Origin of the sequence: Pantoea sp. VS1 (genome assembly GCF_002207995.1) — a bacterium.
In the GTDB taxonomy this organism is placed as follows: domain Bacteria; phylum Pseudomonadota; class Gammaproteobacteria; order Enterobacterales; family Enterobacteriaceae; genus Pantoea; species Pantoea dispersa.
The window spans coordinates 57,672-113,012 of the sequence record NZ_NHZE01000008.1 but is presented as its reverse complement, the minus strand read 5'-3'; the positions used below and the strand labels follow the sequence as shown (position 1 = coordinate 113,012).

Here is a 55,341-nt window from a genome sequence, read left to right as displayed (position 1 = left end):
ATCCCGCCGCCTCTACCAGCAACTCGCCAGCGAACTCAAGCAGCGCATCGAAGCGGGCAGTTATGCCGTGGGAGCAAAGTTACCGGCAGAGCGGATGATTGCGGAGGCGCACCAGGTGAGCCGCACCGTGGTGCGGGAAGCGATCATCATGCTGGAGGTGGAAGGCTACGTCGAGGTGCGCAAAGGGTCCGGCATTCATGTGATCAGCGACCAGCCACAACCGCGCGACAGCGCCACCGATCAGCTGGAGTTTGCCAGCTATGGCCCCTTTGAACTGCTGCAGGCGCGCCAGCTGATTGAGAGCAATGTCGCCGAATTTGCCGCCACGCAGATCCGTCCACAGGACATCGTGGCGCTGCTGGCAATTCAGGAAAAAGCCCGGCAGGAAGATCACGCGCGCGATTCGACATGGGATATGGAGTTTCACGTGCGCATTGCCCAGGCCACCCAAAACAGCGCGCTGGCCGCCATCGTAGAGAAAATGTGGCGGCACCGGCTGCATAATCCTTACTGGCTCAAACTGCACGAGCATATTGACGCACGCCATATCACCAGCTGGTGCGACGATCACGACCAGATTTTAAAAGCGCTGATGCGCAAAGATCCCGCCGCCAGCAAACTGGCGATGTGGCAGCATCTGGAAAATACTAAACAGATGCTGTTCGACGCCACCGCCGATGATTTCGAGTTCAACGTTGACCGCTACATGTTCGCAGAAAATCCGGTGATCCTGCCCTGAAGCCGCAATGGCAGAAACGCTGCATTTTCAGGCTAAAAAGTCAGTTAATCTGCAATAGTGTCAGCTCGTGTAAAGCTCCTTTTGACCATCTGCGTCAAAAGGTAAAACTCCTGTGCGACCGCGACTTTACACTGTCTGAATCCCGCGATTTTTGTTACAGTTATCGCCCTTTTCTTACCCTTTGCGACAGGGCTATAAAAAGTCGCTGATTTAACAATCAATTCTGGATGGATCCGGAAATCCTGCTCAGGTGGCATACCTAAAATGTATAACTTGACCCGCCTGCGCCTAAGCCCCTCACGGGCACGTTTAACAATGATGTTCAGGAATGATTGATGGATATTTTGCAAGCATTGCTGCATGCCCTGTGGCAGCAGGATTACGAAATGCTCTCCGACCCCACGCTGGTGTGGGCGATTTATGGCGTGTTGTTCATGATTCTGTTTCTCGAAAATGGCCTGCTGCCCGCCGCGTTTCTGCCCGGTGATAGTCTGCTGATTCTGGTCGGCGTGCTGATCGCGAAAGGCACCATGAGCTTCCCGCTGACCCTGCTGGTGCTGACCACCGGTGCCAGCCTCGGCTGCTGGGTCAGTTACATTCAGGGCCGCTGGCTTGGCAATACGCCGACGGTGCAGAAATGGCTCTCCCATCTGCCCGCGCAGTATCATCAGCGCGCCCACAGTCTGTTCCACCGCCACGGCTTGTCTGCGCTGCTGATTGGCCGCTTTATCGCGTTTGTCCGTACCCTGCTGCCGACCATTGCCGGCCTCTCTGGCCTGAGCAATGCCCGCTTCCAGTTCTTTAACTGGATGAGCGGCTTCCTGTGGGTGCTGATTCTTACCGTGCTCGGCTTTGCGCTGGGGAAAACCCCCATTTTCCGCCGCTATGAAGATGAGCTGATGTTCTGCCTGATGCTGCTGCCGCTGGTGCTGCTGGTCATCGGTCTGGTGGGTTCACTGGTAGTGCTGTGGCGTAAACGTCAGGCGGGTCAGAACGGGAAGTCACAGTAATGACAGGGTTGCGTAATTTCCCCAGGCGTTTACTCCCCTGGCTGTGCGCTGGCGTGCTGGCGCTGCTGGCTATCGGCATTGTGCCCAAACTGATGCAGCATGAAACGGTGGTGAAGATCCGCGTGGCACACAGTGGCACCAATCTGCCGGACGGCTTTTATCTCTACCAGCAGCTTTCGGCGCAGGGCGTGCGGATTAAAAGTATTACCTCAGCAGGCGATGCGCTGGTCATTCATTTTGAGAATGAAGAGCAGAGCCTGGCCGCGCAGAAAGTACTGCGCCGCCTGCTGCCACAGGGCTTTGTCGTGGCAGCGGGTCCGCAGGCGTCACAGCAGGTGGTGGACGCTAATCGCCCCACCTATAGCTGATCCCCGCCGTCGGGTTCACCGCCCGGCGGCACCTCAATCCTCGCTATCCCCGCGTGTTTTTTGAATTTTTTCGTCTGCTGTCTATTCTTAAGTAAGCGCGAGCAGACGACAAGCTGGGATGCCCCTCCTGTCCGGTTTGCGACAGGTCGTCAACAATGGAAGGTAAAAACCTGATGAAACAACAACTACTGCTGGGTGCGATTCTTTTCTCTCTCTCGGGTTCACTGCTGGCAGCGGAATCGCTGTGTCAGCAAAAACAGCAGGATATTCAGCGCGAAATTGAGATGGCGAAACAGCACGACAACCAGCGCCGGGTCACCGGACTGGAACGCGCGCTGACCGAAGTCCGCGCTAACTGCACTGACGAGAAACTGAAATCCGCCCACGCTGAACGCATTGAAGCCCAGCAGCATAAAGTGGCTGAGCGCGAGCGCGAACTGCAGCAGGAGCGCCAGGAAGGCAAAGACCAGGAGAAGATCGGTAAGCGCGAACGGAAGCTGGAAGAGGCACGCCAGGAGCTGAAAAAGCTGCAGGCCGAGCCTTATTAATCGGACTTAAATAAATGATGTAATGGAGAACACCATGGCTAAAGACACCACATCTGAACATCTGCGTGCGGAACTGAAAAACCTTGCCGACACCCTGGAAGAAGTGCTGAGCAGCTCGGCTGATAAGTCGAAAAGCGAGCTGGATAAACTGCGTCACAAAGCACGCGGTGCCATTGAGAGTTCACGCGAGCGGCTGGGCGAATCCGGCGAACGCATCGCGCAGACCACGCGTGAAGCGGCGGAAAAAGCGGATGTCTACGTGCGTGAAAATCCGTGGCACGGCGTGGGTATCGGCGCAGCAGTTGGCGTGCTGATCGGCATCCTGATTTCACGTCGTTGATATGAGCGAGAATCAGAGCCACGGCCCAGGCAAAGGGGTCTTCAATGTAGGTCAGCGCGTGGTGACAACGCTGGTTGGCATGGTCGAGACACGCGTGCGGCTGGCCGTTGCCGAGCTGGAAGAGGAAAAGGCCAATCTGATCCAGATGCTGATCATGATAGGTCTGACCATGCTGTTTACCGCCTTCGGATTAATGAGCCTGATGGTGCTGATTATCTGGGCGGTGGATGCGCAGTACCGGCTGATGGCGATTGCCATCACCACCGGCGTGCTATTCGCGCTGGCGCTGATTTTTGGTTTATGGACGTTGCGTAAATCCCGGCAGTCCACGCTGTTGCGCCATACGCGCAAAGAGCTGGACACCGATCGCACCTTACTCGAGGAGCATCGCTCATGAGTCAGCGTGAACGTGAAGCACGCATTCATGAATTGCTTAATCAGGTACAGCAGCAGCGGCTGGATCTCAGCGCTGCCCGCCGCGACTGGCTGGAAAGCACCGCGCAGTACGATCGCGGCTGGCTGACGTTTCTCAGCCTGCGCCGCTATCTGGCGATTGGCAGCAGCGCGCTGGCCATCTGGTCGATCCGCAGCCCCAACCGCATCATGCGCTGGGCCAAACGCGGACTCGGTCTGTGGAGCACCTGGCGCATGATCAAATCGGCGTTGCCGCCACGCTAACTTCCCCACCTTAAACCGGATCGAAAAGGTTCGGTTTTCCTCCTTCAGAATTCCTGAATAACATCGACAGTTTATCTCGCTTACAACTATTGCTGCGCGCGACTATCATCTCCCTCCATCAGCCCGACGAACTGTTTAACGCGGTTTAGCGGGAAAATAACCCGGCAGGCCAACAACCTGCGCCAAAAACCTTGTTGGAGTAAATGATGAAAAAATTCGAAGACTCAGGCCTGCTGCTGGCACGCGTATTAATGACCATCCTGTTTATTACTGCCGGCTGGGGCAAAATCACCGCCTATGCAGGTACCGCACAGTACATGCAGGCGATGGGCGTGCCCGGCTTCCTGCTGCCGCTGGTGATTCTGCTGGAACTGGGCGGCGGCCTGGCGATTCTGTTCGGCTTCCTGACGCGCTTCACCGCGCTGTTCACCGCCGGCTTCACGCTGCTGACCGCGTTCCTGTTCCACAGCAACTTTGCGGAAGGCGTTAACCAGCTGATGTTCATGAAAAACCTGTCCATCGCCGGTGGTTTCCTGGTGCTGGGTCTGGTAGGTCCGGGCGCCTACAGCATTGACCGCCTGATTCGTCAGCGCTTTATGCCAGCAACCGCACGCTAAGCACACAAGCCGTGCAACAGCACATATACTGAATAGCAGGGGCGGGGATTTTCCTCGCCCGTTTTTTTTATGGAGGGCTTATGGGACAACTGATTGACGGTGTCTGGCATGACACCTGGTACGATACGAAGTCAACCGGTGGCCGCTTCAAACGCACAGAAGCAGTCTGGCGTAACTGGATCACGGCAGACGGCAGCGCCGGGCCAACCGGGAAAGCCGGCTTTATCGCCGAGCGCGATCGTTACCATTTATACGTTTCACTGGCCTGCCCGTGGGCGCATCGCACCCTGCTGATGCGTCAGCTGAAGGGGTTAGAAGAGATGATTTCGGTATCAGTGGTGCACCCGCTGATGCTGGAGAATGGCTGGACCTTCGACGATGATTTCCCCGCCGCGACCGGCGATTCGCTGTATCAGAACGAATTCCTCTATCAGCTCTATCTGCATGCCGATCCGCAGTACAGCGGGCGCGTGACCGTGCCGGTGCTGTGGGATAAAAAGCAGCACACTATCGTCAGTAATGAATCCGCCGATATCATCCGTATGTTCAATAGCGCCTTCGACGCGCAGGGCGCGCGCGCCGGCGATTACTACCCGCCCGAGCTGCGTGACAAGATCGACGAACTCAACGGCTGGATTTATGACACCGTCAATAACGGCGTCTACAAAAGCGGATTTGCCACGTCACAGTCGGCCTATGATGAAGCCGTAACCGCGCTGTTCCATTCGCTGGCACGGCTGGAGCAGATTCTGGGTCAGCATCGCTATCTGACCGGCGATCGCCTCACCGAAGCCGATCTGCGCCTGTGGACCACGCTGGTGCGCTTTGACCCGGTCTACGTGACCCACTTTAAGTGCGATCGTCATCGCATCAGCGATTACCGTAACCTGAACGGCTTCCTGCGCGATATTTATCAGATGCCGGGCATTGCCGATACGGTAAACCTGCCGCACATCCGCCATCACTACTACTGCAGCCACAAGACCATCAATCCGAACGGCGTTATTTCGCTGGGACCGGCTTTTGACTGGGATGAGCCGCACGGCCGCGGTTAACGGTTGGCTTACGCATGCCTGCCCTTCTCTCCCGCCATTGGGAAAGGAAGGCAGGCAGTATCGCGCTGCCTCAGGCAAATTTGATCAACACCATCCCGGCCAGCAGCAGTGCCACGCCCAGCCAGCCGCGGGTGTTCAGGCGTTGTCCGAACAGGATCCAGCCTGCCGCTACGGTAGCCACCAGACCGAAACCGCCCCACAAGGCGTAGGCCACCGAGAGATCGATCCCCTTCACTGCCTGCGACAGGGCACTGAATGCCGCCAGGACAGCCACCAGCGATACCACGCCATACAGCGGACGACGGAAGCCGTTGGCGTATTTCAGCGCGATGTTCGCCACAATTTCCAGCACGATGGCCAGCGCCAGCCAGGCCAGATGCACGACGTTAAGCGTGGTCATGATGCAGCTCCTTACGGCTGAATGTCCCTGCTTTGATCAGCGCGATACCCGCGATCAGCGTGATCAAACCCGCCGCCTTCATCACTGACAGCGCCTCGTCAAACAGCATCACGCTGAACAGGGTGATAAACAGAATACCGACGCCTTCCCACATGGCATAAGCCACGCCAAGGGCAATACGTTTAACGGCAAAGGTGAGGAAGATGTATGACAGGGCGATCATCAACAGCATAAAAATATAGCCGGCGCTACCGCCATTGACGCTGGCCCATTTCATTGACACGGTGCCCGTAATTTCGGCAGCAATCGCTAACGCTAATAAAATCCAGTACAGCATGATTTCTCTCCTGTGAGAAATAAACGCCATCCACGCGCAAACCGCAGCGTGATAGCTGAAAAAGATAAAAAGCTAAGAAGGAGAGAAAAAACTACAGCGCGAAGCGCCAGTGCCGATCGCTCAGTGAGCAGGAGAAAACGCAGGTGGGTGAAGAGGTTAATACGTAAAGTGTAACGAAATGGTTATCCATAATTTTACAACTTATCCACGTTGTTGCTTTTCCCGGTGTGGATGAAAAATTGTCCTCAGTAGTTGAACACCCGCCTATTCTGGCACAGGAAAAAGAACATTTTTGCGGATTTTCGTTTCTTTACGCAGGGAAATGGGGGTTTTGTGCGGTTTTATCTGGCTTTGTGCGCTTTTCTGCCCTCACCCTAACCCTCTCCCACGGGGAGAGGGAATAGTTAAGCGTGGTGTTGGAGGCCGAATACTCAACTCATCCCACGCACAATCGGTCCCTTCTCCCGCTTGCGGGAGAAGGTTAGGATGAGGGACAGCACGCACCTTACCCCAAAAACAAAACGCCCGCAGATTTTCACCTGCGGGCGTCTTTATAAAAAAGTCGAAACTGACCGATAAGCCGGGTTCTGTCGTGGACAGTCATTCATCTAGGCCAGTAATCGCTCACTGGCTCAAGCAGCCTACCCGGGTTCAGTACGGGCCGTACCATGTGAACCCCTATTTGGCCTTGCTCCGGGTGGAGTTTACCGTGCCACGGACTGTTGCCAGCCGCGCGGTGCGCTCTTACCGCACCCTTTCACCCTTACCTGATCCCATTACTGGGCCATCGGCGGTTTGCTCTCTGTTGCACTGGTCGTAGGCTTGCGCCCCCCAGGCGTTACCTGGCACCCTGCCCTATGGAGCCCGGACTTTCCTCCCCTCTGCCCGTCTCCCCCGAAAGGGACGACGACAAAGCGGCGACTGTCTGGTCAGCTTCGGCGCGGGATAATAGGCGATCCGCCCGCGTTTGTCACGCCTCTTGCTGCTCCAGCGCATACTTGTACAGGGCGTTTTTCTTAACTCCATGAATTTCCGCCGTCAGCGCCGCCGCCTTTTTCAGCGGCAGCTCAGCCTGCAGCAGCGCCAGCGTGCGCAGCGCCTCTGCCGGCAGCGTCTCTTCATCCGCTTTATGGCCTTCGACAATCAGTACCATCTCGCCCTTGCGGCGATTCTCGTCCGCCTGCACCCACGCCAGCAATTCACCCACCGGCGCACCGTACAATGACTCCCAGGTTTTGGTCAGCTCTCGTGCCAGCACCACGTAGCGTGCCGCGCCCCATACGCTGACCATATCCTGTAGCGTATCCAGCACGCGATGGGTCGATTCGTAGAAAATCAGCGTGCGCGGCTCGTCACTCAGTGCAAGCAGCGCATCGCAACGCCCTTTACTTTTGGCCGGCAGAAACCCTTCGTAACAGAAACGATCGGACGGTAATCCCGCCGCGCTCAATGCTGTGATCGCCGCGCAGGCACCGGGCAACGGCACCACACGCACCCCGGCCTCGCGGCAACGACGCACCAGATGGTAGCCCGGATCGTTGATTAACGGCGTGCCCGCATCGGAAACCAGCGCAATGCTCTGGCCCTCCTGCAGCTTCGCTAACAGCACGTCGGCCTTCTGCTGTTCGTTATGGTCGTGAAGTGCGAACAGTCGCGCATTGATGGCGAAATGTTGTAGCAACAGCCCGGTATGACGTGTATCTTCCGCAGCGACCAGATCGACGCTCGCAAGCACCGTCAGCGCACGCTGCGTGATATCACCCAGGTTACCGATCGGGGTAGGAACGATATAGAGCGTGCTGGCAGAAATCTCTGCCCGATCGAGTTGTTTCATTGTTTCATCCGAATTGCCGATTTAATATTGAGCATCTTGAAAAAAACATCACTGGATACAGTATGCTTCCTTCGAAAGTCGTACGTCATAAAGCAGGACGCCTGGTCCCTGTTTTGCTCGCGGGCCTGATTCTGGCCGCCTGTAGCGGCCAGGGACCGCAGCAAACCTCAAGCGTAAACGTGCAGGGTCCTGCCACGGGCCGCTCTGACTATTATCTGCAGCAGGTGCAGCAAAGCAGCGATGATAGCAAGACCGACTGGCAATTACTTGCCATCCGTGCCCTGCTGAAGGAAGGAAAGTATCCGCAGGCGCAAAATCAGCTCGGCCAGCTGCCACAGCAGCTCTCTGACGTACAACAGCAGGAACTGCTGCTGCTGCGCGCCCAGCTGCAAATTGCCCAGCAGGATTTCAACGGTGCTCAGCAGCTGCTGGGACAGATAAAAGCCGCTGACCTGTCGCAGGATCAGCAGGTGCGCTACTACGCGCTGCAGATTGCCGCTGCGCAAAATCGTCCGTCGCTCGCGCTGCTGCGCGCCTATATTGCTCAGGAACCGCTGCTGAAAGGCGCCGATCACCAGAGCAATATTGACGCCACCTGGCAGGCGCTGACCCAGCTAACCCAGGATCAGCTCAACAGCGTGGTGATCAACGCCGACGAAAATACGCTGCAGGGCTGGCTCGACCTGCTGAATACCTGGCACGCCAACAGCCAGGATGCCCAGATGCTGAAAGCCGCCATTAGCGACTGGCAGACGCGCTATCCGCAAAACCCCGGCGCGAAAACCCTGCCGACCCAGCTCAGCCAGGTGCAGAACTTCACTAAAGCCTCGACCAGCACAATCGCGCTGCTGCTGCCGCTTAATGGTCAGGCGCAGGTGTTCGCCAGTGCCATCCAGAAAGGCTTCAACGATGCGAAAAACGGTGTGCTGACTGCGCCGGCAGCCCCTGCCGCACCGGCCAGCAGCGATGCCAGCGCCTCCACGCAACAGCCCGCCAGCACGGCAACGCCAGCTAATGGCGATGCCAACGCGGTAGTCAGTCCGTCGGCCGCGGCCATCACGCCGTCAGACAGCGCACAGCCGCAGCAGCCCGCCGCACAGCCAGCCGTCGCGCAGCCTGCCAGCAGCGCCCAGGTGAAAGTGTATGACACCAGCAGCCAGCCGATTGCTCAGGTGATGCAGCAGGCGCAGCAGGATGGTGCCACCCTGGTGGTCGGTCCGCTGCTGAAAAATAACGTGGAACAGGTCGCCAACAGCCAGACACCGCTGAACGTGCTGGCGCTCAACGAGCCAGAGCAGATCCAGAACCATCCGAATATTTGCTATTTTGCGCTTTCTCCTGAAGACGAAGCGCGCGATGCCGCGCACCATATCTGGGATCAGGGCAAACGCCAGCCGTTGCTGCTGATGCCGCGCAGCAGTTATGGCGACCGCGTGGGCAAAGCGTTTGCGCAGGAGTGGCAGAAGCTGGGCGGCGCAACCGTGCTGCAGCAGCGTTTTGGCGGCGTGGGCGAGCTGAAACAGGGCATCAACAGCGGCGCCGGTATTGCACTGAGCGGCACGCCGCTGACGGTACAGCCGGACCAGCCGCAGGGCGTGGCGGTTGCCGGTCTGACGATTCCGGCACCGCAGACCAGCGCTCCGGCGCCTGAGAGCGCCAGCAGCAGCGGCAGCGTTGATGCGGTTTACATTATTGCCACTCAGGACGAACTGCAGCTGATCAAGCCGATGATTGCCATGCGCACCAGCAGCCGCAATAACATCGCTCTGTATGCCAGCTCGCGCAGTGCGCAGGCCGGTGCCGGTCCGGACTTCCGGCTGGAGATGGATGGCCTGCAGTTCAGCGATATTCCGCTGCTATCCGGTGCCAATCCAGGCCTGATGCAGCAGGCGGCGCGCAGTTTTAACAACGACTATTCGCTGGTACGCCTCTACGCGATGGGCATTGATGCCTGGACGCTGGCGAACCAGTTTAACCAGATGCGTCAGGTACCGGGCTTCGCCATTGATGGCAACACCGGCAAGCTGAGCGCCGACACGGATTGCGTAATCAACAGGAAGTTGGCATGGAACCAGTATCGTCAGGGACAAATCGTTCCGGTGCAGTAAACCGCCAGCGCCTCGGCGCTGAGCAGGAGCAGCAGGCGCGTCGCTACCTTGAGCGCGCCGGACTGCAGTGGGAGGCCAGCAATGTGCGCTGTCGCAGCGGGGAAATCGACCTGATTATGCGCGACGCAGATTGCTGGGTGTTTGTTGAAGTGCGCTATCGGCGCGATGCACGTTTTGGCGGCGCGGCTGCCAGCGTGACGCGCCAGAAACAACAAAAGCTGCTGCGTACCGCTGCGCTGTGGTTGCTGGCACGCGGCGGCAGTTTTGATACGGTGAATTGCCGTTTTGACATCATCGCCATCACCGGGCGCGAACTGGTGTGGCTGGCCGATGCCTTTCGTGCGGACGGATAGAACCAGGTGGTCTTGTGCAGGACAGAATTAAAGCGTGTTTTACCGAAAGTATTCAGACGCAAATCGCCGCAGCCGAAGCGCTGCCAGATGCGATTTCCCGCGCCGCGATGACGCTGGTGCAGTCATTGCTGAACGGCAACAAAATCCTCAGCTGCGGTAACGGCGCTTCGGCGGCTAACGCCCAGCATTTTGCCGCCAGCATGATTAACCGTTTTGAGACCGAGCGTCCCAGCCTGCCGGCGCTGGCGCTGAGTGCGGACAATGTGATGCTGACGGCAATCGGTAACGACCGTCTGCACGACGAAATTTATGCCAAGCAGGTTCGTGCGCTTGGACAGGCCGGCGACGTTCTGCTGGCCATCTCCACCCGTGGCAACACCCGCGATATTGTTAAAGCGGTGGAAGCTGCGGTTACCCGCGATATGACTATCGTCGCGCTGACCGGCCATGACGGCGGTGAGCTGGCGGGCCTGCTCGGTCCGCACGATGTGGAAATTCGCATTCCGTCACATCGCAGCGCACGCATTCAGGAGATGCATATGCTGACGCTGAACTGCCTGTGCGATTTGATTGATAACACCTTGTTCCCACACCAGGAATGACTGAAGGAGCTCAAATGAAAGCATTGAACGCTATCGCCATTCTGTTAACCGCCATGCTGCTGCAGGGCTGCGTGGCGGTTGTCGCCGGCGGCGCTGCGGTCGCCACCAAAACCGCCACCGACCCGCGTACCGTGGGCACGCAGGTTGATGACGGCACGCTGGAGCTGCGCGTCACTAACGCGCTGGCAAAAGATGAGCAGATCAAAAATCAGGCGCGCGTGGTCGTGACCGCGTATCAGGGCAAAGTACTGCTGACCGGTCAGGCACCGTCAGCCGATCTCGCCAGCCGGGCAAAACAGATCGCCATGGGCGTTGATGGCGCGACAGAGGTGTATAACGAGATTCGCACCGGGCAGAAAGTGAGCCTCGGCACGTCTTCATCGGATACGTGGATCACCACCAAAATCCGCTCGCAGCTGCTGGGCAGCGATCAGGTGAAATCGTCCAACGTGAAAGTCACCACTGAGAACGGGGAAGTGTTCCTGCTGGGTCTGGTAACGCAGGAAGAAGCCAAGGCAGCAGCGGATATCGCCAGCCGTGTCAGCGGCGTGAAGCACGTCACCACCGCCTTTACCATTCTGAAATAATGCCACAGGCGGCCAGCAGGGCCGCCTTTTTTACACCGGAATATCAATCACCAGCGCACGCAGCGGCGTTTCCGCCTGCAGCGTAATCTGCGCCTCTTCACTGACAAACGCCCCATCGCCACAGCGCAGCTGCTCCTGATGCGCACTGCTGGCCCGTACCCCAAGCGCACCGTGAATCGACTGCAAATAGGCGCGCGGTCCGTGCAGCGCCAGACTGTACTGCTCGCCCGGTGCCAGCGTGACCTGATGTACCCACACCTGCTGGCGCAGCTGCAAGCTGCCGTCCGCGCTATCCGGTGACGCAATCAGCACATGGGTTTGCTGCGGCAGCGCGCGTTTTTGCAGCAGCGGATTTTCCCGTTCCGGACAGGCGGCCAGCCACAGCTGCATGCGCGTCAGTGGGCGATCCTTGCTGATATTGTGTTCGCTGTAATTGACGCCCTGGCGGGCCGACAGCAGCATCGCTTCGCCCTCGCGCGCCACCAGGTGATTGCCTTCGCTGTCGCGGTATTCGGCTTCACCCTGCAGCACCAGGTTGAGCACATCCACCTGCGGATAGGTGCGCGGCTGAAATGCCGCACCGGGTGCCAGCACTTCCTGATTCAGCACGCGCAGCGAGGCGTAGCCCATCAGCTGGGGATCAAAATAGTGGCCAAATGAGAAGCTATAGCGCGCCTGCAACCAACCGAAATCGGCCTGGCCACATGCGGACGCGCAGCGGGTTGTCATCATGCTTTACCTCCGACGCACTGCGGTGAGAATCCACCACAGGCTTTATACGTCAATGGTAAAAGGCTGGACGCCGGATTGTTAGCCAGTTAATCTGCCTGGCATATTCAAATTTACTGACAGAGAGTCGGCATGGCTAAAGAGCGCGCGTTAACCCTGGAAGCTTTACGTGTGATGGATGCTATTGACCGTCGCGGCAGCTTCGCCGCGGCGGCCGACGAGCTGGGACGCGTGCCATCGGCGCTGAGCTACACCATGCAGAAGCTGGAAGAGGAGCTGGATGTGGTGCTGTTTGACCGCTCCGGCCATCGCACCAAATTCACCAACGTCGGGCGAATGCTGCTGGAACGCGGCCGCGTGCTGCTGGAAGCCGCCGATAAACTCACCACCGATGCCGAAGCGCTGGCGCGCGGCTGGGAAACCCATCTGACCATCGTGGCCGAAGCGCTAATCCCGACCGAGCTGCTGTTCCCGCTGGTAGAGAAGCTGGCCGAGAAAGCCAATACGCAGATTTCGCTGGTCACCGAAGTGCTGGCGGGCGCGTGGGAACGACTGGAACAGGGGCGCGCCGACATCGTGATCGCGCCGGATTTGCATTTTCGCGCCTCCACCGAAATCAACACGCGCAAGCTGTACAGCATTATGAGCGTGTATGTTGCCAGTCCGGATCACCCGATTCATCAGGAAGCCGAGCCGCTGTCCGAGGTCACGCGCGTTAAGTATCGCGGCATCGCCGTGGCGGACACCGCGCGCGAACGTCCGGTATTGACGGTGCAGCTGCTGGCAAACAGCAGCGCCTGACGGTAAGCAGCATGGATGATAAACGCCGCGCGCTGCTGGCGGGTCTCGGCGTAGCGACCATGCCCTATCCGATGGTAGAGAAAGATATCGCCGAAGGCCGCCTGCGCGTCGTCAGCGCCGAGTATACCCGTGAGGTGGATATTATTATGGCGTGGCGCCGCGATAGCATGGGTGAAGCCAAAGCCTGGTGCCTGCGTGAGATTCCGAAACTGCTGGCGAAACGCGGCTGATTTTGTGGGCTGGCGGCCTTTCGCCCTCACCCCAGCCCTCTCCCGCACGCGGGAGAGGGAGCCGCCCGAACGTGGTTTTAAGAGGGAATCTAAGAAGGAGTCGTCCGGGCGTGGTTTGAGGGCCAGAATTCAGTCAATTCACCGGGCGCTGAGGCTCAGCGCCTGAACTCACTCACCGCTGGATCGGTCCCCTCGCCCGCTTGCGGGAGAGGGTTAGGGTGAGGGGAAAACCGCACCCATCCCCCTCACAACCGGCTCAGACAATCCATCGCCACTGCTTTAAAGCTGACGAAATCAGCGCAGTCGCGCAGTCTTGTCACCGCCCTTTCGCGCAGGAAGGTGACAAACAGATCGTAAATCGCCATCGCCTCCTCATATTCACTCTTACTGATCGCCAGCAGAAAAATTACCGAAGCCGTCTCATCGCCCCAGCTTACGCCGTGCGGTGCCAGCACGGTGTAAACCACGGTTTTTTTAGCCAGTAATCCCAGCGAGTGTGGCAGCGCGATCCCTTCACCCAGCATGGTACTGACAATCGCTTCACGCTCTTCGACCGACGGATAAAAATCAGCATCGACATAGCCCTCCGCCTCGAGCCGATCGCACAGCAGGCGGAACAGCGCCGACTGGCTCATCGGCCTGTCGAGCACCATGAAATGCTGCGCGTCGAAGTACTTCTCCAGCATGTAAGGCCGGGTGCGGTCCACCAGCACCAGCTTGCCGAGCTGTTCCAGCTGAAACTCCGTAGGGAACGGCGACATCATCACTACCGGCTTGTTCTTCTCGCTGAGTCGCGCGGTTGAAATAACAAAATCTTCATCAATGTGCGCACGCACTTCGTAGTCACGCTGCGACAGCCGCGCCGTCACCACCAGCTGCGGGTATTTGCGCAGCAGCAGCGCCTCGATCATGCGCAGCGTGGAGTTGCCGCTGTCGCAGACCAGCAACACCTGCGGGTGTCGCTGATAGCCGACATCGTAATGTCGCTCCAGCCCGACGCCGATGTGCAGCACCAGAAAGCCAATCTCGTTTTCGCTGATGGTATACGGCGTGTATTTGCCCCAGCTGGTGACGGCCGCCAGCGTTACATCGTAGGCCATCGGATAGTGCTGCTTGATGTTACTCAACAGCGGATTGGGGATGTGGATCTGATAGCGCACGCGGGTGATCATGGTTTTGATGTGCGTGAGCAGATCGGCGCGCAGCTGCTCATCCTGCTGCAGCCGGTAGTTGTAATGGGTGTTGATGTAGTTAAGCAGGTAATCCACCAGCGCATCCGCGTCATCGGCGTTGATGGTGCTGGGGGCCAGCGCCTGAATCTGCCGCGCCGCAATATTAACGCGCAGCCAGTTCTCTTCCGCCTGCGAGATGCCTTTACCCACCAGCGGGCGCATCAGATTAACCAGATCGTGCGCCGCCTCGCGTATCTCCTCGCCGACATCCTCCGCGCCGGGATCGCTGAGCGGGAAGCCTTCGCTGATGCGGCGCACCGCCACCGCGCAGTAAATCAGCAGATAGCGCTCGCCTTCATCGCTCAGCCGGATGGCGTGCTGCGTAAAGCACTGCGCCAGCAGCGGCTGCAGCTGCGCCAGCATGCCGCTGTGCAGCGCCTCGACCGTCAGCAGCGGGCTGTCCGGCGTCTGCTGGTCGATTTGCCACAGCAGATCGGTCAGGCAGGTGCGAATCGCCGCCTCGCTGCCAAACAGTTTCATACCGTAGCGCGGCTTGGTTTCGATGTTGAGATGATAGCGGCCCAGCCACTCGCGCACTTCCGCCATATCGCTCTGCAACGTGGCGCGGCTGACGAACCACTCTTCCGACAGATCTTCCAGCTTGAGCGAATACGCAGCGGTGAGAAAGCGGCTCAGCAAATAGCGCACCCGATCCTGCGAGGTGCGCGGCACCCGCAGCGGTGCCGCACTCTCCTGCTGCAGGCGGCCGAAGCGTACCGCGTCGTCGATTTTTAGCTGATAGCCCGCGCCGCGCGCCAGCACGAACTGAGCGCCGTGCTGTTCCAGCAGCGCATTGAGCGCGGTGATGTCGGTGCGCACCGTGCGCGTTGAAACGGAAAAACGCCGCGCCAGCTCATCCTGTGGCAGCGTTTCGCTTTGCAGCGCCGCGAAGAGTTGAGCTAAACGCTGATTGGGAAATCTCACGGAGCCTCACCTGTTACTCATTTGTTACAGCAGTTTCTTGCACGTTGCCAGAAGCTGACGCACATCGTCAATGCGCGTGTCGCCGCTGGCGCTATCAATAATTGAGCTGTAAACGTGCGGGATGACTTTACTGACCCCGGCCTCCAGAGCAATCCGCACGATCTCTTCGAAATTACTGAGATCGATACCGCCGGTCGGCTCCAGCCAGAAATCATGGCGCGCACAAGCGTCCGCCACCGCGCGATACTCCTCCACCGCTTTCAGGCCGCCCATCGGGAAATACTTCACCGAACTGCCGCCCATATCCTGCAGCATGGCGATCGCCGTGGCGATCGGCACAATGCCGTCCGCCGCCTGCGAACTGCGCGGACCGGTGGAGATTTTCACCTTGCCCGGCGTGCCGGTTGGTGAAACCAGACCGTTCACGATGGTGTGTGGCTGTCCGAGCAGCGCGCGGCTGGTGGCCACGCCGGTAAAGACCTGATTAACGTGCTGCGGCTGCAGTTCCGCCGAGATTTCACTGACCATCGCCGACTGATTCGGGTCGCCCGCACCCAGCCCGACCGACAGCGCATTATCAATCAGCGCCGCGTACTCGCGCATATCGGCAATCGCGGCCTCATTCGAGGCGTAGTTTTTCGACAAAACGCCGACCAGCACATGCCCTTCTGCCGCCTGCCAGATCGCCTGCGCATTCTGCTTTGAACCGGCCAGCACGTTGAGGCACAGACGGCCCTGATAGAAATTGGCGTTAAGATTCATGCGCGTTTTCCTCCGCTGAGCAGCGCCTGGATGCGGCTAAAGATGATGTGCAACTGTTCCGCGCTGACGCTGCGCACATCCGCTTCGATAATGCCTTCGTTGGCTTTATAGCCGCGGAAATAGATGGCGATGTCGCCGTTTTTCAGCGCCTGCACCAGCTCGCCGGTCGGCCAGCCCGTCACCGCTTCATCAAATTTGATCTCAGCGCGGGCGATATCACGACCGGCCGCATCCCACACCACGCGCGCGCTGACGCCGTTCAGCGTGTTGAGGTTATCGATAAAGGGCGTCATCTTCGCCACCATGTCGGCACCGCTGGTTTTGCTCTGCAGCAGGTAGTTTTCAATCGCCTGAGTCAGGCCGAGAATGCCCTCTTTGCCGACTTTCATCGCGCGGCCAATGCCGTTGCTCTGGCGTTTCACCCACTCGACGTACTGGCTGCGGCCGATCACCAAGCCGCTGGTTGGCCCTTCAATCGCTTTGGCACCGCTGTAGATCACCAGGTCGGCCCCCATCTGGTAATAGCACTGCAAATCCTCTTCGGCCGCCGCATCGACAATCAGCGGAATACCGTGTTTGCGCGCGACCACCGCCGCCTGTTCGACGCTGAGATGGCTTTTCTGCACACAGTGATGCGACTTGACGTACAGCAGCGCCGCGGTGGTCGGCGTGATGGCCGCCGCCAGCTGCTCTGGCGAGCACTCATTGCTGTAGCCGGCCTCAATCAGGCGTCCGCCGCCCAGCGCCACCATGCTGCCCACCGGCGCGCCGTAGTTCACGTTATGGCCTTTCGGCACCACGATGTCGTGCGGCACGCTGAGCGGCGCGGCGTGCAGGTTATCCAGCAGCCAGTCGTTATCTTTGACGATCACCGCCGCCACGCACTGGGCAATACCGGCCGAGGCGCAGGACACCACCACCGCGTTTTCGACTTCCAGCAGGCGCGCGATGTAGGCACCGGTTTTATTGACCAGATCTTTGATCTCAAAGTAGTGATTAAGGCCGTAGCTGACGGTATCCACCACGTCGGCGGACGGCGTCGACACGCCAAGAATGGTCATACGGCCGGAGGCGTTGATCACCTGTTTCAGGTCATATTTCTCATAAATCGAAGACATGATGCGCTTTCCCTTCCTCAGTCAGATGCCACTGGCCCGCGATCACCACGGCCAGCGGCAGCAAATGTTGCTCACCCGTGACCCGTTCGCCTTCAGCATCGACGAACGGGCGGGCTTCCTCTTTGACGGTAAAAATGGTCAGATCGGCGTCATAACCGGCGGTCAGATGACCTTTACCGGCCAGACGCAGACCCGCTGCGGCATTAACGGTGACGCAGGCGATCACCTGCGGCAGCGTCATGCCGATGGAGAAAAATTTCGACATCACGTGCGCCAGGCTATGCACCGGGCCGTTGATGCGGTTGCGACAATAGATATCGGAGCTGATGGTGTCCGGCAGAATGCCCTGGGCAATCGCCTCCCGCGCCACCGCAAAACTGAAGCTGGCGCTGCCGTGGCCGATATCCAGCTTCACGCCGCGCGCGATCGCCTGCTTAACCGCCGCTTTCAGCTCGCCCTGCGGTGACAGAATGCGGTTCGGCTTGCCGTTGAAGCAGTGAGTGATGATGTCGCCGGAAGTGAGCAGCGCGGCGATCTCTTCCAGCACCGGCGGGTTGTTACCGATGTGCACCATCAGCGGCAGATTGCCCGCCGTCTGCTGAATGGCTTTGGCGCGCACCAGCGGCTGAATGCCGTTGTCGCCGACCACGCTGCTGCTCATGCGTGCCTTCAGGCCGACAATAAAGTCCGGGCGACGCTGTACCGCCTGCACCACCGCTTCGCCGTCGATCTGCGCCATGTCGGCCAGCTCGTTCTGCGTGACGATGCCGGTGCGCGAGATGTTGATCAGCGCGCGCACTTCGGTCTTCGCGCTGCGCGTCAGCTGATAAAAGTCGTCGATGTGATCGGCACCAGTGCTGCCCGCATCCACCACGGTGGTGACACCCTGCGCCACGCCAATCGCGTCGGCTTCGTCGTGGTAAATCGGCGATTTGGGATAGCAGTGTACGTGGCTGTCAATCCAGCCGGCGCTGACGTAATAGCGGCCGCCGAGATCGCGCTCCTGTTGCGCTGCGCCGTCCACCTTACCGACCGCCGCGATTTTGCCGGCGCGAATCGCGATATCCACCAGCTGTTCATCACACAGACGCGCGCGGCGCAGAATCAGATCAAACATAAAACCCCCATTTACAGAGCGCACATGCCGTAGCGGCGCAATTTATTGCGCGATAAATCGCGCCGCTACGGGATTGTGCAGCCATTTCGCGCTTACAGCGAAACCGGGAAGATAGCGCCGAGCACCATGGCACCGAGAATTGCGCCGCCGGTAATCGGCTTGTTCCACAGGTAAAACAGCAGCGCACCAACCAGCGAACCGAGGCCGATCGGAATTGATGCCGCCATGGCAGACAGAATAATCAGTGGACCAAGGAAGCGACCGGAGGCATTCCCGGCGCCCATCATTACGTCCGCGCCGTAGGTGGAATCGCTCTGGTTGATGGTGAATTTACGCGCGAGGATAATCACGTAGCCAATCGCCACGCCAATCACCAGCCCGGTTGCCAGCGAGGCGGCAAAGTTCGCCACCGGAAACACGATACCGGCTCCCAGCAGCAGCGCTGGCACACCGAGGCCGACGCCGGTCTGAATCGCGCCGCCGATATCCAGAATCCCTACCAGCGAACCTTCAATGATGCGGGCAAACAGGAAGCTGGCACCAAACGCCGCCACCGCGCCGTACACGCCGGTTTCCATGCCGGAGCGCAGCATCGAAACAAATGCCACTTCGTTAAAAGCACCGATGCCGTACAGGTAGTACATGTGCGTCCCGGCGAATACGCCGGAGGAGAGCAGGCCGACAAACAGCGGGAAAGACCAGTCGGCGTACCAGAACCCTTTGTTTTCGTTCTCGTTCATGCTGAAGGCTCCTTATTTGCCGCTCAGGCTGTTGTGGATCATGTCGAGCCAGCCAGGGATGCCGAGCTGGAAGGATTGCAGCAGTTTCACATCGAAGCCACGGAAGAAGCCGCTCAGCACAAACAGCAGGACAATCGCAGCCATCATCACTTTGGTGACTTTGTTCCAGCCGCTCTCTTCCACGCCTTTACCGATCAGAATGCCCAGCACCAGACCCGGCACGGCGTTACCCATGATCAACTGCGCCAGACCACCAAAAATGGTTGCCCAGAAGCCCGATTTCTTACCGGCATCAATTGCCGCCAGCCAGAAGATCACCGGCATCACCGTGTTCACCAGCAGATTCGCCGCCGGCACCAGCACTTTTACCGCGGTCACCTGCAGCGCAGCCGGTACGGCGGAAGCGGTACTGTTCAGGAAGGCCACCACGATCATGCCGATAATGCCGCAGGCTATCGCCATGCGTTTCGGGTTATGCAGCGTTTCCGCGACGTTGCGGTTCTTTACCATCAGTGCGGCCGCGCCCCAGTTCGGCAGAATGCGGTGATCCACATCCTGCGTGAAGGAGCCCGCAGCAACGGAGGATGCCCAGGCGTTAAAGAAGAAGCCGAGACCAAAGGAGAAGTGCGAAGCCGGATCGCCCTCGCAGGAGTTGAGCTCGCCCAGCGTACGGAAGGCACCCATCCCCTGCGTGACAGGCGCGTGGAACATGCGCGCCGCGCCCGCTCCAACGCCCACGCCGACTAATCCACCTATGATCAACGACTTAAACAAAATGATTAAAAACATATTGTTACCCTTGTTGTCGTTATTCTTACGTTGCTGTGAAGGTCACGCTCTCGGTGTCGATCACAGTGACGCTGACGGTAATTTCCAGCTCCACGCTGTAATTCCGCCGTTCACGCGCGAGGAAAAAGAACAGAAATTTCTCCTTCCGCACGCTCTCCTGCGCGCGTAGCACCCGCACATCGAGCGGTTCAATGCGCAACAGAATTTTCTGGCTGGTGCGCAGCACCTGCTGCTGCACCTTGCTGAGCGCATCGGCGAAGGCTTTTGCTTTGCTGTCGCCTTTGCCCTGCACCGTGACCTGCGTCTCATACTGTTGTTTCATGCTTAGCTGCCGTGTTTTTTATTCCAGGCCTGAACCAGACGCTCACCCAGCTCTTCTTTATCCATGAAGCCAAAACCGAGCACGGTGGCACCTTCGTTGATGGCGGTTACCCCTTCGTCCACCGAACGCATACCGTGTTTGGCTTTGTAGCCGTACTTGTTCTGCGCGGTGATGGCACCGGCGCCGCCGCTGCCGCAGAAGGAGATGCCGAAATCAGCGTTTTCCGCTTTCATCACGTCGCCCAGTTTCATATCCGCCGCCACGCCCGGCACCACTACAGCCCGACCGCCGGCTTTTTCGACGCCAGCTGCCACTTTCTGCCCTTTACCCAGACGATCGCCAATCACTACCGTTACCATATTCTGTTCCTCTCTCAATTCATGCTTCGTTCGATTTCGCCACTTCGATATGCACCGACAGCAGCCAGGCTTCTTCGACAGGCAAATTGCCAAACAGATCCACCACCTGCTGCGCCAGCGCCATGGTCTCAGGCGAGATGTCCTCAAACAGTTCGGCTTCGACGTCCGGCAGCGCCTCTCCGGTGAGAGAACGTGCCGCCATGGCGCGGACATGTGAGGCCAGCATTTGCTGTTGCACCGCATTGGCTGCAATGTGGTGCGCGGCATACAGCGCCGCGATTTGATTCATCACCTTATCCGCCAGCGCCTGGATTGCCTCCGGCGTGCTCGGTTTCAGCGGGACAGCATCACTCCTCACCTTGTTACTCCTGTTTACAGCGGACAATGTCAGATAATTCGCGTTGAGAAGAAATTACGCTGTCCGCCTGGCGGTGTGGAGACGCAACATTTCCACCTCAAAGTGGAAATCCCACGGGCGACTGTGCGCCAGATCGCACGATGCACGAACTATGCGAGATCGCTCACGAAATGCGTGAAATGAGGTAAAAAGCGGGATAAAAACGGTGGAATGACGCGAAGCCGCGGCAGGAATAAGGCCAGCCTGCAGGCTGGCCCGGTTTATCAGCGGAATTTCTTATGGTTGGCGTTACGGATATCTTCCAGTTTCTTCGCTTCGGTTTTCGCCTCGTCCAGCTTGTTAGCCTGCGCCAGCTGGTCGACAACGTCGATCTGGGCAATCAGTGAGTCCAGACCGGCGTGGTAATCCTTGATCTGTGCGCTGTCAGCGCCCTGACCTCCCAGTTTTTCCGGCGTGGATTTTTTTGCATCCTGCGCAGCGGCACGCATCTTGCCCAGTGCAGCGTGCATTTCCTGCGCGTCAGAGGTTTTCTTAACGACACTCAGCCCGTCTTTCAGAGTATCCATATCCTGCTCCAGGTCAGCCGCGAACAGGCTGGCTGAGGAGAACAGCAACGACAAAGACAACATAGCAATCACATGCTTACGCATAACGTTTTCCTTTAATTATTATCAGGCGAAAAAAAAGCAGCCGCTGTGGGCTGCTTTCATCAAGCGATGTCTTTATTGTCCGGCGATTTTCATCTCCGGCAGCAGCACCGATCCGCATTGTATATTGCTGCGCGTTTCAATGTCGTTACCGACCGTTACCATATTGAGCCACATATCTTTGAGGTTGCCCGCAATTGTGATCTCGCTCACAGGGTATTGAATTTCACCGTTTTCAACCCAGAAGCCAGCCGCACCGCGTGAGTAGTCGCCGGTCATGGCGCTGACGCTGGAACCCATCATCTCGGTAACGATCAAACCGCGCCCCATCTGCTTCACCAGATCGTCAAAGCTGTGGCCCTGACCGGCGATGCGCCAGTTATGAATGCCGCCCGCGTGGCCGGTGCTTTGCAGGCCAAGCTTACGCGCCGAATAGCTGGTCAGCAGCCAGTTCTGCAGCACGCCATCTTTCACGATTTCGCGCGCTTCGGTGCGTACGCCTTCGCTGTCGAACGGCGTCGACGCCAGCCCTTTCAGCAGGTGCGGCTTCTCTTCAATCGTCAGCCACGACGGCAGAATCTGCTGGCCCAGCGCGTCGAGCAGGAAGGTGGATTTACGGTAAACGCTGCTGCCGCTGATCATGCCCACCAGATGGCCGAACAGGCCGGTGGCCACTTCCGGCGCAAACAGCACCGGCGCTTTCATGGTCGGCAGCTTACGTGGCGAAAGACGTGCCAGCACGCGGCGCGCGCACTCCGCGCCCACCCAGTCGGCGCTTTGCAGATCGCCCATCGCGCGGCCAATGGTGTAGGCGTAGTCGCGCTCCATGTCACCATTGTGCTCGGCAATGACGCAGCTCGACAGCGAATGCCGGCTCGAGCAGTAGCTCTGCAGCATGCCGTGGCTGTTACCAAAGACTTTGATGCCGACGTGGCTGTTAAAGCTGCCACCCTCGGTATTGGTGATGCGTTTATCAGCCTGCAGCGCGGCCTGCTCGGCCTGCGCGGCCAGCTCAATGGCGCGATCGGCGTCGATCTCCCACGGGTGATAGAGATCGAGATCCGGCGCCTCAAACGCCAGCAGATCGCGGTCGGCCGGCGCAGCACAGGGATCGGGCGAGGTGTAGCGCGCGATATCGATCGCAGCCTGCACGGTGCGTTTAATCGCGTCCGGGCTGAGATCGGTCGAGGAAGCACTGCCTTTGCGGTTTTGGTGATAGACGGTGATGCCAAGCGCGCCATCGCTGTTGAATTCGACGTTTTCCACTTCGCCGTAGCGGGTACTGACACCGATTCCGGTGGTTTTGGTGACCGCCACTTCTGCTCCGTCGGTGCTGGCTTGCGCCAGTTCCAGCGCCTGCGCGACAGCCTGTTCCAACACTTTACGTTGTTCTGCAACCTGAGTAGATACGTTCATCGACCTGCCGTCTAATCTTAAGTATGAATTTATTGAGTCTATCAGACTCAGAGAACAATTTCGCAGTCGCCCGATAAACTGGTAGGATTAGCCTCTTTTTTTAGGGAGCCAACAGATGACGAAGCAGCCCGAAGACTGGCTCGACGATGTGCCGGATAATCAGGAAGAAGAAGACGAAGAGATTATCTGGGTCAGTAAAAGTGAAATTAAACGCGACGCCGAGGAGCTGAAACGCCTGGGCGCCGAGTTAGTGGATTTAGGGAAGAACTCCCTGGATAAGATCCCGCTTGATGAACAGCTGCGTGACGCCATTGAACTGGCGCAGCGCATTAAGAAGGAAGGCCGCCGCCGCCAGCTGCAGCTGATTGGTAAAATGCTGCGTCAGCGCGACGAAGAGCCAATCCGCCTGGCGCTGGATAAGCTGAAGAATCGCCACAACCAGCAGGTTGCGCTGTTCCACAAGCTGGAGCAGCTGCGCGATCGGCTGATTGAACAGGGTGATGACGCGGTGGCGGAAGTGCTGAATCTCTATCCGCACGCCGACCGCCAGCAGCTGCGCAGTATGATCCGCAACGCACAGAAAGAGAAAGCCGCCAGTAAGCCGCCAAAAGCCGCCCGCCAGATTTTCCAGTACCTGCGCGAGCTGGCTGAAGCGTAAGTCCGCTGCGGACGATTGCCCCGCCCTCACCCTAACCCTCTCCCGCAGGCGGGAGAGGGAATAGCACAGTGCTGAGGTAGCTGAAGCAGAGTGCTGAGGTAGCTGAGGACGAGCGCTGGATGTGACGTCCGCACCGGACGGCCCCTTCTCCCGCTTGCGGGAGAAGGCTGGGATGAGGGCAGATCGCCTCTCGGCCCAGGGCCGGCCACGCATTACTTACCTAATCGCTCCAGCAGTTTCTGATGAATCCCGCCAAATCCGCCGTTGCTCATCACCAGAATCGAATCACCCGGCTGCGCCGCTTTAGCCACCATCTCCACCAGCGTATCAATGTCCGCGCTCCAGTGCGCCGGCTGAATGCAGGCGTCCGCAACGTCGGCGACCTGCCACGGAATGTGGTGCGGCTGGAACAGGAATACCTCATCGGCACGCCCTAACGAAGGGGCCAGTTCGTTCTTACTCACGCCCATCTTCATGGTATTAGAGCGCGGCTCAAGCACCGCCAGAATGCGTGCGGTGCCGCCGACTTTACTGCGCAGCGCCGCCAGCGTAGCGAGAATCGCCGTTGGGTGATGGGCAAAATCGTCATACACCTTAATCGCGTTCACTTCGCCGCGTAGCTCGAGGCGACGACGCGCGTTAATGAAGCTGTTCAGCGCCTCTCCGGCATCGCACGGCTTCACGCCAACGTGACGTGCGGCGGCAATCGCCATCAGGCCGTTGTGCATGTTGTGTTCGCCGACCAGCGCCCAGTTCACTTCCGCCACTTTCTCGCCGTCGAGCCAGGCTTCCCAGCGCGAGGCATCCGGCACCAGCTTCTTCGCCTGCCAGCGGCCGTTGTCGCCCACGCTCTCCTGCTCGCTCCAGCAGCCCATCGCCATCACCTGCTTAATATTGTGATCGTGTTCCGGCAGCAGGATCTTGCCCTGACCCGGCACGATGCGCACCAGATGGTGGAACTGCTTCTGGATCGCCCGCAGATCGTCGAAGATGTCGGCATGATCGAACTCAAGATTGTTGAGGATCAGGGTGCGCGGGCAGTAATGTACAAACTTGGAACGCTTGTCGAAAAACGCGCAGTCGTACTCATCCGCCTCGATGACGAAGAATGGACTTTTTCCTAATTTTGCCGATACATCGAAGTTACCCGGCACCCCACCAATAATAAAGCCCGGTTCCAGGCCGCAGGCCTCGAGAATCCACGCTGCCATGCCGGCTGTGGTGGTTTTGCCATGGGTACCGGCCACCGCCAGCACCCAGCGATCGCGCAGCACGAAATCGTGCAGCCATTGCGGTCCGGAGAGGTAAGGAATGTTGCGTTCCAGCACCGCTTCCACGCACGGGTTGCCGCGCGTCATGGCGTTGCCGATGATCACCAGGTCCGGTGCCGGGTCCAGCTGCGAGGCATCGTAACCTTCAGTTAATTCAATGCCTTGCTGTTGCAGCAGCGTGCTCATCGGCGGATAGACATTGGCATCTGAACCGGTCACTTCATGTCCGAGCGAGCGGGCCAGCATCGCCAGTCCGCCCATAAAAGTGCCACAAATCCCGAGGATGTGAATGCGCATAAAAAGATCCATTACTCAAAAGTTCGGCGCACAGTGTAACGCCGAGTCCGGAGGGAAGAAACGGATTAGGACTATGGTTTTTGAAGTTCAATCGGCTAAACTGCGTACGCATACGTTGGTAGCTTGTTACAGCTGCTGCCACTCCATCGTAGATTCAGGGAATGTGTTATGAAAACGTTAGGCGAATTCATCGTCGAGAAGCAACACGACTTTCCTCACGCCACAGGTGAACTGACGGCGCTGATTTCCTCCATCAAGCTGGGCGCAAAAATCATCCACCGCGACATCAACAAAGCGGGTCTGGTGGATATTCTCGGGGCCAGCGGCGTAGAGAACGTGCAGGGTGAGCAGCAGATGAAGCTGGATCTGTTCGCTAACGAAAAGCTGAAAGCGGCACTGAAGGCGCGCGGTGTGGTCGCGGGGATTGCTTCCGAAGAAGAAGATGAGTTTGTCATCTTTGAAGGTTCGGAGAACGGTAAGTATGTAGTATTGATGGACCCGCTGGATGGTTCTTCGAACATCGACGTTAACGTTTCCGTCGGCACCATTTTCTCGATTTATCATCGTATTAGTGAGCCAGGCACGCCGATCACTGAAGCCGATTTCATGCAACCGGGCCACAAGCAGGTTGCCGCAGGTTACGTGGTGTACGGTTCCTCAACCATGATGGTGTACACCACTGGCGTGGGCGTTCATGCCTTCACTTACGATCCGTCGCTCGGTGTGTTCTGCCTGAGCCACGAACGCATGACCTTCCCGGAAAAAGGCTACACCTACTCGATCAACGAAGGGAACTACATCCGCTTCCCGCAGGGCGTGAAAAAGTACCTGAAGTTCTGCCAGGAAGAAGATGTATCAACGAAGCGCCCTTACACCTCACGCTACATCGGTTCGCTGGTGGCGGATTTCCACCGCAACCTGCTGAAAGGCGGCATTTATCTTTATCCCAGCACCGCCAGCCACCCGAAAGGCAAGCTGCGCCTGCTGTATGAGTGCAACCCGATGGCCTTCCTCGCCGAACAGGCGGGCGGTAAAGCCAGCGACGGTAAAAACCGTATCCTCGATATTCAGCCGGAAACGCTGCACCAGCGCTGCCCGTTCTTCTGCGGTAATGATGCGATGGTCGACGACGTTGAACGCTTCATGCGTGAGTTCCCGGACGAACATCAGGCGTAATTAAGCGGGCATTTAAAATGCCTGCATGTGATGCCTGCCAGTCAATGATTTTCGGTCGCCATTAATGGCGACCTTACAGGTCGATGGCACGGTTTATGTTGGGTGCGCATTTATGCGCACCGGCATACAGAGATTAATTGCAATTTAATCGGCACTACGCCGTTGCCCAGGCTTACTTATTTTTTATTTCTGATTCTTGCCTGTCGATTAATTAATTCACCATTCTCCGCATAATAACGACTCGGCCAGATCTCAGCCGGCGAAATACCAATTGCTTCGGCAATAATTAATTCCCCTTTCGGCCACGGACGCGCCAGCGCATTGGCTAACGTGGTGGAACATAATCCCGCCTGTCGGGATAACGCCGCCATTGAGGTTCCCTTTTTACGCAGCGCCGCAATGATATCGGCCGGATGCCAGTCTGACTTCGCATTATTCACGCAACTCTCCTTAGTTCGCTTATCCATTCCCGTAACGATACTACGTTACTCGTAGTATCTGACAAGCGCTAAATCTACGATTCTCGTAGTCATGAAACCGACCTCCTCGCTGCAAGACACTTTTTGTCGACGCCTGAAACAAGCGCGTCTGGCGAAAGGTTTGTCGCAGAAAGGATTGGGTATTGCCGCAGGGATTGAAGAGTTTTCTGCCAGCGCGCGTATTAATCGCTATGAACTGGGCGTGCATAAACCGGATTTATTAACGCTGCAATTACTGGCGCAGGTGCTGGAAGTGCCGGCAGCCTATTTTCTGGCGGAAGATGATCGGCTGGCAGCGATGATTCTGGCATTTCCCGCCGGTCTGAACAGCGGTGCACCATAAGGCGCACCGCATAAAGTACCGCGTTATCTTCTCCCGCGTCGCCATCCATCAGGGCGAACGCAGGCAACGTTACCGGTCATCCCTGACCCCACCCTGATTATGCTGTCGCCACGCGGAACTGTGCCATGGATGCCTGCAACTGCTGCGACTGCGCTTCCAGCGACTGCGTAGCGGCGCTGGCCTGCTCCACCAGCGCGGCGTTTTGCTGCGCGGCTTCATCCATCTGCGTCACCGCCTGGTTAACCTGTTCAATGCCGCGGCTCTGCTCTTCCGAGGCGATGGAGATCTCCTTCATCAGCGCGGTGACCCGCATCACTTCGCTGGAGATCTCATCCATGGTTTCGCCGGCGCGCGTGGCCATGTCGCTGCCCTCTTTGACCCGCGTCTGAGATTCGCTGATCAACTCACGAATCTCTTTGGCGGCGCTGGCGCTGCGCCCGGCCAGGGTGCGCACTTCGTTGGCAACCACGGCAAAACCGCGCCCCTGCTCACCGGCACGCGCCGCTTCCACCGAGGCGTTGAGCGCCAGGATGTTGGTCTGGAACGCAATACCGTCGATCACGCTGAGAATATCGGCGATCCGATCGGAGCTGTGGGTGATCTCACGCATTTTCTCCATCACGTAGCACACCACTTCTGCACCGCGATCGGCAGTATCCGACACGCTACTGGCCAGCTGATTGGCCTGCTGCGCGTTACTGGCATTAAGCCGGACGGTGGCCGTGAGCTGCTCCATGCTGGCGGCAGTCTGCTCCAGCGAGGCCGCCGACTCCTCCGTGCGCTGCGACAGATGCACCGTGCCCGCGGACAGCTCGCGGCTGCCGACGTCAATCTGCAGGCTGGCTTCACGCACCTGGCTGACCGAGTTGCGCAGCGCCAGCTGCATTCCCGTCAGCGCCTGGTTCAGACGGCCAATTTCGTTATTGGCCGCTGTCGGCAGCGGCTGCGACAAATCGCCGGCTGCAATCTGCTCCAGATGCTGGATTGCCCCGTCCAGCGGACGCAATAGCGCGCGGCGCAGCAGCAGCCAGGCCAGTGCAATCAGCAACAGGGTCAGCGCGACGGCGACGCCAATCATGATCTTCATCTGCAGTTCATTGTGCGCCGCTGCCGCCAGACGTGCGGCAGAGACTTCGTCGGCATACAGGCTGAAGTCGTTCACTGCCTTGGAATAGTTAGCCGCCAGCTGCGACAGGTTGCCTTCCAGCACCTGGTAATACTCATCGGTATACTGCTTTTGCAGCGCATCCATCATGGGTGCCATGGCACCTTTTTGATATGCGCTGAACGCGGCCGCGACCGCATCGGCGAGACTTTTGCCCTGCGCGGTAACGGTACCGGCATCAATAAACGCGGTCAGATGGCGTTGCGAGCTGGCGACATCCGCCTGCGCCTGTTTGGTGACGGTCGCACCCTCGTCCAGCAGGCCGATTTCGATTTTGCGCACCGCCAGCGCGGCGCTGGCGCGGGCACGCATCAGATCGGCGTTGCTCTGATACAGGCTGTTGAGTTCAATGCCCTGAATACGGTTGATGGCGTCAAGTGACTGGTTGCCGGAATTGATGGCGTAGATGCCCATACCGCTCACTGCCAGCAGCAGCAGCGTCATAAAGGCCAGAAGAGAGAGTAAAGCCGTGCGTATAGATAGCTGTGTGATCATGATAATTCCCGTGCGCTTTAAAAAAGGGAGAATCCAGTAGCCCTAAAACGGAGAGATTATCGGCAGTGACCGGGGGAAACTTTATCCTTCATTGATGGTCAACCTGATTACGATCATCTACGCTTCAGATTTCCTGAAGTTCGTAGCGCTAAAAGCAAGGAATGTAACGATGAAAAAATGGCTTCCGCTCGCCTGTCTGTTCGCGTCCAGCGTGGCAATGGCACAGCAAAACCCTATCGATCAGCAGCTCAATCAATGCCTGAATAAAGAGTCCAGCACCGCCGGCATGTCGCAGTGCTACAGCTCGGCCAATAAGGCGTGGGACAAAGAGATGAATGCGCAATATAGCCAGCTGATGAAGAAATTAACCGGTGAGCCCAAAGACAAACTGCGCAATGCGCAGCGCGCCTGGCTGGCCTACCGTGATAGCTGGACCGATGCCAGCCGCAGCTATTTCCTCAGCAGTCAGGGCTCCATGGCGGCGCTGTCAGTGGGCGCGCAAGGCGTCAGTCTGGTGCGCAACCAGGCGCTGATGCTGCAATCAATCAACAAAGGCAGTTGCGCCAATCCCGATGATTGTTGATAAATGGGGGCGTTAAACACGCTTAGCGCTGACCACGGTCAGCGCGCCCATTATTCACGGAGAAACCATGGCTGCCTACGCCTCGACCCTCATTCTTATCTGCCTCGCCATCCTGAGCTACTTCGTCCACAACAGCGCCGTCACCATTTCGATTCTCATCCTGCTGGTGATTAAGCTCACGCCGCTGGCACAGTTCTTTCCCTACGTCGAAAAGCAGGGCATCCAGATTGGTATAATCATTCTCACCGTGGCCGTCATGGCACCGCTGGCAAGCGGCACGCTGCCGGCCTCGTCGCTGCTGAAATCCTTTGCTAACTGGCAATCAATCGTGGCGATTATCGTTGGCGTATTTGTTGCCTGGCTCGGCGGTCGCGGCGTCAGTTTAATGAGCGTGCAGCCGTCGGTGATTGGCGGGTTGCTGATTGGCACGGTGATTGGTGTGGCGTTCTTTCGCGGCGTGCCGGTCGGGCCGCTAATCGCCGCAGGGATTGTGTCGCTGTTTGTCACCACGAAGTAGCCTGCTGGACCATTCCGAAACGCCAAAAAGGGGGCATACTTTCAGAGTCAGTTGGCTATAATAGCCGTCACTCAACTTACGACTAATGAAGGAAAGCCAGATGAGTTTGAACCAGGTGCCTGCAGGTAAAGATCTGCCAGAAGATATCTATGTCGTCATCGAGATCCCGGCCAACGCCGATCCGATCAAATATGAAGTGGACAAAGAGTCTGGCGCCCTGTTTGTAGACCGTTTCATGTCTACCGCCATGTTCTATCCGTGCAACTACGGTTACATCAACCACACGCTGTCTCTGGATGGTGACCCGGTTGACGTACTGGTGCCAACCCCGTATCCGCTGCAGCCAGGTTCAGTGATCCGCTGCCGTCCGGTGGGCGTGCTGAAGATGACCGACGAATCAGGTGAAGATGCCAAACTGGTAGCGGTTCCGCACACCAAGCTGAGCAAAGAGTACGATCACATTAAAGATGTGAACGACCTGCCAGAACTGCTGAAAGCGCAGATCACCCACTTCTTCGAGCACTACAAAGATCTGGAAAAAGGCAAATGGGTGAAGGTTGACGGCTGGGACAACGCGGAAGCGGCTAAAGCTGAAATCATCTCCTCTTTCGAGCGCGCACAGAAGAAATAAGTTTTCTGTTAGCGCTGCCGCATCGCTATGTATGGCGATCGGCAGATAAAAAAACACCGCCCACTGGGCGGTGTTTTTATTTACGCTTCTGCGGCGTCATCGCGCCGTAACCAGTCGCCACTCGCGATGCGGGTGCGACCGGCAATCGAACGCTGATACACGTACAGCCAGGCGCTGCCGTAGGGCGTCTGGATCAGCTGGCGCTTATACTCGCCGTTCTTGCTGCGCAAGGCATCCAGCTCGCCGAGGGTACTGGCGTCGATGCGATACACTTCGCAGTACACCGTGCCGTCCCCCTCAACCACGCCCGGATAGTGACCGAGATTGTAGAGCGCAAACCCTTCAATCTGATGGTCGCCGAGCCATTGCGCATTGGTCATCCAATGACTATTTCCCTGTTTGCGCCGTAAACTGCCGTAGACAATTATTCGCATTGCTAAAACTCAAACTGATAGAGCAAATCCAGTGCCTGATCGAGACCCGACACGGCTTCCAAATAGAGTTTGGGCATCAGGCGATAACGCAAAGTGAGCGTCGCCAGTGAATCAAATATGCCAACACCGTATTTTACCTGCAGACCCGGCAGCACATAACCACTCACCTGCACCTGCTGGCTGTCGCCGACACCGGTGGTATCAAGCGCAAGGTTACTGACGCCGAAGGTCTCGCCGATTTTACCCATAACCTGACCACTTTGTGCAACCCCCAGTCCAACCAGCGCCGAGGTTAGGGCGTTGCTGTCGCCATCGCTGCTGAGTCCCTGACCGCGTAACAGGTAAGACAGCGCCTCCTGCTGCGACATTGCCGGGTCGGAGAAGACCTCCACCTTCGGCTCGTCGGCCAGTCCGGTGACGCGCAGACCGGCTGTCACATCATCCTCGGTGGCTTCCGGGTTACGAATCGCCTCCAGGTTGACGTACGGCTGATCCGGCGGACCGGCGAACTGCAGCTCGCCTTTACGCACAATCAGATCCTGACCATACGCGTGGAAACGGCCGGAAGGAATATTGATTTGTCCGTTTAAGCCCAGGCCGGTTTTATCCTGCACCAGTTTGAGATCGCCGTTGAGTCGCGCTTTCAGGCCAAAGGCCGAGAGGCGCACATCGTTGCCGACGTGGATCACCAGATTGCTGTTGATCGGGATCGCGGCGGTTTTCGGCTGAATCGGCTTGAGGTTCTCATCCAGCATCACCTCATCCGACGACACGCCGGTAGCGCTCTCCGGCACTTCCTGCACCGTGATGCGCGCCCACGGAATATCAACCTTGCCGTCAAGGTTGAACGCCGCCGGTGTGGCTTCAAACGCCAGGTCCGGCGAAACGTCCATCCGCACCATCGGCGGAACGGTAACGCGAATGCGGCTGCCCTGCGCAGTAACGCGCGCGCGCCAGTTATCCAGCTGGCTCCAGTCCGCGTTGCCACCCAGATTGAGATTACCCTGCTGCGTCTGGATCAGGCCGTTGAGCGTGGAACTCATGCCGTTAAACACCAGGTTGAGATTGGCCGAGGTGAGATCAACCGGCATAAAGCTGCCGTCCACATCAACATCGCTCAGCCCCAGCTGACCAAAGATCTGCGGCTGCTGCAGCGTGCCGCCGAGACGCAGATTGCTGTTGAGGTTGCCTTTGATCTTCTCGCCCTGCATCAGCGCCGGGTTGAGCATCGCCAGTGAAATGTTGCTGATGCCGATGTTGCCTGACAGCTGGCGGCGATTCTCCGGATCGGCGATTTGCACGTTGCCGCTCAGATGACCGTTATTCACAATGTGAATCAGCCAGTCGAGCTGCGCGCGTCCATTACGCAGCGCCGCATTCAGGTTGAGCGTGTCGAAGGCGATCGGCAGGTTATTCCCCTGCACATCCTGCACCACTTTTACGCCGTTTCCTTTAAGCGACACCGTGCCGGTCGGCAGCGCGCCGTCGGCGGTCCAGTTCACGCGCGCATCACCGCTGAACACGCCGCTCAATTGGGTGGCATCGGTGAGGAACGGCTTGATCATCGCCAGATCAAAGCGGTTCAGCACCACGTGCGCATGGCCGCTGGCACCGGCCTCGATCGGCTCCGGCACGCACAGCTGCGCGTTGGGGTTTTGCCAGCAGTGCGGCCCGATGGTGGCGCTCTGTTTGCTGTTCAGGTAGTCAATCGTCATCGCGCGCGTCAGGCGCCATTCGCCCACCGGCGTGTCAAAACGCGTATTGTTGAGATTGCCCTGCCAGCGCTGCGTCTGGCGATCAAAGCTGCCGTTAAGCGCCAGCTGGCCGGAGACCGGTTCGCCCTGCACGTTGAGTTTCAGCTGGTGCTGCTTCTCGTTACCGTCGGCGTTGAGCGTCAGCAGGTTGATCTTAAGCGCGTCCTGCTGCAGCTGCTCCACGCGCAGCTGCAGTTTACCGGCGACCTGATCGCTGGATTTCACATCGCTCTGCAGCGTGACACGGCGGATCTGCAGCTGCTGCCAGCGCAGGCCGCTGGCGGTAAGATCGGCCAGCAGCTGGGGCGCCTGCAGCGTACCGCGCGCTTTGATGGTGCCTTTGGCTACGCCGCCGAGGCCCGGCAGCGCATTATCCAGATGCGGCGCATCGACACTGGCGTCCAGATTTAGCGCGTCGCCCAGTTCGCCTTTCACGTCGAGATGGTTGCGCCCCAGCGCGATGTCAATGCCGGGGATTTTCCACTGATTGTAACTGTTGCCGGTCAGCGAGCCTTCGGCGCTCACCGCGTTCTGTTTCACATTGCCCTTCAGCGCCAGCTGCGGCACGCTGAGCTGCCAGCTACCGCCGTACAGGCTGCCGCGCGTGGTGATTTTACCGTCGAGCTTAGCCGGCCAGTCAGGATACTGTTTAGCGGTATTGATGCCCGCCAGCGTCAGTTCGCTGCGCCAGCTGATGGCTTTGCTCCAGTCCACCAGCGCGCTAAGGTCAATGTTGCCCTGCAGCGCCGCCACGCGCAGTTTATCCAGACTGAACTGCTGCACGTTGCCTTTACCGTCCAGTGTAATGGTGGCCGGCGGCACCGCTTCGCCCTTCACTGCGGTGCGCAGCGACATCACGTAGTCGGTGGCTTTACCGCTGAACTGGTAGTCGAGATTATCCGCCTGATACTGCACCGGACCGGTCAGCGGCCAGCGCAGCTGCGGGCTGGTGAGTTTGAGCGACAGCGGCAGACCGGCGACCGCTGGCTGCGCGGCGGCGTCCAGCTGGGCACGCACCGGCCCCGAAAGATTCAGGCCCAGCTTCAGCTCGTCGCGCATCGCCCCGGCGAGGTTCAGTTTGATCTTCTCGCCTTTAATCGGATCGAGATTCAGCGAGCCGTTGAGCACAAAATTGACCGGCCAGTTATCCGCCAGCCGGGCATCGCCGCTGGCGTTGATCTGCCCCTGCGGCGAGTCGACGTCAAAGGTCTCCAACTGCACATGCCGGTCGGTAGTTTTGGCCTTCAGCAGCAGACGCGTAATCGCCACATCCGTATCGCCGGTGATGCGCAACTGCTCACCCAACAGCTGCTGCACGTTGATGTCGAGCGGCAGCTGGAAATCCGGCAGTGCCGGCAGCAGCGGCTCGGCAAACATCGCCTGCAGCGTTTCGCCCAGCGGTTTCTCATCCGGCTGCGGCTGCTGCACTTTAGGCTGCACCACCTGTTCGTCCGCCACTTTCGCCGCCTTCGGCAGCGCGATTAGCAGGCTCTGGATATGGGTGGGGTTGAGCGTCAGCGCGCGATCCTGCCACTGCAGGCCACTGGTGAAGTCGAGCAGCGAAATGGCGGTGTCATCGACTTTGACGTTGATGTTATGCAGGCTGACCCGGCTCAGGGTAATCGGGTATGGCGTGCTGAGATTGCTGCTGCCGCTCTCCTCTTCCGGCGGCGGCGCACTGGCGGGCGTCATTTTTTTGCTGTCGACCACCACGCTGACATCCTGCAGCGCGATATCGTTCACGCACACCGAGGAGTGCAGCAGGCAGTTGAGGTTGAGCGCCAGATGGAAGCGCCCGGCATCCACGCTGACGCCCGGCATCTGGTACTTCACGCCGCTCAGCGTCAGATCGCGCCAGCCGCCTTCCACCTTGTTAATCGACAGGCCCGGCACCCAGCGATCGGCACCTTTAAACAACAGATGCAATCCGGGCGTGGTACCCACCAGAAACGCCACGCTGGCCAGCAGCACCAGCAGGAAAATACCGATACCGATCAGGACCTTTTTCCACAGCTTCATAGTTCAGGCCCCAGTCCTACATAAAATTGCAATCCATGCTCCTTGTCGTCACCAATTGGGCGCGCGATATCAAACTTGATCGGCCCTACCGGAGAAGACCAGCGCACGCCGAAGCCTGCGCCGGTTTTAACGTTACTCTGCTTGATGTCGTTGACCGCTTCACCGGAGTCGACGAATACCGCGCCCCACCATTTGCCGGAGACATTGTACTGATACTCAAGCGAGCCGGTGGCCAGCTTTGAGGCACCGGTGAGTTTGCCTTCGTCATCGCGCGGCGAGATATCTTTGTATTTGTAGCCGCGAATACTGCGGTCACCGCCGGCGAAGAAGCGCAAATCGGGCGGGACTTTTTCAAAGTCGTTGGTTTCAATCCAGCCAAGGTTACCGCGCGCCACAAAGCGATGCTTCTCGCCCAGCGTGCGGATCCACACGTTCTGCGCCTGCAGGATCAGGAAGTCGACGTCCGAGCCCCAGGTGGTGTCCGACACGTCTACCGAGTAGCGCTGTGAATCGCCCCAGGTCGGCATCAGGCCGCCGCGCGAACGGGTGCGGTTCAGGCTGACGCCCGGATAGAGCAGCATGGTGGTGTTGGTGACGCTGCCCTGAGTAAAGTGGTCGAGACTCCAGCGCAGGTTAACCGCGCGCTGCCAGCCGGAGCTGCTGTCCCAGTTACGCGACATCGCCAGCGTGGTGGTGTCCGATTTGGTGTCGTTGAGATCGGTGCGTTTCAGGCCGCCGGAGAAGGTGTAGTACTGCTCCAGCGGACTTTTCAGCAGCGGCACTTTATAGCTGAGATCAAGCTGCTGCTCCGGCGCGGAAATATAGGCGCTGGAGGTCAGGCTGTGGCCGCTGTCGTTGATCCACGGCTTTTTCCACGTACCTTTCAGCCGCGGTCCGACGTCCGTCGAGTAACCGACACCGGCTTCGATGGTGTTCTCCACGCGCGGCGACACGGCGGCGCTGAGCGGCAGCACTTTGGTCTGGCGCCCTTTATCGAACTCGGGTGCCACGACGACAGAATTAAACCAGCCGGTGGCGGAGAGGCGACGATTGAGTTCGGCCAAATCGCGTGAGCTATAGGGATCGCCCTTTTTGAACGGCACCAGATTGCGCAGATAGGCTTCATTGATTTGCGAGCCCTCAAAGCTGACATCGCCGAAGCGATAGCGCGGGCCGCTGTCGTAGTCGATATCCCAGAACGCTAAGCGCCGTTCGACCGAGACACCAAGCTGGCTCTGCTTAAAGTCACCGTCGAAGTAACCATTACGCAGCGCCAGGCTGGAGAAGCCGTTTTTGAATTTATCGTAGTCGCCGTGATTGAGCTGGCTGCCGACTTTCGGCCTGCCCTGCTTCACCCACGCCTGATAATCAGGATCGTCTTTTGCGGCGCCTTCCACCACGATGGTGCTGCCGCCAATCTTCACCGGCTCACCGGCGGTGACGCGGGCAATCAGCACCGGACGGCCACCCTGCGGCGGTGCCGGGCGTGATTCAAAGTCGATCTGCGGCTCGTAATAGCCCAGCGCACGCAAACCTTCTTTGATCGCGGCAGCCACGCGCGCCTGGAAACGGCCGTCGTTCGACACCTCGTCACTGCCGATAGTGGACAAGCGCGCCCTGACGTTTTTCTGTAACTCCCCGGTCAGGCCTTCCAGCTGCAGTCGCACTTTGGCTGCCTCAACAGCAGGTGCGGCAAGCAGCAGGCTGGCCAAGCAATAAGCATGAAATCGCGGCACGCGTACTCCTGTTAATAATGCCTGCCCCTATTCCGCAGGGGCGTTAACTCTGGTGGAAAGGGTATCACCACACCTTGCATACCCATCAGCATAGCCGCTCTTTTTTGCGAGCGGCTGCGTAAAAACGGCCGCTAAGCCAAATCGACTGCTATTGTCGGTAAATGTGCGTACCGATACAACAACGAAGCCGCGCTTCTGCGCACCGCCAGCCGCCACTCGGATTAATCCGAGCCGGCCAATCACGCCGCTGGCGGCAGCAATAGCGCTGCTGCTATAATCAGCGACCAGCAGGCCTCGCCTGCACGCATTTCTGCCCCGACGTTAACGTGACTTTGTCGAACTGGCGCAGACATTTTTGGCACGGATAGCCCTGTTTGACGGGTAAGTACCGGATGTACGCCTCTTCGCGCTGCCCAGGCCAAAAATGACAAGTGATTAACCCAACGGATCTTTTATGCTTGATAGCCTGCTTGTCATTCTTTTACTGATCGTAATCAGTTCATTTTTTTCTCTGTCGGAGATCTCGCTGGCGGCTGCCCGCAAGATCAAACTGAAACTGCTGGCCGATGAAGGCAACATCAACGCGCAGCGCGTGCTGAAGATGCAGGAACAGCCTGGCATGTTCTTCACCGTGGTACAGATTGGCCTCAACGCCGTCGCGATTCTCGGCGGTATCGTCGGCGATGCGGCGTTTTCGCCCGCCTTCAGCAGCCTGTTCAACCGCTTTATGGAGCCGGAACTGGCGGATCAGCTCAGCTTTATCTGCTCCTTCACCATCGTCACCAGCCTGTTTATTCTGTTTGCCGACCTGACGCCAAAACGCGTCGGCATGATCGCGCCGGAAGCCATCGCGCTGCGCATCATCAATCCGATGCGCTTCTGCCTGCTGGTTTTCCGCCCGCTGGTCTGGCTGTTCAATGGCCTGGCCAACGTGTTCTTTCGCATCTTTAAGCTGCCGATGGTGCGTAAAGATGACATCACCTCGGATGACATTTACGCGGTGGTAGAAGCGGGTGCGCTGGCCGGCGTGCTGCGCAAGCAGGAGCACGAGCTGATCGAGAACGTGTTTGAGCTGGAATCACGCACCGTGCCTTCGTCTATGACCTCGCGTGAAAACATCGTGTGGTTCGATCTGCACGAAGACGAAACCAGCCTGAAAACCAAAATCGCGCAACACCCGCATTCGAAGTTTCTGGTGTGCGACGGCGATATCGACCATATCGTCGGTTACGTTGATTCCAAAGAGCTGCTGCTGCGCGTGCTGGGCAACCAGAGCATGACGCTCAACAGCGGCGTGCAGATTCGTTCGGCGCTGATTGTGCCGGATACGCTGACGCTGTCAGAGGCGCTGGAGAGCTTTAAAACCGCCGGCGAAGACTTCGCGGTAATCATGAACGAATATGCGCTGGTGGTCGGGATTATCACGCTTAACGACGTGATGACCACGCTGATGGGCGATCTAGTCGGTCAGGGGCTGGAAGAGCAGATTGTAGCGCGTGACGAGAATTCCTGGCTGGTGGAAGGCGGTACGCCGATTGATGACGTGATGCGCGTGCTGGATATCGACGAGTTCCCGCAGTCCGGCAACTACGAGACCATCGGCGGCTTCATGATGTATATGCTGCGTAAGATCCCCAAACGCACCGATTTCGTCAAATTCTCCGGCTACAAATTTGAGGTGGTGGATATCGACAGCTACCGCATCGACCAGCTGCTGGTGACGCGCATTGACGATCGCCCGCCGGTGCTGAATGTGTCGAAGAGTACGCTGGATGAGTCTGAAGGGCCTGCCGCGTAGCAGTGATTGTGCGGTTACAGAAAGATTCAGGGCGCCAGCGGCGCCCTTTCTTTTGCTTAGTTGTACTCGGCTTGCAGCCGCAGCACCTGGCGGTTGATTTCTGACATCACGCTAAGGTGCTGTTTATCCTTGACGCGCGGCAACATGACTTTGCCTTTATCGAACTCAAACGCGCCAACGTCCTTGATGTACAACCTTCCTTTAAATAGCGTCTTTACGTATTTCGCAATTTGCAGCGGATTATAGCGCTGGAAGATCTTCATGCTGTTTAACTCCTGAACAGATGTAATACGCTTCGCCGTTGCCAAATTCGGTACGAGCCCTTGAAGCGCAAATGAGGCATAACTATAGAACATGATTCCTTGCCGATGTTCCGAAAAAATGGATTTTTTACTGAATTGACACATCATTACAGAGAACTCTGTCATAACGATCACAAAATCCAGTATAAACCTTCATTGGTTAAGGAATTGTGGCATGGGTTACAAAGCTGCTATCTCATCGCGACAGGCGCATCATCCACGCCTAATATTGCAAAAACATGAATAACTGGTCGGATCACTAAGGAGCATTACCATGCGTTTGGCACATTCCGTGATAGCCCTGGCGCTGCTGCTGCCCAGCCTTGCCTCAGCCCACGCGTTTAAGGTTGGCGAGCGCGTACCGGCAGTCGGCGTTAACGACAAAGGAGAATTGCTGTATCAGCAGGAGAAGTTTCGCTACCAGCCATGGAACAGCGCCCAGCTGAGTGGCAAAGTGCGGGTCATCCTGCATATTGCCGGACGCTCGTCAGCCAAAGAACAGAACGCCGCGCTGATTGAAGCCATCAAAGCCGCCCAGCTGCCGCACGACCGCTATCAGACCACCACGGTGGTTAATACCGATGATGCCATTCCCGGCACCGGGATGTTTGTGCGCAGCAGCATTGAGAGCAATAAACAGCAGTATCCGTGGTCGCAGTTCATTGTCGACAGCAATGGCAACGCGCGCAAGGCGTGGCAGCTGGAGAAAGGCGGTTCGGCAATTGTGATTCTGGATAACACCGGCCATGTGCGTTACGTCAAAGACGGTCCGCTGACGCAGGATGAAGTGCAGCAGGCGATGAAACTAATCCATCAGCTGCTGCAGGCGTGATCGCGCCACAGCGGGCGGCGCGCACAGCGTATCAGAACAGCGAGACGCGGAAGCCCGGATTCAGGAACGACTCGCGCGGGGCGTAGTCGAGGGTTTTGCCCTGCCAGTCATGCACATGCGCGCCAGCGGCAATGGCTACCGCATGGCCGGCACCGGTATCCCAGATATTGGTCGGCCCGAAGCGCGGATAGAGCTGCGCCTTGCCCTCTGCCACCAGGCAGAACTTGAGCGAGGAGCCGATAGCGGTGGTCTGGTGCTCGCCCAGCTGAGTCAGATACTCTTTCAGCTCTTCGTCTTTATCGGCGTGCGAACGGCTCACCACCACCAGCAGCGGTCGCGCTTCACGTACGTGGATCTGCGTGGTGTGGCCGCCCTCTTCTTTCCACGCTTTGCCTTCGGCCGCAGAATACATCACCCCCAGCGCCGGCGCGTACACCACGCCCAGCACCGGTTTGCCGTGCTCAATCAGCGCGATATTGACCGTGAACTCGCCGTTACGCTTGATGAACTCTTTGGTGCCGTCGAGCGGATCGACCAGCCAGTATTGCTGCCAGTGCTGACGCACATCCCAGCCGGGTGGATCCTCTTCCGACAGCACCGGCACGTCAGGCGTCAGCGCTGCTAAGCCCTGCACGATAACCTGATGTGCCGCCAGATCGGCCGCCGTGACCGGTGAATCATCCGATTTACGCGTCACGTCCAGCGGTTGTGCGCCATCGTAGACCTGCATAATGGCATCGCCCGCGCTGCGCGCCAGCTGGCAAATTTTATCTAACATTGTTCACCTCATTTCGGCTGATGCTGCCGCTGAAACCCCGGCAGCCCGTCTCCAGATATTTTAGCAGCTGCGCTGTGACAGCCGCAGCTAAGCGTATTCGCTTTGATTATCAATATCATAGTTCGGTCGTGGCGGCTATGGCGCAATGCTTAATGGCAGGCACTTCGTCAGCTTACGCAGGAAAGAGGCAAAACCCCGAGCCCCATCACAAATTGAAATGATAATTCGTCATGGTTTTACATTATTTTGAGAGGCCCATTAAAGCGAACAAGGAGCAAGCCATGTTCAAAACGAGCATGTCGTTACTGGCACTGTGCGTTGCAGCCGCCACGGTGCAGGCTGCCACGGTGGATTTACGCATTCTGGAAACCACCGATCTGCACAGCAACATGATGGATTTCGATTACTACAAAGACACGCCGACCGAAAAGTTTGGTCTGGTGCGCACCGCCACGCTCATCCAGCAGGCGCGCGGTGAAGTAGCAAACAGCGTGCTGGTGGATAACGGCGACATTATTCAGGGCAGCCCACTGGGTGATTACATGGCGGCCAAAGGCCTGCAGCCGGGAGAAATCCATCCGGTGTATAAAGCCCTTAACACGCTGGATTACGCGGTGGGCAATCTGGGCAACCACGAATTTAACTACGGCCTGCCCTATCTGCAGCAGGCGATTGCCGGGGCACGTTTTCCCTACATCAACGCCAACGTTATCGATGAAACCAGTGGCAAGCCGCTGTTTACCCCCTATTTAATTAAAGAAACCACGGTAAAAGACCGCGACGGCAAGCCGCATACGCTGAAAATCGGCTATATCGGCTTCGTACCACCGCAGATTATGGTGTGGGATCGCAACAATCTGCAGGGTAAAGTGCGCGTTGATGACATCACCGAGACAGCGAAGCGCTATGTGCCGGAAATGCGCGCAAAAGGTGCTGAAATAATCATCGCTATTCCGCACTCCGGTCTGAGCAGTGAGCCGTACCATGCCATGGCGGAAAACTCGGTGTATTACCTCAGTCAGGTGCCAGGTATCAATGCCATCATGTTCGGCCATGCGCACGCGGTGTTTCCCGGCAAAGAGTTTGCGGCGCTTAAAGGCGCGGATATCGCTCAGGGCACGCTTAACGGCGTACCGGCGGTGATGCCCGGCATGTGGGGCGATCATCTCGGCGTGGTTGACCTGGTGCTGAAAAATGACGGCGGCGGCTGGCAGGTGACCCAGGGTAAAGCCGAAGCGCGGCCCGTTTACGATGCGGTGGCGAAGAAATCGCTGGCGGCGGAAGATGCCGATCTGGTGAAAGTGCTGGCCGACGATCATCGCGCTACGCGTGAGTTTGTGGCAAAACCGATCGGCAAGTCGGCGGATGTGATGTACAGCTACCTGTCGCTGGTGCAGGACGATCCCACCGTGCAGATCGTCAATAATGCGCAGCGTGCTTACGTCGAACGCTTCATTCAGGGCGATCCCGATCTGGGCCGCTTACCGGTGCTCTCGGCAGCGGCACCGTTTAAAGCCGGCGGCCGTAAGAACGATCCGGCCAGCTACGTTGAAGTGGAAAAAGGCGATCTCACCTTCCGTAATGCCGCCGATCTCTATCTCTACCCGAATACGCTGGTGGTGATGAAAGTCAGCGGCGCGCAGGTGAAAGAGTGGCTGGAGTGCTCGGCAGCGCAGTTTAATCAGATCGACGTGCATCGTCGTCAGCCGCAGTCGCTGATCAACTGGGATTTCCGCACCTACAATTTTGATGTGATCGACGGCGTGCAGTATCAGATCGATGTGACGCAACCGGCGCGCTACGACGCCGAGTGCCAGCTGATTAACCCGGCGGCATCTCGTATTCAGGATCTGCGCTGGCAGGGCAAACCGATCGATCCCAAAGCGACCTTCCTCGTTGCCACCAATAATTACCGTGCCTGGGGCGGCAAATTTGCCGGCACCGGCGAGCAGTATGTTGCCTTTGCCTCGCCGGATGAGAACCGCTCGGTGGTGGCCGCCTACATCAGCAGCGAAACCCGCACCCACGGCGCGGTGCAGCCACAGGCCGATCACAACTGGCGGCTGGCACCGATCGCCAGCGCAACGCCGCTGGATATTCGCTTTGAGACCGCGCCGGGCGCAAAAGCCACGCAGTTTATTAAGAAGTATGCTGATTATCCGATGAAAGCCGTTGGCAGTGATGAAACGGGCTTTGCAATCTGGCAGGTGGATCTACAGAAGCAGGCAGAGAAGAAGTAGTGACCGCGGGCGCCAGATATGGCGCCCGCTGTTTATTACAGGATTTCCAGCAGCTCGACTTCGAAAATCAGGGTGCTGAATGGCGGGATGGAGGCACCCGCGCCGCGCTCGCCGTAAGCGAGATTGTGCGGAATGGCCAGCTCCCACTTCGAGCCTACCGGCATCAGGGTCAGCGCTTCAATCCAGCCGGCAATCACGCCGCTGACCGGGAATTCAGCCGGTTCGCCACGGGCAACGGAGCTATCAAACACGGTGCCGTCAATCAGCTTACCGGTGTAGTGCACGCGTACGCGATCCTGACGTGATGGGATCGGACCATCGCCCTGGGTGATGACGCTGAACTGCAGGCCGGATTCGGTGCTGCTCACGCCTTCACGCTGTGCATTCTGCTCGAGGAACTGCTGACCTTCGGCCGCCATGGCTTCGACGCGCTCACGACGTACGCCTTCGGCACGCTCGTGGACTTCACGCAGCGCACGGTGTACCACGTCAACCGGAACTGCCGGTGAGTTCCCTTCCAGCGCGTCGCGCAGGCCCGCAAGCAGCGCTTCTGGCTGCAGACCCTGCAGTCCAGACTCTTGCAGCTGCTGACCAACCTGTAAACCGATACCGTAACTTGCTTGTGATTCGACGCTGTCAAATGAAGGGGTCGTCATCTTGTTTCCTTAATCCCGGAGAAAATAGAACCGGCAGCATAACAGCGCAGGCGGCTGGCGTAAAATCTCGCGCGCCGCGGATGACATTTCCCGGGGAAAGAGAAACAATATGCAGGTCAAATTTTTCAATGCTGGCAGGCACTTCGCGCCCGCTTTGCCCATACTATAGAACAAGAGAGCATCCATGGGCCAAATCGCCCCACGACGTCGCAGGACGCGCGCACCGCGTACCTTATTTTCCCGGTTGCAACGCTGGCTGCCTGACAGGCGCGTCACGACCGCCAGCGAGGAGGAGGAAAGAATGGCTTCTGAAACCCCGTCGCGTATACCCGCTGTGCTGCAGCGCATCTGGCATGTGCTGGATAACGTACGCTGGATGGATCCGCTGCCGCCGCTGCACCGACGCGGTATCGTTATTGCCCTGCTGGTGATGCTGCTGGCGTTTCTCTGGCCTGCCAGTACGCCGCAGTATCCGGTGGAACGTCCGGCGGAGAGCAGTGGCAAAGAGGTGCCGATGCAGGCGGAAATCTACGATAACAATGCGCAGCCGCCGCAGAATACGACGCCAAAGAGTGATGCCCAGGGCGAATGGCACAGCTATACCGTGGCCTCGGGCCAGACGCTGGCACAGCTGTTCCGTGACAACAATCTGCCGGTCAATGATGTGTTTGCCATGGCGCGGGTGGAAGGCGATGGGCAGCCGCTGAGCGCGCTGCAGAGTGGTCAGCAGGTGAAGATTCGTCAGAACGCGCAGGGCGTGGTGACCGGCTTAACGGTTGAGAGCAGTAACGGCCCGGTGCTGTTTACCCGCCAGCCGGACGGCAGCTTTATCCGCGCGCAGTAAGCAACAGAAACAAAAACGCCGGCACAAGGCCGGCGCTTTCAAACTAAGTAAAAAATTACTCAGCTACTACATTCACAACCAGTTTCGCGAATACTTCGCTGTGAACCTGGAAGTCAACTTCGTGCTCACCGGTGGTGCGCAGAACGCCGTTTGGCAGGCGAACTTCGCTCTTCGCCACTTCAACGCCAGCTGCAGTAACTGCATCAGCGATGTCGCGGGTACCGATGGAACCGAACAGTTTACCTTCGTCGCCTGCTTTAGACGCGAGAGTAACGGTGCCCAGTGCATTGATTTTCTCTGCACGTGCGTTAGCAGCAGCCAGAACGTCAGCCAGTTTGGCTTCCAGTTCAGCGCGACGCGCTTCGAAGAACTCAACGTTTTTCTTTGTAGCAGGAACAGCTTTACCCTGTGGAACCAGGAAGTTACGAGCGTAGCCCGCTTTAACGTTAACCTGATCACCCAGGCTGCCCAGGTTTGCTACTTTATCAAGCAGAATAACTTGCATTACCTTATCCTCTTAAAGTCGTTAATGGACAGTTGCCGATTACTGATGACGATCAGTGTACGGCAGCAGAGACAGGTAACGCGCGCGCTTGATAGCACGAGCCAGCTGACGCTGGTATTTTGCACGAGTACCGGTGATACGGCTTGGAACAATCTTGCCGCTTTCAGTGATGTAGTTTTTCAGCGTTGCGATATCTTTATAATCGATCTCTTGAACGCCTTCCGCGGTGAAACGGCAGAACTTGCGACGACGGAAATAACGTGCCATTTGGCTAGTCTCCAGAATCTATCAATTCAATCTGCTCGGCATGTAACACAAGTTTGCTCTGGCCATTGCGTGCCTGATGGCAGCTAATAAAACCTTCGAGTGTGAGTTGCGTGCCGACCGTTATATGTTGAGTAATCGCCTGATGGGCGCTGCCGCTGATAATCACCGGCATCTGACACCAGGCTTGCCGGTGAAACCCGGCTTCCTCCTGCACAGAACGATGCTCAAGCACGAACTGGCAGTGAGGAATCCCTGACGGACTGACTTTTCGAACTGGCGTCTTGCACACGGTGCCAGACAGGCGCAGCCGATTGGCCGTCATCGTGGATTACTCTTCAGAATCCCCAGCATCTGAGTCTTCTGCCGATTCGTTAGCGAAGTCTTCGCGGCGCTCACGACGCTCGTCTTTCGCTTTAACCATCGGAGAAGCTTCAGTTACCGCGTGCTTAACGCGCATAACCATGCTGCGGATAACGGCGTCGTTGAAGCGGAAGTTAGTTTCCAGCTCGTCGATCACTTCCTGCGGTGCTTCTACGTTCAGCAGAACGTAGTGTGCTTTGTGCAGTTTGTTGATCGGGTAAGCCAGCTGACGGCGACCCCAGTCTTCCAGACGGTGGATCGTGCCCTGTGCACCAGTGATAGCACCAGTGTAACGCTCGATCATGCCCGGAACCTGCTCGCTCTGGTCAGGATGGACCATAAATACGATTTCGTAATGACGCATCGATAGCTCCTTACGGATTATTCAGCCTCCTGTCAGGGTCAGCTGCGGCCCACGGAAGCAAGGAACGTTATAGGTTGCGAATCACCCAAAAGATGAAACACACCTCTGAATGCAGCTGAAAAATTGACGCGTAATCATACTGACCTCGCCGGGGAAACTCAAGCGCACAATTCATCAAATTGTCGCTGTCGTGCCAGGCGGCGACACCTTTTGTGCTAAGGATTGAGATTCAGCAGGTTAGTCAGAGATTGTTCAAAATCCCTGAACGAGGCGTTCAGCACGACGATCTGGCGTCGTACTGGTGAAGAACTAAACTCTCTACAGGCGCAACGGTTTGGCTTAATCAGCGCGCCTGAGAGTGAAATCCCTGGAGTGAGGAGTCGATTATGAAAGCTGTCATTATCGCCACTTTACTGGGTCTCTTCCTGTCTACCCCCGCTCTTGCCAGCTCCGCTGACCAGGCGCTGCAGATGAGAAGTAACAGCAGCAAAGCGGCTTCAGGCTATGTCTACGTTAACCGGCTGGATGCGCCAGGCGGTAACCCGGTCAGCGCGAACACCAGCGCCGCCGACCGCTTGTCGTCACAACTGTAGTCCGGCCTGTTATCCCGGGCTGGCGTGCTCCGCGCCGCCAGCCCGTTCCGTTTTACAAATGATGTTTAAAGAAACTGACCAGCGCGGTGAGCGCTGGCGGCGTGATTTTGTGCCCGATCTGCTTTTCCGCCAGAAAAGTGAGCCGGCTGTCGAGCTTCGCCTCGCGCAACGCCTTCTCCAGTCGTACCGTTTCGGCAAACGGTACGACTTCATCCGCTTCACCGTGCCATAACAGCAGCGGCCGGTTAGCCAGCTGCGCCAGCTGCTGACAGGGATCGTAGGCTGCCAGCGGGGCCAGCCGCGCCTGTAACGCCGCTTTTTGCTCTGGCGTGTGCGCCACCAGCGGCGGGAACAGCGTCTGACTGAGCTGCATGAAGTAGCCGGAGCCCATCAGACAGGCAACGCTGTGCAGATGTGGATAGCGCGCCATCGCGCCCAGCGCGGTCATGCCGCCCATTGAGGCACCGGCAATGGCGAAACGCTCATCCGCCACCCAATCGTTGTCGCGCAGCGCCGCTTCCAGCAGCGGCACTTCATCGATGTTCTGGCGCAAAATCTCCCAGAAGTGCGTCATGCGCGCGTCGGTATCACCGTTGTAGCGCGCGCCGTGCATCTCTGCATCCGGCATCACCACACGGAAACCGGCCTGCGCCAGCGCCACGGCAAAGTAGCTGTACACCTCTTTCGACGAGGTAAATCCGTGATAAAACAGGATGGTGGGTAAGCGCGCCAGCCGCTGTCCGGCCGGTGCCGCGTGAATACACTCAATGCCCGCCAGGTTCTCCGTTGCCAACTCAATCATACCGTCTCCGTTGAGAATGATTATCACTGGTCTCAGTGTACGTGCTGCCGGCCAAAACGCGAGCCACATCACATTTATTTCGATTAATTTCTGCCCTAAACATTTGCCGCATTTTGCCGTTGATCCTGTACCCCTCCAGTTATTTATTAAAGGTACTTTATGAAGCGTCTCTCTCTCAGCGCCATGAGTCTCGGAATTAAGCTGTCTGTATTGACGTCTTTCAGTGTGGCAATCGTGCTGTTTGCCCTGACGTTAACGCTCAGCCATAACGCCGCGCGCCAGCTGGAGCAGCTGGCAGTCGACGATATGCAAAACCAGGTGCTCGGCATTAATGAAATGGCCACGATGTTTAACGCGACCTTATCGGAAGAAGTGGCGAACTATACCCGGCTGTTTCAGAGCTTTTTACCCAAGCGATTCAGCCGTGACGACAGCTCACGCATTCAGGTGGGATCGTTCAGCACGCCGACGCTGCGTGCCGGGCTGAAAACCCTCAACCTCGATCAGATCGCCGTGGACGATTTTCTCGATCGTACCGGTGCAGTCTCCACCATTTTTGTGCGCGACGGCGAGGATTACATTCGCATCGCGACCTCACTGAAGAAAGAGGATGGCAGCCGCGCGGTGGGCACCCAGCTTGATCGCAGCAGTGCGGCGTGGCGCAGCGTGAATAAGGGCGAAGTGTATCGCGGCCTGGCGACGCTGTTCGGCCATCGCTATATCACTCAATACCAGCCGGTGCAGGACGACAGCGGCGCAGTCATCGCCATTCTGTTTGTTGGCGTGCAGATTGATAAACAGTACGCGCTGATGCGGGACAAAGTGCTGGCGCGGCGTCTCGGCGACAGCGGCAGCTTCTTCGTGCTGAACGGCACGCCGGGCAGCGCACAGGGCCAGTATCTGTTTGCCCGTCAGTCAGAAGGCAAGCTGCCGGACTGGGATCGCAGCGTACAGCAGCAGATCCTGACGCAGCCGCACGGCCTGCTGGAGATCGCGCATCAGGGCGAAACCCGCCTGCTGGCATGGCAGCAACTGCCGGGCTGGAACTGGATTATCGCCGGTGAAGTCAGCCGCGCCAGCCTGCTGGCACCGATCACCCACAGCCGCAATCTGTTTATGCTGATTGGCCTGGCGCTGGTGCTCGCCTTTGCCATTGGCTTTGTGCTGTATAGCCGGCGCGCCATTACCCGGCCGCTGCAGCAGGTGATCCATCTGGCCGAGCAGTACGCGGCGGGTAATCTGCAGGCGCACCTCGACTCAGCGCGCCGCGACGAGATCGGCCAGCTGGTGAACGCGATTAACGGCATTGGCGACGGTCTGGAGAAAGTGGTAGGCCAGGTACGCGCCGCCGCGCGTGAGATCAGCGACGGCACCGACACCATTGCGGCCAGCAGTTCCAGCATCAGCGAGCAGATTGGCCGCCAGGCGAGCAGCGTCGAAGAGACCTCCGCCAGCATGGAGCAGTTTGGCGCAACCGTGGCGCAAACCGCCGCTAACGTGCGTCAGGCGATGGCGCTGGTCGGTGAAGCCGCCAGCACCGTCAGCCAGGGCGGCAGCACCGTGGCGCGCTCGGTAGAGACCATGGCGGAGATTCGCATTGCCTCACAGAGCATCGCCGACATTACCCATGTGATCGAGTCGATTGCCTTCCAGACCAATATTCTTGCGCTCAACGCTGCGGTTGAGGCGGCGCGCGCCGGTGAGCACGGCAAAGGCTTCGCGGTTGTCGCTGCGGAAGTGCGTGCACTGGCGCAGCGCAGCGCCAATGCGGCGAAGGAGATTGATGGGCTGATTGCCAGTTCGATCGACAAAGTGGCCGCCGGCCATGCGCTCTCGGAACAAACGCGTGACGCCATGAGCCATATTGTCAGCCATATCGAACAGGTGAAAACCCTGATGGGGGAAATCAATATCGCTGCCCAGGAGCAGGCTGCTGGCATTGGTCAGGTCAATCTGGCGATGAACCACATCAGCCATGCGACCCATCAGAGCAGCGACATGATTAACCAGTCCGAGCACACGGCGCAGCACCTGAGTCAGAAAGGCCACCATCTGACCCAGCTGGTGAGTATTTTCCGCCTCAACGACTGATGAGCCGGGGCAGATGGCTTACACTTGAGTCATCTGCCTGTTTTCCGGAGCCACCATGCGTACGCTTATTTTGCTGCTGGGCCTGCTGCTGAGCGGCTGTGCCGCACTGCACACCACGCCACAACCCCCGCCAGCGCCCACCACTCAGGCGCAGGAGATCACTCGCGCGCAAAGCTATGGCCTGCCGAAGCTTGGCACCGTCAGCGCCCATTCACGCGGCTCGCCGGATGATGTGCAGCGTGCAATCGCTGCACGCGCCAATCAGAGCGGTGCGGTTTACTATCAGATCCTGATGGTCGATGAGACCACCATGCCTGGCTTCTGGTATGCCACCGCCATTCTGTACGGCGCGCCCTCAGGCGGCAGTAGCACGCTGCAGTAAGCGTGCGCTCAGATCATCACTCAGCGCCTGTGCCGGGCGCGAGGAGAGATAACGCGCGCACCAGCTGTCCGCCAGCGGCGGTTCTGCCGCTTTCAGCAGCACCGCGGCACTCGCCAGCCGAATCAGCATATCGCTGACCTGCCGTCCCTGCTCTTCGCGCAGATTGCCGAGCTGCAGCCGCAGCTGACGCCAGCAGCGATCGAAGTGGCGATTGCTGCCCTTCACCGCATCAAACTCATCCTGCAGCATGCTAAGCACCTCTGCATGCCGTCCCAGTACACGCAGCACATCCAGGCACATCACGTTACCCGAGCCCTCCCAGATGCTGTTCACCGGCATCTCGCGATACAGGCGCGGCAGTTCACTCTCTTCGCAGTAGCCAATGCCGCCCAGCACCTCCATGGCTTCAGCCACAAACGGCATACCGGCTTTGCAGATCACGAACTTGGCCGCCGGGGTGAACAGGCGTGCATACAGCCGTTCATGCGCGCTGGCCGGCGTTGACCAGGCGCGCGCCAGACGCAGCAGCAGTGCGGTTTGTCCCTCCAGCTGCAGTGCCTGCTGCGCCAGCACCGCACGCATCAGCGGCTGATCGCTAAGGCTTTTGCCCATCACCTGACGCTGACCGGCGTGATGCAGCGCAATCGCCAGTGCGCGTCGCATCTGGCCATGGCTGCCGAGCGCGCAGTCAAAGCGCGTCATGCCGCCCATTTTCAGGATCAGCCGCACGCCATCGCCCTCCTCACCCAGCAACCAGCCGAAGGCATCCTGAAACTCTACTTCGGCGCTGGCATTGGCGCGGTTGCCCAGCTTGTCTTTCAGGCGTTCAAGACGAATGGCGTTGCGCGTGCCGTCCGGCAGCAGGCGCGGCAGAAAGAAGCAGCTCAGCCCGGCGGCGGTCTGCGCCAGAATCAGGTGCGCGTCGCTTTGCGGCACCGAGAAGAACCATTTGTGGCCGGTGATGCGCCAGGGTTCGCCCGGCGCACGCGTGCCAGGCGGTTCGGCACGCGTGGTGTTGCTCAGCACATCTGTGCCGCCCTGCTTCTCCGTCATGCCCATGCCAATCAGCAGGCCGCGCTTCTGGCTGCCGGGCAGATGATGCGCATCATACCGATCGCTCAGCAGTCGATCGTGCCAGTCGGCGTAGGGAGCGGGCAGATGGGTTTGCAGCAGGGGGATCGCGGCGTGAGTCATGGTTACCGGGCAGAGCGAACCGGCTTCCACCTGCGCATGCAGAATGAAACGCGCCGCGCGCGCCACCATGGCGCTGCCCTGCACGTCAGGCTGCCAGCTCAGGTTATGCAACCGGCTGGCGCACACGCCCTGCATCAGCAGATGCCAGGCAGGATGAAAGCGCACCTCGTCGAGTCGCTCACCGCGCGCGTCGTAACGCAGCAGCTCCGGCGGCTGTGCATTGGCCAGGCGACCTAATTCCAGTGACTCCGCGCTGCCGAGCTGCAGGCCGACGGACGCCAGCCATTCGCGGTCCCAGCCGGCCCCTTCACGCACCACCGCCTCGCACAGCGCGCTGTCGCCGGTGAAGAGATTGCTGTTGCTGAGCGGAGATGGTTGATTGAATACGCTGTGAGTGGTCCAGGCCATGGCACTCTCCTCTCCTGTTGCCCGTACTGATGTGGCTATAAGTATGGAGAGGATGTGCAGTTATGCCTGGTACAGCTGAGGTTTTGCGGCGGCGATCACGCCTGGCGCTGACGCACCGCTTCGAACAGACAAACGCCGGTGGCCACCGAAACGTTGAGGGAAGAGACGCTGCCGGCCATCGGGATGCTGATCAGCTCATCGCAGTGTTCGCGCGTCAGGCGGCGCATGCCTTCCCCTTCCGCACCCATCACCAGCGCCATCGCGCCGGTCATTTTGCTCTGATACAGCGTGTGGTCTGCTTCACCGGCCGTGCCGACGATCCAGACGTTGTACTCCTGCAGCAGACGCATGGTGCGCGCCAGATTGGTGACGCGAATCAGCGGCACGTTTTCCGCCGCCCCGCTGGCGACTTTTTTCGCCGTGGCGTTGAGCGGTGCCGAACGGTCTTTCGGCACGATCACCGCATGCACACCGGCCGCATCGGCGCTGCGCAGGCAGGCACCCAGGTTATGCGGATCGGTGACGCCATCCAGAATCAGCAGGAACGGCTGATCCAGTGAAGCCAGCAGATCCGGCAGATCGCCTTCCTGATAGTTTTTACCCGGCTTAACACGCGCCACGATGCCCTGGTGCACGCCGCCTTCGACCTGGCCGTCGAGCCACTGGCGGTTGGCCAGCTGAATCACAATTCCCTGAGCTTCCAGTGCGGCGATCAGCGGCTGCAGGCGGCGGTCATCGCGGCCTTTAAGGATAAAGACTTCCTGAAAACGCTGGGGATCACGCTCCAGCAGCGCCTGCACGGCGTGAATGCCAAAAATTATTTCACTCATTACTTTGCTCAAGGTTGGATGTATATCGTTGAATACAGAACATTAATCAGGCTGCGCGTTGGGGCGCAGCCTGCGAAACAGGGCTGAGCAAGGTGCGTCAGCGCTGACGCACCTGGCCGCTGGCGGGTGAAGAGGCCATCAGGCTTCGCTGGCCTTCTTCTTCACTGCGCGCTTCGCCTTGGTTGCGGCGGCGATTTTACGGGTTTTTTCGGAGACTTTTTTGCTTTTTTTCTCGCTTTTATTCGCCGCAGGTGGCTGCTTCTCACCGCGGAAAGCGGCGTCCGGCTCAAAGTTGCCCTTACGACCCGCATCGCGACGCCGCTTCGCCGGTGGCTTGCCGCCACGCTTCTCACGCTCGCGCGCGGTTTTCCCTTCACCGCGCGGTACGCGTTTGCTGGAGATCAGCGCGAAATCGATCTTGCGCTCATCCATGTGCACCGCGTCAACGCGCACTTCCACCGCATCACCCAGACGGTAAGTGCGACCGCCGGATTCGCCAATCAGACGCTGGCCCACCGGATCGAAGCGGTAGTAATCATTGTCCAGCGTGGAGACGTGCACCAGGCCATCAATGAACAGATCGTTGAGGCGAACAAAGAAGCCAAAGCCGGTCACGCTGGAGATCACGCCGTTGAATACGTTACCCACCTGATCCTGCATAAAGTCGCACTTCAGCCAGTCGGCCACATCGCGCGTCGCTTCATCGGCACGGCGTTCGGTCATCGAACAGTGCTGACCCAGCTGCAGCATCTGCTGCATATCGTAGTGATAACCACCGGTTGGCGTGGTGTTGCCTTTTACCGTGCCCTGCTCTTTGGCCAGCAGATACTTGATGGCACGGTGCAGCAGCAGATCCGGATAGCGACGGATCGGCGAGGTAAAGTGCGCATACGACGCCAGCGCCAGGCCAAAGTGACCGCGGTTTTCCGGATCGTACACCGCCTGCTTCATCGAACGCAGCAGCATGGTTTGCAGCATTTCAGCATCCGGACGGTCGGCAATCTGCGTCAGCAGATCGGCATAATCGATCGGCTGCGGTTTCGACCCACCCGGCAGGCTGAGACCCAGCTCGCCCAGCACGGTACGGAAGCTGGTGATGCTGTCTTCGCTCGGGCGATCGTGATCGCGGAACAGCGCCGGCTCCTGATGTTTCTCAACGAAACGCGCGGAGGCGATGTTGGCCAGAATCATGCACTCTTCAATCAGCTTGTGCGCATCGTTACGTACGGTGCGCTCCACGCGCTCAATGCGACGCTCAGCGTTGAAGATGAATTTGGCTTCGTCGGTTTCAAACGAGATGCCACCGCGCTGTTCACGGGCGGTTTCCAGCACCTCATACATGCGGTGCAGCTCTTCGAGGTGCTTCACCTGCGCCGCATACTGTTCACGCAGCTCCGGGTTGCCCTGCAGAATGCTCCACACTTTGTTGTAGGTCAGACGCGCATGTGAGTTCATCACCGCTTCGTAATGTTTGAAGCCGGTGAGTTTACCGCTGGCCGAGATGGTCATCTCGCACACCATGCACAGGCGATCCACCTGCGGATTGAGCGAGCACAGGCCGTTCGAGAGGATCTCCGGCAGCATCGGTATCACCTGCGACGGGAAGTAGACCGAGGTGCCACGCTGCTGCGCTTCGTTATCCAGCGCGGTGCCGGGACGCACGTAATAGCTGACGTCGGCAATTGCCACCCACAGGCGCCAGCCGCCGCCGCGTTTTTTCTCGCAGTAAACGGCGTCATCGAAGTCACGCGCGTCTTCACCGTCGATGGTCACCAGCGGCAGTTCACGCAGGTCGACGCGGCCTTTTTTCGCCGATTCCGGTACCTGCTCTTTCAGTCTGGAAATCTCTTTCTCAACTTCTTCCGGCCATGAGTGGGGAATTTCATGGGTGCGCAGCGCCATATCCACGGCCAGACCGGTGCCCATGTTGTCGCCGAGAATTTCTGTAATTTTGCCGATAGCTTTGCTGCGGCGCGTCGCGCGCTGCACGATTTCCACCACAACCACCGATCCCATGCGCGCATTCAGCGTCTCTTCCGCCGGGATCAGAATGTCAAAGCTCAGACGGCTGTCGTCCGGTACCACAAAGCCGGTGCCGGCATCGGTGAAGTAGCGGCCAACAATCTGGCTGTTGCGCGGTTCCAGCACGCGGACCACGCGCGCTTCACGCCGCCCTTTGCGGTCGGAGCCGCCCGGCTGGGCGAGGATGACATCACCGTGCAGGCAGAACTTCATCTGCTCCGCCGAGAGGTAGAAGTCATCTTTCTGACCATCAACGCGCAGGAAGCCGTAGCCATCGCGATGGCCAATCACTTTGCCGCGCAGTAAATCCAGACGCTCCGGCAGGGCGTAGCACTGGCGACGGGTGAACACCAGCTGGCCGTCACGCTCCATGGCGCGCAGGCGGCGACGCAGCGCTTCAAGCTGATCTTCGCTGGTGATGTTTAACTCTTCGGCGATCTCTTCGCGGCTCGCCGGCTTTTCACGCTTTTCTAATAGCGCGAGGATAAATTCCCGACTGGGAATAGGATTTTCGTACTTTTCAGCTTCTCTATCCTGAAAGGGATCTTTTGACATTACGGTTCCTCCGATGTCATTTATGTGGAATTGCCACCGGCGGTTCGGACAATAAGATGTGGTAAAGCGAATCGTTGTTTTGCACCAGGTCGGCGAGCGTATATTTATCCAGCTCCTGCAGGAACAGCTGGACCGCATTATTCAGCGCGCTACGCAGGCGACAGGCGGGATTTATCGCACACTCTTTACAGTTTACCAGCTGCAAAGGCTCCATTTTTCTCACGACATCGCCAATGACGATTTTTTCCGGGTCCATGCCTAAACGAATTCCGCCGTTTTTACCGCGTGTCGCGGCAACAAAGCCGGCCCGGCTCAGTTGATTGATGATTTTAACCATATGGTTACGCGATACCCCGTAGGTATCGGTGACTTCGGTAATGTTGGTCTGCTGACCTTGCGGCAATGTCGCCATGTAAATCAGGGCGCGCAGACCGAAATCGGTAAAACTTGTTAGCTGCACATGTACCTCAGTGAATCATCGATATTGTTGTTATAACGCCCGTGAGCGCTTCGATTAACATTGATGATAAACCAGTGTGGAAAACCCGGAGCGCTTTTTTCCTGCAACTCCCGAAACCAGCAGGAAAAAATGAAGTGAGCGGAGTCAAAGAGCAGATAAACGAAGGCCGGACAGTGTCCGGCCTGCAAAACGTGATTAAGCGTCGAACGGATCGCGCAGAATCATGGTCTCACTACGGTCGGGACCGGTTGAAATAATATCAATCGGCACGCCAGTCACTTCTTCAACACGTTTGATGTAATCACGTGCTGCCTGCGGCAGGCCTTCCAGTGTTTTAACACCAAAGGTGTTTTCACTCCAGCCCGGCAGAGTTTCATAAA

General features: G+C 58.2%; 60 protein-coding genes, 1 other RNA gene and 1 pseudogene (2 of these 62 running past the window's edge). 27 read left to right on the top strand and 35 right to left on the bottom strand.

Annotated elements, in window-relative coordinates; translation table 11 throughout:
• The 9 genes from exuR to CBW22_RS04530 all read left to right on the top strand — a co-directional run.
• Positions 1 to 739 carry the 3' portion of a transcriptional regulator ExuR gene (gene exuR / locus CBW22_RS04575; protein WP_021509704.1) on the top strand. 14 nt of this gene lie to the left of the window's left edge, so only the last 739 of its 753 coding nucleotides appear in the window; its start codon lies off the left edge, out of view; the stop codon is at positions 737 to 739.
• Positions 740 to 1,074: 335 nt separating this feature from the next.
• Complete coding sequence (locus CBW22_RS04565) at positions 1,075 to 1,749, top strand: DedA family protein (protein ID WP_021509705.1); 675 nt, start codon at positions 1,075 to 1,077, stop codon at positions 1,747 to 1,749.
• On the top strand, positions 1,749 to 2,117 hold the full coding sequence (gene mzrA / locus CBW22_RS04560) for an EnvZ/OmpR regulon moderator MzrA (protein WP_031280145.1): 369 nt from the start codon (positions 1,749 to 1,751) through the stop codon (positions 2,115 to 2,117). Before CBW22_RS04565 ends, mzrA begins: the two co-directional genes overlap by 1 nt.
• 173 nt (positions 2,118 to 2,290) lie before the next feature.
• Entirely contained in the window at positions 2,291 to 2,665 is a 375-nt protein-coding gene (locus tag CBW22_RS04555; RefSeq protein ID WP_141097289.1) for a DUF1090 domain-containing protein, read from the top strand.
• Positions 2,666 to 2,699: 34 nt separating this feature from the next.
• A complete protein-coding gene (locus CBW22_RS04550) occupies positions 2,700 to 3,005 on the top strand; it encodes a DUF883 family protein (RefSeq protein WP_021509708.1) in 306 nt (101 codons plus the stop codon).
• Between the two features lies 1 nt (position 3,006).
• A complete protein-coding gene (locus CBW22_RS04545) occupies positions 3,007 to 3,402 on the top strand; it encodes a phage holin family protein (protein WP_021312955.1) in 396 nt (131 codons plus the stop codon).
• Entirely contained in the window at positions 3,399 to 3,683 is a 285-nt protein-coding gene (locus CBW22_RS04540) for a YqjK-like family protein (RefSeq protein WP_088516123.1), read from the top strand. Before CBW22_RS04545 ends, CBW22_RS04540 begins: the two co-directional genes overlap by 4 nt.
• Before the next feature lie 206 nt (positions 3,684 to 3,889).
• Positions 3,890 to 4,300 carry a DoxX family protein gene (locus CBW22_RS04535; protein ID WP_010618799.1) on the top strand — a complete coding sequence of 137 codons (411 nt, stop codon included), beginning with the start codon at positions 3,890 to 3,892 and terminating at the stop codon, positions 4,298 to 4,300.
• Positions 4,301 to 4,380: 80 nt separating this feature from the next.
• Positions 4,381 to 5,355, top strand: coding sequence for a glutathione S-transferase family protein (locus CBW22_RS04530; RefSeq protein WP_088516122.1), 975 nt, complete (start codon positions 4,381 to 4,383; stop codon positions 5,353 to 5,355).
• Positions 5,356 to 5,425: 70 nt separating this feature from the next.
• Here CBW22_RS04530 and mdtI read toward each other — a convergent pair whose 3' ends face one another.
• From mdtI to rsmI, 4 genes are all read right to left on the bottom strand, one after another.
• Positions 5,426 to 5,755 (bottom strand): multidrug/spermidine efflux SMR transporter subunit MdtI, encoded by a 330-nt coding sequence (gene mdtI, locus CBW22_RS04525; protein ID WP_021509711.1) that lies wholly within the window; start codon positions 5,753 to 5,755, stop codon positions 5,426 to 5,428.
• On the bottom strand, positions 5,742 to 6,095 hold the full coding sequence (gene mdtJ / locus CBW22_RS04520; RefSeq protein ID WP_370586251.1) for a multidrug/spermidine efflux SMR transporter subunit MdtJ: 354 nt from the start codon (positions 6,093 to 6,095) through the stop codon (positions 5,742 to 5,744). The genes mdtI and mdtJ overlap by 14 nt, the downstream gene beginning before the upstream one ends.
• Before the next feature lie 557 nt (positions 6,096 to 6,652).
• Positions 6,653 to 7,029, bottom strand: an RNA gene (gene rnpB, locus CBW22_RS04515) — RNase P RNA component class A.
• A 33-nt stretch (positions 7,030 to 7,062) separates the two neighbouring features.
• Entirely contained in the window at positions 7,063 to 7,926 is an 864-nt protein-coding gene (gene rsmI, locus CBW22_RS04510) for a 16S rRNA (cytidine(1402)-2'-O)-methyltransferase (protein ID WP_088516120.1), read from the bottom strand.
• A 62-nt stretch (positions 7,927 to 7,988) separates the two neighbouring features.
• On the opposite strand from rsmI, the gene CBW22_RS04505 reads away from it, so the two are divergent.
• The 4 genes from CBW22_RS04505 to dolP are packed head-to-tail and all read left to right on the top strand — an operon-like array spanning position 7,989 to position 11,576.
• Positions 7,989 to 10,034, top strand: coding sequence for a penicillin-binding protein activator (locus CBW22_RS04505; RefSeq protein ID WP_088516119.1), 2,046 nt, complete (start codon positions 7,989 to 7,991; stop codon positions 10,032 to 10,034).
• Positions 9,992 to 10,387 (top strand): YraN family protein, encoded by a 396-nt coding sequence (locus CBW22_RS04500; RefSeq protein WP_021509715.1) that lies wholly within the window; start codon positions 9,992 to 9,994, stop codon positions 10,385 to 10,387. Before CBW22_RS04505 ends, CBW22_RS04500 begins: the two co-directional genes overlap by 43 nt.
• Before the next feature lie 14 nt (positions 10,388 to 10,401).
• Positions 10,402 to 10,989 (top strand): DnaA initiator-associating protein DiaA, encoded by a 588-nt coding sequence (diaA, locus tag CBW22_RS04495; protein WP_021509716.1) that lies wholly within the window; start codon positions 10,402 to 10,404, stop codon positions 10,987 to 10,989.
• Between the two features lie 14 nt (positions 10,990 to 11,003).
• Complete coding sequence (gene dolP / locus CBW22_RS04490; RefSeq protein WP_021509717.1) at positions 11,004 to 11,576, top strand: division/outer membrane stress-associated lipid-binding lipoprotein; 573 nt, start codon at positions 11,004 to 11,006, stop codon at positions 11,574 to 11,576.
• A gap of 30 nt (positions 11,577 to 11,606) precedes the next feature.
• Here the strand turns inward: dolP and CBW22_RS04485 are convergent, their stop codons facing one another.
• On the bottom strand, positions 11,607 to 12,308 hold the full coding sequence (locus tag CBW22_RS04485; RefSeq protein WP_088516118.1) for a pirin family protein: 702 nt from the start codon (positions 12,306 to 12,308) through the stop codon (positions 11,607 to 11,609).
• Positions 12,309 to 12,437: 129 nt separating this feature from the next.
• Here CBW22_RS04485 and CBW22_RS04480 point away from each other — a divergent pair.
• A pseudogene (locus CBW22_RS04480) lies at positions 12,438 to 13,336 on the top strand (LysR family transcriptional regulator).
• Positions 13,337 to 13,581: 245 nt separating this feature from the next.
• Here CBW22_RS04480 and CBW22_RS04475 read toward each other — a convergent pair.
• The 11 genes from CBW22_RS04475 to pmbA form a co-directional block, all read right to left on the bottom strand.
• A complete protein-coding gene (locus tag CBW22_RS04475; RefSeq protein ID WP_021509720.1) occupies positions 13,582 to 15,492 on the bottom strand; it encodes a BglG family transcription antiterminator in 1,911 nt (636 codons plus the stop codon).
• Between the two features lie 24 nt (positions 15,493 to 15,516).
• A complete protein-coding gene (gene dagF, locus CBW22_RS04470; RefSeq protein ID WP_088516117.1) occupies positions 15,517 to 16,254 on the bottom strand; it encodes a 2-dehydro-3-deoxy-phosphogluconate aldolase in 738 nt (245 codons plus the stop codon).
• Positions 16,251 to 17,372 carry a DgaE family pyridoxal phosphate-dependent ammonia lyase gene (locus CBW22_RS04465; RefSeq protein WP_058759854.1) on the bottom strand — a complete coding sequence of 374 codons (1,122 nt, stop codon included), beginning with the start codon at positions 17,370 to 17,372 and terminating at the stop codon, positions 16,251 to 16,253. Before CBW22_RS04465 ends, dagF begins: the two co-directional genes overlap by 4 nt.
• A complete protein-coding gene (locus CBW22_RS04460; RefSeq protein WP_088516116.1) occupies positions 17,356 to 18,489 on the bottom strand; it encodes an amidohydrolase/deacetylase family metallohydrolase in 1,134 nt (377 codons plus the stop codon). Before CBW22_RS04460 ends, CBW22_RS04465 begins: the two co-directional genes overlap by 17 nt.
• Before the next feature lie 92 nt (positions 18,490 to 18,581).
• Positions 18,582 to 19,229 carry a DUF4310 family protein gene (locus CBW22_RS04455; protein WP_021509724.1) on the bottom strand — a complete coding sequence of 216 codons (648 nt, stop codon included), beginning with the start codon at positions 19,227 to 19,229 and terminating at the stop codon, positions 18,582 to 18,584.
• Between the two features lie 12 nt (positions 19,230 to 19,241).
• Entirely contained in the window at positions 19,242 to 20,018 is a 777-nt protein-coding gene (locus CBW22_RS04450) for a DUF4311 domain-containing protein (RefSeq protein ID WP_021509725.1), read from the bottom strand.
• 25 nt (positions 20,019 to 20,043) lie between these two features.
• Entirely contained in the window at positions 20,044 to 20,340 is a 297-nt protein-coding gene (locus tag CBW22_RS04445) for a DUF4312 family protein (RefSeq protein ID WP_021509726.1), read from the bottom strand.
• A 2-nt stretch (positions 20,341 to 20,342) separates the two neighbouring features.
• Positions 20,343 to 20,699, bottom strand: coding sequence for an SFCGS family glycine-rich protein (locus CBW22_RS04440; protein ID WP_021509727.1), 357 nt, complete (start codon positions 20,697 to 20,699; stop codon positions 20,343 to 20,345).
• Between the two features lie 19 nt (positions 20,700 to 20,718).
• Positions 20,719 to 21,057, bottom strand: coding sequence for a glycine dehydrogenase (locus CBW22_RS04435; RefSeq protein WP_010617110.1), 339 nt, complete (start codon positions 21,055 to 21,057; stop codon positions 20,719 to 20,721).
• Positions 21,058 to 21,320: 263 nt separating this feature from the next.
• Positions 21,321 to 21,707, bottom strand: a complete 387-nt coding sequence (gene cybC, locus CBW22_RS04430) for a cytochrome b562 (protein WP_088516115.1) — start codon at positions 21,705 to 21,707, stop codon at positions 21,321 to 21,323.
• 72 nt (positions 21,708 to 21,779) lie between these two features.
• Entirely contained in the window at positions 21,780 to 23,120 is a 1,341-nt protein-coding gene (gene pmbA / locus CBW22_RS04425) for a metalloprotease PmbA (RefSeq protein WP_021509729.1), read from the bottom strand.
• A gap of 115 nt (positions 23,121 to 23,235) precedes the next feature.
• Between pmbA and yjgA the strand changes: the two genes are divergently transcribed.
• Complete coding sequence (gene yjgA, locus CBW22_RS04420) at positions 23,236 to 23,778, top strand: ribosome biogenesis factor YjgA (protein WP_058759857.1); 543 nt, start codon at positions 23,236 to 23,238, stop codon at positions 23,776 to 23,778.
• A 212-nt stretch (positions 23,779 to 23,990) separates the two neighbouring features.
• Here the strand turns inward: yjgA and mpl are convergent, their stop codons facing one another.
• Entirely contained in the window at positions 23,991 to 25,346 is a 1,356-nt protein-coding gene (gene mpl, locus CBW22_RS04415) for a UDP-N-acetylmuramate:L-alanyl-gamma-D-glutamyl-meso-diaminopimelate ligase (RefSeq protein WP_058771333.1), read from the bottom strand.
• Positions 25,347 to 25,514: 168 nt separating this feature from the next.
• On the opposite strand from mpl, the gene fbp reads away from it, so the two are divergent.
• Positions 25,515 to 26,522 (top strand): class 1 fructose-bisphosphatase, encoded by a 1,008-nt coding sequence (gene fbp / locus CBW22_RS04410; RefSeq protein WP_021509731.1) that lies wholly within the window; start codon positions 25,515 to 25,517, stop codon positions 26,520 to 26,522.
• A gap of 176 nt (positions 26,523 to 26,698) precedes the next feature.
• On the opposite strand, the gene CBW22_RS04405 is transcribed toward fbp, so the two are convergent.
• Positions 26,699 to 26,962 (bottom strand): helix-turn-helix domain-containing protein, encoded by a 264-nt coding sequence (locus CBW22_RS04405; RefSeq protein ID WP_021509732.1) that lies wholly within the window; start codon positions 26,960 to 26,962, stop codon positions 26,699 to 26,701.
• Between the two features lie 91 nt (positions 26,963 to 27,053).
• Between CBW22_RS04405 and CBW22_RS04400 the strand changes: the two genes are divergently transcribed.
• Complete coding sequence (locus tag CBW22_RS04400; protein ID WP_021509733.1) at positions 27,054 to 27,344, top strand: helix-turn-helix domain-containing protein; 291 nt, start codon at positions 27,054 to 27,056, stop codon at positions 27,342 to 27,344.
• A 97-nt stretch (positions 27,345 to 27,441) separates the two neighbouring features.
• Here the strand turns inward: CBW22_RS04400 and CBW22_RS04395 are convergent, their stop codons facing one another.
• On the bottom strand, positions 27,442 to 29,001 hold the full coding sequence (locus CBW22_RS04395) for a methyl-accepting chemotaxis protein (RefSeq protein WP_088516140.1): 1,560 nt from the start codon (positions 28,999 to 29,001) through the stop codon (positions 27,442 to 27,444).
• Positions 29,002 to 29,173: 172 nt separating this feature from the next.
• On the opposite strand from CBW22_RS04395, the gene CBW22_RS04390 reads away from it, so the two are divergent.
• From CBW22_RS04390 to ppa, 3 genes are all read left to right on the top strand, one after another.
• Entirely contained in the window at positions 29,174 to 29,587 is a 414-nt protein-coding gene (locus CBW22_RS04390) for a lysozyme inhibitor LprI family protein (RefSeq protein ID WP_058759859.1), read from the top strand.
• Positions 29,588 to 29,654: 67 nt separating this feature from the next.
• On the top strand, positions 29,655 to 30,104 hold the full coding sequence (locus CBW22_RS04385) for a DUF441 domain-containing protein (RefSeq protein ID WP_021509736.1): 450 nt from the start codon (positions 29,655 to 29,657) through the stop codon (positions 30,102 to 30,104).
• Between the two features lie 100 nt (positions 30,105 to 30,204).
• Positions 30,205 to 30,735 (top strand): inorganic diphosphatase, encoded by a 531-nt coding sequence (ppa, locus tag CBW22_RS04380; protein ID WP_021509737.1) that lies wholly within the window; start codon positions 30,205 to 30,207, stop codon positions 30,733 to 30,735.
• 80 nt (positions 30,736 to 30,815) lie between these two features.
• Here ppa and CBW22_RS04375 read toward each other — a convergent pair whose 3' ends face one another.
• The 3 genes from CBW22_RS04375 to tamA are packed head-to-tail and all read right to left on the bottom strand — an operon-like array spanning position 30,816 to position 36,678.
• Positions 30,816 to 31,169: a gamma-glutamylcyclotransferase family protein gene (locus CBW22_RS04375; RefSeq protein ID WP_031280151.1), complete on the bottom strand. Its 354-nt coding sequence runs from the start codon at positions 31,167 to 31,169 to the stop codon at positions 30,816 to 30,818.
• Between the two features lie 2 nt (positions 31,170 to 31,171).
• Positions 31,172 to 34,942, bottom strand: a complete 3,771-nt coding sequence (tamB, locus tag CBW22_RS04370; RefSeq protein WP_088516114.1) for an autotransporter assembly complex protein TamB — start codon at positions 34,940 to 34,942, stop codon at positions 31,172 to 31,174.
• Positions 34,939 to 36,678, bottom strand: coding sequence for an autotransporter assembly complex protein TamA (tamA, locus tag CBW22_RS04365; protein WP_031280152.1), 1,740 nt, complete (start codon positions 36,676 to 36,678; stop codon positions 34,939 to 34,941). Before tamA ends, tamB begins: the two co-directional genes overlap by 4 nt.
• 454 nt (positions 36,679 to 37,132) lie before the next feature.
• Between tamA and CBW22_RS04360 the strand changes: the two genes are divergently transcribed.
• On the top strand, positions 37,133 to 38,476 hold the full coding sequence (locus CBW22_RS04360) for a hemolysin family protein (protein ID WP_021509741.1): 1,344 nt from the start codon (positions 37,133 to 37,135) through the stop codon (positions 38,474 to 38,476).
• Between the two features lie 56 nt (positions 38,477 to 38,532).
• Here the strand turns inward: CBW22_RS04360 and CBW22_RS04355 are convergent, their stop codons facing one another.
• Positions 38,533 to 38,739, bottom strand: coding sequence for a DUF1107 domain-containing protein (locus CBW22_RS04355; protein ID WP_031280153.1), 207 nt, complete (start codon positions 38,737 to 38,739; stop codon positions 38,533 to 38,535).
• Positions 38,740 to 39,052: 313 nt separating this feature from the next.
• Here CBW22_RS04355 and CBW22_RS04350 point away from each other — a divergent pair, with 313 nt between their 5' ends.
• Positions 39,053 to 39,610, top strand: coding sequence for a YtfJ family protein (locus CBW22_RS04350; RefSeq protein ID WP_088516113.1), 558 nt, complete (start codon positions 39,053 to 39,055; stop codon positions 39,608 to 39,610).
• A 31-nt stretch (positions 39,611 to 39,641) separates the two neighbouring features.
• Here CBW22_RS04350 and cysQ read toward each other — a convergent pair whose 3' ends face one another.
• Complete coding sequence (gene cysQ / locus CBW22_RS04345; RefSeq protein ID WP_021509744.1) at positions 39,642 to 40,388, bottom strand: 3'(2'),5'-bisphosphate nucleotidase CysQ; 747 nt, start codon at positions 40,386 to 40,388, stop codon at positions 39,642 to 39,644.
• A gap of 281 nt (positions 40,389 to 40,669) precedes the next feature.
• Here cysQ and CBW22_RS04340 point away from each other — a divergent pair, with 281 nt between their 5' ends.
• The gene (locus CBW22_RS04340) at positions 40,670 to 42,628 is read left to right on the top strand and encodes a bifunctional 2',3'-cyclic-nucleotide 2'-phosphodiesterase/3'-nucleotidase (protein ID WP_088516112.1); all 1,959 of its coding nucleotides are present in this window, start codon (positions 40,670 to 40,672) and stop codon (positions 42,626 to 42,628) included.
• A gap of 35 nt (positions 42,629 to 42,663) precedes the next feature.
• Here CBW22_RS04340 and fklB read toward each other — a convergent pair whose 3' ends face one another.
• Entirely contained in the window at positions 42,664 to 43,284 is a 621-nt protein-coding gene (gene fklB, locus CBW22_RS04335; protein WP_021509746.1) for an FKBP-type peptidyl-prolyl cis-trans isomerase, read from the bottom strand.
• Between the two features lie 184 nt (positions 43,285 to 43,468).
• Here fklB and CBW22_RS04330 point away from each other — a divergent pair, with 184 nt between their 5' ends.
• Positions 43,469 to 44,128: an OapA family protein gene (locus CBW22_RS04330; protein ID WP_176428081.1), complete on the top strand. Its 660-nt coding sequence runs from the start codon at positions 43,469 to 43,471 to the stop codon at positions 44,126 to 44,128.
• A 55-nt stretch (positions 44,129 to 44,183) separates the two neighbouring features.
• Here the strand turns inward: CBW22_RS04330 and rplI are convergent, their stop codons facing one another.
• The 4 genes from rplI to rpsF are packed head-to-tail and all read right to left on the bottom strand — an operon-like array spanning position 44,184 to position 45,624.
• Complete coding sequence (rplI, locus tag CBW22_RS04325; RefSeq protein WP_021509748.1) at positions 44,184 to 44,633, bottom strand: 50S ribosomal protein L9; 450 nt, start codon at positions 44,631 to 44,633, stop codon at positions 44,184 to 44,186.
• 39 nt (positions 44,634 to 44,672) lie between these two features.
• On the bottom strand, positions 44,673 to 44,900 hold the full coding sequence (gene rpsR, locus CBW22_RS04320; protein ID WP_000135199.1) for a 30S ribosomal protein S18: 228 nt from the start codon (positions 44,898 to 44,900) through the stop codon (positions 44,673 to 44,675).
• A 4-nt stretch (positions 44,901 to 44,904) separates the two neighbouring features.
• A complete protein-coding gene (gene priB, locus CBW22_RS04315) occupies positions 44,905 to 45,222 on the bottom strand; it encodes a primosomal replication protein N (RefSeq protein ID WP_031280155.1) in 318 nt (105 codons plus the stop codon).
• A gap of 6 nt (positions 45,223 to 45,228) precedes the next feature.
• Complete coding sequence (rpsF, locus tag CBW22_RS04310) at positions 45,229 to 45,624, bottom strand: 30S ribosomal protein S6 (protein WP_021509750.1); 396 nt, start codon at positions 45,622 to 45,624, stop codon at positions 45,229 to 45,231.
• Positions 45,625 to 46,010: 386 nt separating this feature from the next.
• Here rpsF and CBW22_RS04305 point away from each other — a divergent pair, with 386 nt between their 5' ends.
• Entirely contained in the window at positions 46,011 to 46,217 is a 207-nt protein-coding gene (locus tag CBW22_RS04305; RefSeq protein WP_021509751.1) for a hypothetical protein, read from the top strand.
• A 52-nt stretch (positions 46,218 to 46,269) separates the two neighbouring features.
• Here CBW22_RS04305 and yjfP read toward each other — a convergent pair whose 3' ends face one another.
• On the bottom strand, positions 46,270 to 47,019 hold the full coding sequence (yjfP, locus tag CBW22_RS04300; protein WP_088516110.1) for an esterase: 750 nt from the start codon (positions 47,017 to 47,019) through the stop codon (positions 46,270 to 46,272).
• Between the two features lie 159 nt (positions 47,020 to 47,178).
• Here yjfP and CBW22_RS04295 point away from each other — a divergent pair, with 159 nt between their 5' ends.
• The gene (locus CBW22_RS04295) at positions 47,179 to 49,110 is read left to right on the top strand and encodes a methyl-accepting chemotaxis protein (protein ID WP_088516109.1); all 1,932 of its coding nucleotides are present in this window, start codon (positions 47,179 to 47,181) and stop codon (positions 49,108 to 49,110) included.
• A 55-nt stretch (positions 49,111 to 49,165) separates the two neighbouring features.
• Positions 49,166 to 49,492, top strand: a complete 327-nt coding sequence (gene bsmA, locus CBW22_RS04290) for a biofilm peroxide resistance protein BsmA (RefSeq protein ID WP_021509754.1) — start codon at positions 49,166 to 49,168, stop codon at positions 49,490 to 49,492.
• Here the strand turns inward: bsmA and CBW22_RS04285 are convergent.
• The 5 genes from CBW22_RS04285 to CBW22_RS04265 all read right to left on the bottom strand — a co-directional run.
• Positions 49,466 to 51,094: an isovaleryl-CoA dehydrogenase gene (locus tag CBW22_RS04285; RefSeq protein ID WP_088516108.1), complete on the bottom strand. Its 1,629-nt coding sequence runs from the start codon at positions 51,092 to 51,094 to the stop codon at positions 49,466 to 49,468. The genes bsmA and CBW22_RS04285 overlap by 27 nt on opposite strands.
• 95 nt (positions 51,095 to 51,189) lie before the next feature.
• The gene (gene rlmB / locus CBW22_RS04280; protein ID WP_021509756.1) at positions 51,190 to 51,924 is read right to left on the bottom strand and encodes a 23S rRNA (guanosine(2251)-2'-O)-methyltransferase RlmB; all 735 of its coding nucleotides are present in this window, start codon (positions 51,922 to 51,924) and stop codon (positions 51,190 to 51,192) included.
• Positions 51,925 to 52,062: 138 nt separating this feature from the next.
• Entirely contained in the window at positions 52,063 to 54,501 is a 2,439-nt protein-coding gene (gene rnr / locus CBW22_RS04275) for a ribonuclease R (protein WP_058771339.1), read from the bottom strand.
• Between the two features lie 16 nt (positions 54,502 to 54,517).
• Positions 54,518 to 54,961 carry a nitric oxide-sensing transcriptional repressor NsrR gene (gene nsrR, locus CBW22_RS04270; protein ID WP_021509758.1) on the bottom strand — a complete coding sequence of 148 codons (444 nt, stop codon included), beginning with the start codon at positions 54,959 to 54,961 and terminating at the stop codon, positions 54,518 to 54,520.
• A 195-nt stretch (positions 54,962 to 55,156) separates the two neighbouring features.
• Positions 55,157 to 55,341, bottom strand: partial view of an adenylosuccinate synthase gene (locus CBW22_RS04265; RefSeq protein ID WP_058759868.1) — the end only. The gene runs 1,114 nt beyond the window's last position; only the last 185 of its 1,299 coding nucleotides appear in the window; its start codon lies beyond the right edge, outside the window — the gene reads right to left on this strand; it ends in the stop codon at positions 55,157 to 55,159.

Coding starts and splice junctions, on each gene's coding strand:
- CBW22_RS04565 (WP_021509705.1), top strand. CDS start 1,075: ATGGATATTTTGCAAGCATTGCTGCATGCCCTGTGGCAGCAGGATTAC.
- mzrA (WP_031280145.1), top strand. CDS start 1,749: ATGACAGGGTTGCGTAATTTCCCCAGGCGTTTACTCCCCTGGCTGTGC.
- CBW22_RS04555 (WP_141097289.1), top strand. CDS start 2,291: ATGAAACAACAACTACTGCTGGGTGCGATTCTTTTCTCTCTCTCGGGT.
- CBW22_RS04550 (WP_021509708.1), top strand. CDS start 2,700: ATGGCTAAAGACACCACATCTGAACATCTGCGTGCGGAACTGAAAAAC.
- CBW22_RS04545 (WP_021312955.1), top strand. CDS start 3,007: ATGAGCGAGAATCAGAGCCACGGCCCAGGCAAAGGGGTCTTCAATGTA.
- CBW22_RS04540 (WP_088516123.1), top strand. CDS start 3,399: ATGAGTCAGCGTGAACGTGAAGCACGCATTCATGAATTGCTTAATCAG.
- CBW22_RS04535 (WP_010618799.1), top strand. CDS start 3,890: ATGAAAAAATTCGAAGACTCAGGCCTGCTGCTGGCACGCGTATTAATG.
- CBW22_RS04530 (WP_088516122.1), top strand. CDS start 4,381: ATGGGACAACTGATTGACGGTGTCTGGCATGACACCTGGTACGATACG.
- mdtI (WP_021509711.1), bottom strand. CDS start 5,755: ATGACCACGCTTAACGTCGTGCATCTGGCCTGGCTGGCGCTGGCCATC.
- rsmI (WP_088516120.1), bottom strand. CDS start 7,926: ATGAAACAACTCGATCGGGCAGAGATTTCTGCCAGCACGCTCTATATC.
- CBW22_RS04505 (WP_088516119.1), top strand. CDS start 7,989: ATGCTTCCTTCGAAAGTCGTACGTCATAAAGCAGGACGCCTGGTCCCT.
- CBW22_RS04500 (WP_021509715.1), top strand. CDS start 9,992: ATGGAACCAGTATCGTCAGGGACAAATCGTTCCGGTGCAGTAAACCGC.
- dolP (WP_021509717.1), top strand. CDS start 11,004: ATGAAAGCATTGAACGCTATCGCCATTCTGTTAACCGCCATGCTGCTG.
- CBW22_RS04485 (WP_088516118.1), bottom strand. CDS start 12,308: ATGATGACAACCCGCTGCGCGTCCGCATGTGGCCAGGCCGATTTCGGT.
- dagF (WP_088516117.1), bottom strand. CDS start 16,254: ATGAATCTTAACGCCAATTTCTATCAGGGCCGTCTGTGCCTCAACGTG.
- CBW22_RS04465 (WP_058759854.1), bottom strand. CDS start 17,372: ATGTCTTCGATTTATGAGAAATATGACCTGAAACAGGTGATCAACGCC.
- CBW22_RS04460 (WP_088516116.1), bottom strand. CDS start 18,489: ATGTTTGATCTGATTCTGCGCCGCGCGCGTCTGTGTGATGAACAGCTG.
- CBW22_RS04455 (WP_021509724.1), bottom strand. CDS start 19,229: ATGAACGAGAACGAAAACAAAGGGTTCTGGTACGCCGACTGGTCTTTC.
- CBW22_RS04450 (WP_021509725.1), bottom strand. CDS start 20,018: ATGTTTTTAATCATTTTGTTTAAGTCGTTGATCATAGGTGGATTAGTC.
- CBW22_RS04445 (WP_021509726.1), bottom strand. CDS start 20,340: ATGAAACAACAGTATGAGACGCAGGTCACGGTGCAGGGCAAAGGCGAC.
- CBW22_RS04440 (WP_021509727.1), bottom strand. CDS start 20,699: ATGGTAACGGTAGTGATTGGCGATCGTCTGGGTAAAGGGCAGAAAGTG.
- cybC (WP_088516115.1), bottom strand. CDS start 21,707: ATGCGTAAGCATGTGATTGCTATGTTGTCTTTGTCGTTGCTGTTCTCC.
- pmbA (WP_021509729.1), bottom strand. CDS start 23,120: ATGAACGTATCTACTCAGGTTGCAGAACAACGTAAAGTGTTGGAACAG.
- yjgA (WP_058759857.1), top strand. CDS start 23,236: ATGACGAAGCAGCCCGAAGACTGGCTCGACGATGTGCCGGATAATCAG.
- mpl (WP_058771333.1), bottom strand. CDS start 25,346: ATGCGCATTCACATCCTCGGGATTTGTGGCACTTTTATGGGCGGACTG.
- fbp (WP_021509731.1), top strand. CDS start 25,515: ATGAAAACGTTAGGCGAATTCATCGTCGAGAAGCAACACGACTTTCCT.
- CBW22_RS04400 (WP_021509733.1), top strand. CDS start 27,054: ATGAAACCGACCTCCTCGCTGCAAGACACTTTTTGTCGACGCCTGAAA.
- CBW22_RS04390 (WP_058759859.1), top strand. CDS start 29,174: ATGAAAAAATGGCTTCCGCTCGCCTGTCTGTTCGCGTCCAGCGTGGCA.
- CBW22_RS04385 (WP_021509736.1), top strand. CDS start 29,655: ATGGCTGCCTACGCCTCGACCCTCATTCTTATCTGCCTCGCCATCCTG.
- ppa (WP_021509737.1), top strand. CDS start 30,205: ATGAGTTTGAACCAGGTGCCTGCAGGTAAAGATCTGCCAGAAGATATC.
- CBW22_RS04375 (WP_031280151.1), bottom strand. CDS start 31,169: ATGCGAATAATTGTCTACGGCAGTTTACGGCGCAAACAGGGAAATAGT.
- tamB (WP_088516114.1), bottom strand. CDS start 34,942: ATGAAGCTGTGGAAAAAGGTCCTGATCGGTATCGGTATTTTCCTGCTG.
- CBW22_RS04360 (WP_021509741.1), top strand. CDS start 37,133: ATGCTTGATAGCCTGCTTGTCATTCTTTTACTGATCGTAATCAGTTCA.
- CBW22_RS04355 (WP_031280153.1), bottom strand. CDS start 38,739: ATGAAGATCTTCCAGCGCTATAATCCGCTGCAAATTGCGAAATACGTA.
- CBW22_RS04350 (WP_088516113.1), top strand. CDS start 39,053: ATGCGTTTGGCACATTCCGTGATAGCCCTGGCGCTGCTGCTGCCCAGC.
- cysQ (WP_021509744.1), bottom strand. CDS start 40,388: ATGTTAGATAAAATTTGCCAGCTGGCGCGCAGCGCGGGCGATGCCATT.
- CBW22_RS04340 (WP_088516112.1), top strand. CDS start 40,670: ATGTTCAAAACGAGCATGTCGTTACTGGCACTGTGCGTTGCAGCCGCC.
- fklB (WP_021509746.1), bottom strand. CDS start 43,284: ATGACGACCCCTTCATTTGACAGCGTCGAATCACAAGCAAGTTACGGT.
- CBW22_RS04330 (WP_176428081.1), top strand. CDS start 43,469: ATGGGCCAAATCGCCCCACGACGTCGCAGGACGCGCGCACCGCGTACC.
- rplI (WP_021509748.1), bottom strand. CDS start 44,633: ATGCAAGTTATTCTGCTTGATAAAGTAGCAAACCTGGGCAGCCTGGGT.
- rpsR (WP_000135199.1), bottom strand. CDS start 44,900: ATGGCACGTTATTTCCGTCGTCGCAAGTTCTGCCGTTTCACCGCGGAA.
- priB (WP_031280155.1), bottom strand. CDS start 45,222: ATGACGGCCAATCGGCTGCGCCTGTCTGGCACCGTGTGCAAGACGCCA.
- rpsF (WP_021509750.1), bottom strand. CDS start 45,624: ATGCGTCATTACGAAATCGTATTTATGGTCCATCCTGACCAGAGCGAG.
- CBW22_RS04305 (WP_021509751.1), top strand. CDS start 46,011: ATGAAAGCTGTCATTATCGCCACTTTACTGGGTCTCTTCCTGTCTACC.
- yjfP (WP_088516110.1), bottom strand. CDS start 47,019: ATGATTGAGTTGGCAACGGAGAACCTGGCGGGCATTGAGTGTATTCAC.
- CBW22_RS04295 (WP_088516109.1), top strand. CDS start 47,179: ATGAAGCGTCTCTCTCTCAGCGCCATGAGTCTCGGAATTAAGCTGTCT.
- bsmA (WP_021509754.1), top strand. CDS start 49,166: ATGCGTACGCTTATTTTGCTGCTGGGCCTGCTGCTGAGCGGCTGTGCC.
- CBW22_RS04285 (WP_088516108.1), bottom strand. CDS start 51,094: ATGGCCTGGACCACTCACAGCGTATTCAATCAACCATCTCCGCTCAGC.
- rlmB (WP_021509756.1), bottom strand. CDS start 51,924: ATGAGTGAAATAATTTTTGGCATTCACGCCGTGCAGGCGCTGCTGGAG.
- rnr (WP_058771339.1), bottom strand. CDS start 54,501: ATGTCAAAAGATCCCTTTCAGGATAGAGAAGCTGAAAAGTACGAAAAT.